Here is a 57,033-nt window from a genome sequence, read left to right on the forward strand (position 1 = left end):
CCGGCCGATACCAGGCTCGGCGCCCTGCGCACCTCCGAGCAGCAGCTGGTCGAGATCGCCCGCGCGCTCTCGCTCGATGCGCGCGTGCTGATCATGGACGAGCCGACCGCCGCGCTCTCGCAGCGCGAGGTGGAGCGGCTATTCGCCGTCGTCGCCGATCTCAGGTCGCACGGCGTGGCGATGATGTTCGTCGGCCATCGCATGGACGAGATCTTCCGCATTGCCGATCGCATCGCGGTGCTGCGTGACGGCCGCCTGGTCGGCGTCAAGCCGAAGTCCGAGCTTGGCCGCACTGCTGCGATCTCCATGATGGTCGGTCGCGAAGTCAGCGACCTCTATCCGGACCGTCGTGAAAAGCCCGGCGCGCTGGTGCTGGAGGCAAGCGGGCTGTCGCGCGCCGGCGCCTTCGCCGACATCGACCTGGAGCTCCATGCCGGCGAAGTGGTCGGGCTTGGCGGTCTCGTCGGCAGCGGCCGCACCGAGATCGCGCGCGTGCTGTTCGGCATCGACCAGCCTGACGCTGGCCAGATCTTCATCGACGGGAAGCCGGCGCGCTTCACGTCCGCGCGCGACGCCATGGACGCGCGCATCGCCTATGTTTCCGAAGATCGCATGGGGCAGAGCCTGGTGATGGATTTCGGCGTTCTCGAAAACTCCGTCCTGCCGGTGCTGGACAAGGCGACCCGCTTCGGCCTCTACGGCACCGACCGCGCTATCGGCCTCGTCGCTGATTGGCTGAAGCGCATGAAGCTGCGCTTCGCCGGCTACGGCCAGCCGGTCAAGGAACTGTCGGGCGGCAACCAGCAGAAGGTGGTGCTGGCCAAATGGCTGCGCACCGAGCCGCGTGTGCTCATCTTGGACGAACCGACGCAAGGCATTGACGTCGGCACCAAGGCCGAGGTGCATGCCATGATCGCCGACCTTGCCGCGCAAGGCATGGCGATCCTGTTGATCTCGTCCGAAATGCCCGAGCTTATCGGCATGTGCGGCCGCATCGTCGTGCTGCGCGAGGGCCATCGCACGGCCGAATTCGCGAGCGGCGAAGCCACGCAGGAAAAGGTGCTCGAGGCCGCGACCCGCACGGTCGAGCAGGCCGGCGCGACGACGGAGACGCAGCAAGCCGCCCTTGAGGAAGCAAGCAAAGGCCCGGCAAATGTCCTCAAACGCCGCGAGTTCGGCCTGCTCGCCGCGATGCTCGCGGTCGCCATTCCCGTCACCATCATCAACCCGCGCATGGTCAGCGCCGCCAATTTGACGGCCGTCTCGATGGACGCGGCATTGCTGGTGGTCGCGGCCCTTGCCCAGATGCTGGTGCTGATCACCCGCAACATCGACCTCTCAATCGCCTCGGTGATCGGTCTGTCGGCCTATATGGCGGCGAGCATGGTGCAGGCCTATCCCGGCCTCGATATCGCCATTGGCCTAGCGACCGCCTGCGCCGTCGGCACCGTCTGCGGGCTCATCAACGGCCTCGTCGTCACCCAATGGAAAGTCCCGGCGATCGTCGTCACGCTCGCCTCGATGTCGATCTTCCGCGGCTTCAACTCGATCTGGGCCGCCGGCAACCAGATCAGCGCCGACGAGGTGACGCAGAGATGGCTCGACATCACCGGGCTGAAGCTCGCTGGCGTACCGCTGATCGTCGCCATCGCGGTCGCGATCTTCGCCGTCGGCTACGTGCTGCTCTATCGCACGGCAATGGGGCGCGAACTGTTCGCCACCGGCTCCAATCCCGATGGCGCGCGTCTCATCGGCATTCCGGTCGACCGGCGCATCCTCATGGCCTTCGGGCTGGCGGGGCTGCTCGGCGGCCTGTGCGGGGCGCTCTGGGCCTCACGCTACGCCACCATCGACGCCCGCGTCGCGCTCGGCTTCGAGCTGACGGTGATCGCCTCGGCCGTGGTCGGCGGCGTCGCCATCCGCGGCGGCTCCGGCACGCTGCTCGGCATCGTGCTCGGCTCGCTGACGCTGCTGGTGATCAAAAACGGGCTGACCCTGGTGCGCGTCGATCCGCTGTGGCTGCAGGGCGTCTATGGCCTGGTTATCCTCGTCGCAATCGGCATCGACACCTTCATCGTGCGGCGCGCCGAGCAGGCAAGGCAGGCGAGGATGAGATGACCAAGCTCCTCCGCTCGATAGACTTCTGGGACCTGTTGCTGGCAGCCGCCTGCCTGGCCGTCTTCCTCTACGCTGCGATCTTCGTTCCGAACTTCGTCTCCGGGTTCAATCTCTCGCAGCTTGCCGCCAGCGCTTCGGAAAAGGCGCTGCTGATCCTGCCGATGACGCTGCTCATCATCTGCCGCGAGATCGACCTTTCGATCGCCTCGGTGCTCGCGCTGACGTCGGTGATTTTCGGTCTTGCCGTCCAGGCCGGCATGCCGACCTTCGACGCGATCCCGCTGACGCTGCTCCTCGGCGCCTTGCTCGGCGCCTTCAACGGCTTTCTGGTGTCCGCGCTCGGCCTGCAGTCGTTGGTGGTGACGCTGGGCACGATGGCGCTCTATCGGGGCATCGGCTACATCCTGCTCGGCACCGGCTCGGTCAACATCCTGCCGCCCGAAATCGTCGATTTCGGCATTAACAACCTGCCGGGCACCCAGATCCCCTGGACCATTGTGCCCTTCGTGGTGTTGGCGCCGGTCTTCGCGGTCGTGCTGCAGAAGACCGCGACGGGCAAGCGGCTCTACGCGCTCGGCGGCAGCCCGGAAGTCGCGCGCTACTCCGGCATAAACACGCACCGCATGGTGCTTGCGCTCTTCGTCGTCTCGGGTGTCGTCGCGGCGATCGCCGGCATCGTCTACACCGCGCGCCTTGCCAATGCGCGCGCCAACAACGCCCTCGGCATGGAGCTCGACGTCATCACCATCGTGCTGCTCGGCGGCGTCAGCGTCTTCGGCGGCAAGGGCAAGCTCACTGGCGTCATGCTGGCGCTGGTGCTGATCGCCATCATCCGCAACGTGCTGGCGCTCAACCAGATCGGCGGCGACGCGCAAGGGATGATCATCGGCCTGCTCCTGATCGGCTCGCTGCTTGTCGGCAATTACTGGCGCTCGCTGAAGGAGCGGCTCTCAAGATCGCGCGCCTTGCGCGAAACCAAGGGGTGATCTCGGGCCCCTTCCTGCAAGCCCGAATTCTTAAACGGAGGAGTGTACAATGAAAGCGTTTCGACTAGCCCTGCTTGCATCCGCGGTTCTGCTTGCCCCTGCTTCGCTGGCCTTCGCCGACGAATGCGCCAAGGAACCGGTGACCGTCGGCTTCCTGCCCAAGCTCGACACCGATCCCTATTTCAAGGTCGCCCAACAGGGCGCCGAGGAGGCCGCCAAGGAGATCGGCGGGAAGGCGATCCAGGTCGCGCCATCGCAAGCCACGGCGGAAGCGCAGATCGATTTCATCAACAGCCTCGTCACCCAGAAGGTCGGCGTCATCGCGATCTCGGCCAATGATGCCAACGCCGTCGCCCCGGCACTGAAGCGTGCGGCGCAGCAAGGCGTAAAGGTCGTGTCCTACGATTCCGACGTCGCGGGTGACGCCCGCGCGATCTTCGTCAATCAGGCCAAGGGCGACAGCCTGGCCGAGATGATGCTGGAAAGCGCCTACAATCTGATGGGCGGCGAGGGCGACTTCGCCATCCTGTCATCGACGCCGACGGCCACCAACCAGAACGCCTGGATCGACTTCATGAAGAAGAAGATGGCGGCCGAGCCGAAGTTTTCGAAGATGAAGCTGGTGCAGGTCGCCTATGGCGAGGAGAGCGAGCAGGTCAACCAGCAGCAGGCGCTGGCGCTCGTCCAGGCCTTCCCAAGTCTGAAGGCGATCATCGTTCCGGCCGGCATCGGCCTGCCGGCCGCGGCGCGCGCGCTCGAGGAAGCCGGCCTGATGGGCAAGGTCAAACTGACGGGCCTCGCCCCCGCGACGCTAATCTCGAAATACATCAAGGATGGCTCGGCCCAGGACATCTGGTGGAACGTCTCCGATCTCGGCTATCTGACCTACCAGGCCGCCCAGGCGCTGGCGCAGTGCAAGATCACCGGCAAGGAAGGCGAGAAGTTCAAGGCCGGCCGTCTGGGCGAATACACGATCGGCGCGGGCGGCGAGCTGGTACTCGGCCCGGCCAAGATCGTGACGCCGGAGAACCTTGCCGAGTTCAAGTTCTGAACCTCCAAAACTCGGCGGGTGCGCCACGCGCCCGCCGTCTCTTCTCAGTCGATCGGACGGTTAGGCATGAAGATCCTGCTTGCGGGCGAGACCTTTTCGGCCACGACATCGGTGGCTTCCGGCACCGAGGTGCTGACGAGCGCCGCCTATGTCAACGGCGCTACCGCCTTCAATGCCGCCTTGGCCGCCTAAGGCATTTCGGTCACCCAGATTGGCGGCGAGCGCTGTCCGACCGAGTGCCCTTACGACCTCGAAGCGCTTGCTCCATATAAGGCGGTGGTGATCTCCGATGTCGGCGCGCTGAGAGCCTGCTGGTCACACCCGAGGCGCGGGTCGGCCGTGTCGGCGTCAATCGCCTCGACATCCCTGAAAGCCGATGTCGAGGCCGGCGGCGGGCTGATGCTTGCCGGCGGCTATATGGGATTCCAGGGAATGTTCGGCACCGCGCGTTTCCACGACACGCCCGTGGAGGATGTGCTGCCGGCAAGGCCTTTGAGGGTCTTGAGCCATCGAAGCCTAGGATCAAACACATCCGCGATGGCGTCCAAAAAAAGTCCTCGGGAGTGCAATTAATTCTCGTCAGGCACGACGAGTGCTTGAGGGTGGCGTTTTGGGGGGACTGGTGGCTAAGTAGAGGCGATTGAGCCAGCCTGAGCCACCGCTATGATGTGCGCCAGTGCTTTTTCGACCGCGGTGTTGTGGTAGCGCTCGGGAATCAGCCCCGACAGGGTCGCTCCCGGCGCCGGGCCGCCGCCGGTCGCATGCTCCAGCCAGCGCGCGACAAAATCGACTTGCAGCCGCTCCGCCATCAGCTCCGCCTTTTTGATCTGGGCGCGCAGCTGTTCTTTCGCATTGTCCGGAATATCCTCGCGTGCCGGCTTCAATGTGCGGCGAAGCGTGCGCAGGGGAAGCACCACGTCTTGACGCCAGCTTGACATTGCTGCCCGCAGCGCAGCGAACTCGTTGCTCGAGAGGGACTTGCCCAAAGCCACATCGGAGTAGACGAGCATCAGCATCTCCACCACGTCCAGCCCTGCCTCGTCCTGCAGAACGAGGCAGGCTTCGGAAACGCCCGCGCGTGCGTAGAGATCGAGCAGGAACGCCCATGCGGCGTCTCCAGGGGAAGAGTGTTCGTTCAGGTCAATCCTCCTCGTATTGGCTAGCCAGTTCGCCGATTGAGACGGGTTTCAGGGGCGGGCGAATCCGGTAATATCCCGTTGTGTCGGGGGTCTGGCGGGTTTCGCGCGCGACGATGGCGCTGACCGTCGGACCGCACATGCGGCCTTGGCAAGGACCCATGCCGCAACGCAGAAACGCCTTGGCCTGGTTCGGGCCAAGACAGCCCTGCCGCACGACGTCGCGAATGGTGCCGGCACGGATACCCTCGCAGCGGCATACGATCACCTCGTCGCTCGGAACGAGCACTTCCTCGCGCGGACGATAGAGCCGGTCAAGGAAAGGCCGGATCGTCAGGTGGGCGCGTAGGGCGCGCTGTGTGACGGCCTTTCGGCTCGCAAATTCGGTATCGGTAATCTTGTCGAGGCGCTTGAGGATCGCGAGCGCGCCCAACGCGCCGGTATGGGCGCTTGCCGCCGCGCCCACGATGCCGCCGCTGTCGCCGGCGATGAAGATCCCCGGAATGGAGCTTTCCCGCATCGGGTCGAGGACGGGGAGGAAGCACTGCTGCTCTTCGTCCCATCGATGCGCGCAGCCGATTGATCTGGCTATCTGCTGGCTTGGTATCACGCCCTCGTGCAGGGCAATCAGGTCGAGGTCGATGCGCAGGGTGCGTCTTCCGGCCCGGAAGCTGACGGCGACAGCGCGCTCCGCCCCCTCGATGCGCAGGTTGGAAACGCCGCGGTAGATGTTCACGCCGTGCCGGCGCAATGCGATGATCAGACCGACGCCCTTGCGAAGGTAACCTGGACCGTGGCCGCAAACGGCTTTCGGCAGATGCTGCAGGGCTGGGATGAGATTGGCGCGCTCGGCGGTGTCGAGAAGCACGAGGTCGGAAACACCGGCTTCAAGGCACTGGCCGGCGAACAAATAGAGGAGCGGACCGCAGCCGGCCAGGACGAGACGTCCGCAAGGGCGAAGTCCGGAATCCTTGAGCATGATCTGCAAGGCGCCGACCGTCATAACCCCGGGCAGTGTCCAGCCAGGCACCGGAACCGGCCGCTCCATCGCGCCCGAGGCAATGACGAGGGTCCTTGCCTGTTGCCGCTCGATCTTATCGTGGGCCTTCGTCCAAACCGTGCCGTCGGCGTCGATGCGCCAGGCGCTTGTGTTGAAGCGCAACTCCGCCGCGGTAGCCCGCATTCTGGCCGCCAGCGCGGCGCCGGCTGCATAGTCGGAACCGAGCACCGCCGAAAGGCTCGCGTTGTCGGCATTGCGTTCGACCGCGCGGTAGATTTGCCCGCCCGGCAGGGGTTGCTCATCGACGACGAGGGTGCGGGCACCACCTTCGGACAATGTCGCGGCCGCCGACATTCCGGCAGGTCCGGCTCCGATCACGATTGCATCCCACAGGCCCTTCATCCGACCATCCTCGCACCGTGCTGGCGCTTGACGATCATCCCCGGGCGGGCCTTTGTCAGGCAGGATTGCTGGTTCTGTTTGCCGTCAATTTCGACCAGGCACTCGAAGCACACGCCCATCATGCAATAGGGCGCGCGCGGGCTGTCGTCGACAGGGCTTTCTCTCAAGGGTGAGGCTCCGGCCGCCAGCAACGCCGCAGCGACACTGTCGCCCGACCGGAAAGGAACCGGAGAGCTCTCGAAATCTAGGACGTTGCCGCTTGCGGGCAATATAGCACTGCGTTCAACCCGGGTGAACATCGAACCTGCCGCTTGTAAAGCTCGAAAGATGTTCGGGGAGCCGGCCTTTCGCCAGCGACGGCCCGATTTCCAGCGCATGCACGCTGGCGAGGGTAACACCACTGTGGCAAGTGACGGCAAAGGCGCCGGGAAAACGAGCGGATTCCTCATAGATGGGACGACCGTCAGGCGTCATGACGCGTAACGAACCCCAACTGCGCACCACCGTGGCTTCAGCCAATGCGGGGAAGACGCGGGCTGCTGTCCTGCAAAGCGCGGCTGCGGTAGGCACGTCTGTCCCGTCGTCGAAACCGCGATCTTCATGGCTGCTCCCAAGCAGGACCGTGCCCTCGACCGATTGCCGGACGCAGTTCGTGGCATAGGGCAGGAATGGCTTGATCCGTTCGGTGACGACAATCTGTCCCCGTTCGGGCTTCACCGGCATTGAAAGCCCCACATGCCCGGCGAGGTCGGCCGCGCCGAGACCAGCGGCCAGGGCAATCCGCTTGCCGGTGACGCTGGCAGTGCGGCTGACTGCCTTGAACCCATCTCTTTCCGTGGCGATGTGCTCGACCCGGAACCCGGGACGGTAGTGGCCTCCGGCGTCCTGCAACCCTTGTTGCAGCGCGCGTAGCAGATACAGGGGATTGACATGACCATCGAGCGAGGAAAACGAGGCGCCAACCACGTCGTCGCCGATGCCGGGCAACAGAGACCGCAAGTCGGCGCGATCGAGGATGGAGATGTCGATTTCGCCGCCGTCGGCCCGCGTGCGGGCAATGACATCGCGGCGCTTGTCCAGTTCCGCTTCGCTGAAGCAGAATTGCAGCCCGCCAGGTTGCCGCCACCCGATGTCGAAGGAAACGGCGTTGCTCAACCTCGCGGCAAATCCCGGCCACATTCGGCCAGCGTGCAGCGACCATTGCATATAGGGCGGGGCGCCGACGCCTTTTCCCTGTAGCCAGACAAGGCCGAAATTGCCACGCGCGGCGCGATGGGCCTGGTCGCCTTCATCGAGCAGGACGACGTTGGCTCCTGCAATCTGCGCGCCCCATGCAAGGGCTGCCCCGACGAGGCCGCCACCCACGACGATCAGGTCGTACGCCTCCATCGCGGTGCCTTCAGGAGGTTTCCGGGTGGAAACCGCGAGGCTTCAAGCCTGCGTGAAGCCACTCGACGAGCGACACGACATCGTAGACAGGCACGCCGAAAGTCCTCTCGATTGCCCGCGAATAGGGAGGAAGATTGGCGCATTCGCTGACCAGGGCGCCTATCGACGGCGTTTCGGCGAGCATACGCTCCACAGTCTCCAGAGCGTCGCGTTCCTGTGCCGCGTAGGAGACCCGGGAGGCGTTGTTGCGCATATTGGCGCGGATCGGCCCGTCAAAGGCGAGTTCGCCGAGCGGAAGGCCGATAGGAGCACCGATGTTTATGAAATGCTCGTCCGTGATGGACTTGCGGTCCGAAACGATGACGCCGACAGTCTTGTCCGCCGGCAATGTCTGCAGCACGAGTGGAATCTGCATCAAACTGGATGAGGCAACCGGCACGCCGCTATAGGCGCGCAATTGCGGATGTACCATCGCAAGGAACCCGCAACTGGTGGCGATGCCGTCCACACCCAATTCGGTCAGCCGGTCGATCGCGTCGTAAATAGCCGGCAAGGCCTTTTCTGGGGCGCCCTGGATCACATCCTGCGGGCGCACGCCGGTGACAACATGATACTGCACTGGAAAACGCCAAGTCAGCGCATTGCCAACATCGCCCGGAAGGCGCTCGAAACCGGTGTCGAGCACGATAATGCCGATATGCGCGCCGTGGACTGGGCGGCGGCGGCGCGGGCGATCAGTGGTTTGCTCGACATTTACGACAGGTTGCATCGGTAAGGCCACCCGGTCAGGGGTCGTCGTCGGGCTTTGGACAGGCTTCGCGGTCAGCGCTCATTCCCTCCCATCGCGCCACCTTGCCGCTGTCGATGCCGAACAGGTCCAGCGCGCGGCCAACGCTGTGGTCCACCATCTCCTCAAGCGAACGCGGCCTGGCATAGAAGGCGGGAACGGGCGGCATGATGATCGTACCCATTTCGGCGAGCGCGGTCATTGTCCGAAGATGCCCGAGATGCAGAGGAGTCTCGCGCAGCATCAGAACGAGCTTACGGCGTTCCTTCAACACCACGTCCGCGGCTCGGCTCATCAGGCTGGAGGTGACGCCGGAGGCGATCTCGGACATCGTCCTGACGGAGCAGGGCGCAATCAGCATGCCGAGCGTCCGGAAGGACCCGCTGGAAATCGAGGCGCCGATGTTTTGAACATTGTGGTAGACGCTGGCCCGTTCGGCGATCTCGGCTGGACGCATGCCGAGTTCCTGGGAAAGCGTCAGATGCGCCGACCGCGTCACTATCAGATGGGTTTCGACGCCGGCGACCCTGAACTGGTCCAGCGCTCTGACACCATAGACAGCGCCTGAGGCGCCGCTGATGCCGACGATGATACGGGGAGGCTGTGGCTCGCCCGTGCCGCCGTGCCAGGATGAAGCAGATCCGCTCACGCGTTTTCGAACCAGTTCGCGAGATCGACCTTGTCGGCAAGCCGGATTTTCTTGCGTTCGAATTCGGCCTTGCGGTGGAACGGCTTGGTGGCGTCGACGAGCAGGCGCCCCCAATGATCCTTGGCTTCGTCGCGATAGAAGGAAGGCGTATCGGGAATGATGATCATGTCCTTGTCTGGGCGGCACCGGGTCAGGGTCGCCCACATCACGTCGTCCATGCTGTAGATGTCCACATCCTCGTCGACGACAGTGACCACCTTGGCCCAGATTGGCTCGGCGCCGATGGTGGCTAGCATCACCTGGCGGGCGTGGCCCTCGAACTGCTGGTCGACCTTGATCACGGCATGATTGACAAAAGGCTGGCAGGTGACATCGAGAATGCCGGGCAGCGCCGCGCTCAACCGCTGGAAGATGTTGGCGGACACCGACAGTTCCAGCGTCAGCACCTCTTCGGCCGAGCCGCACAGGATGCTGTGGAACATGGCGTCGCGCCGCACCGTCACCCCCAAAACCTCGAACACGGCATTCGGCCCCTCGGGGACATAATAACCCATGAATTCGCCGAACGGGCCTTCGGGCCGGCGTTCGTTCGGCAGGAAGCGGCCCTCGATGACGATTTCGGTGTCTGCCGGAACCTCAAGGTCGATATATTTGCACTTGCGCATGGCGATGGGGCTGCCCTTCAGCCGTGCCGCGACCTCGAGCTCGTCCACGTCATAAGGCAGCGGGGCCGCGGCGGTGAGGAAGGATGTCGCCGGCGCGCCGATCAACATTGCCGCCTCCAACGGCTTGCCCATTTTCTCGGCCTTCTCATGATAGATGGTGAGGTGATGGCGCGGCGCCAGGCGGCAGCGCAGTTCGCTGTCGCTCACATACATCGAGCGGTGATAGGACAGGTTGCCGATCCCCGTCTCGGGATCCTTGGCAATGAACATGGCCGAGGTGAAATAGGGCGCGGCGTCGCGATCAGAGTATGTGATGAGCGGCAGATCAGACAGCTTGCACTCGGTCAGTTCCGGGTCATCGACCTTGACGAAAGGTTCGCCGACGCTTGCCGAGCCGAGATTGGCAAGATTGCTCCATTGGCGACAGAAATCGGTGGAATCGATACCGATCACCTCCGCCAGGCGCTCGCGCGAGCCATAAACGTTGGTAACGACGGGAAAGCGCGTGCCCTTGACGTTGGTGAAAAGGATCGGCTTGCCCCAGCGCTTCTGGGCCACATGGGTGACGGCAGCCAGTTCATGGAACGGGTCGATCTCCTTGTCCACAACAAGCAGGTCGCCGCGTTCACGCAAGCGAGCAACATAGTCTCTCATCGGATTCTCCTGGATGCCGCGGGACTGCGCTGCTGCGTGGTGCCGCGGTTCGGTGTGGCTTCATGCGAACTGCGCAGCCGGTAACGGTCACCCGGATAGAGGAAGCGGCTGCGGGTCACGGGGACGCCTTCGCGCCACGTGCGGCGATCGAGCAGAAGGCAGGGCTGATTGCCGTCGATCTCAAGGGCGCGCCTGCTTTCTTCATCGACCCGGATCGCCCGGATCGTGTTGTCGACATAGGTGACTTCGGTTTCCCGCAGGAGGTAGGCGTGAGGCGTAATGCGGGTGAAGTCCTGCTTAAGATACTCGGGGGCTTCCTCCGGGTTGACGAAGCGATCCTCTATTTGGATGGGCGTTCCGTCCTCCTTGTGAAGCAGGCGTGAATGGCAGACCGGACCATCGTAGGGCAGGGGCAGCATGCCGGCGAACGGACTGTCGGGAGGTACATAACCGAGAAAGAGCACTTCGCTGGTATGCACGCCGCCACTGAGGGCGATTTCCTCCGAGACGTCGGGCAGATCAAATATGGCGCACTGCATCCGCGGGCCGACGACGAAAGTGCCGCGACCCTGGATGCGAACGAGCATGCCTTCCGACTGAAGCTCCCGCAGGGCCCGGCGCACGGTGAGGGAGGAGGCGCCGAATTCCTCGGCAAGAGATTCTTCGGAAGGCACCCGGAAATCGGCGGGCCATTCCTCTCCGCGTATGCGCTTTTCGATCGCCGTCTTGATCTGCTCGTAAAGGGGCTGCGAGTTTTGAAGTTCGTTCGCCATCCTCTCTCGCTCCCATTGTAATATCATATGTTAGGCGGATTGATACGCCGAGTTTGGCCAGATTGTCCAGCGTCATTTCAATCGAGATTCGTCGTGGCGGGCTGGAATCAGCGGCAAATCTGCGGGAAGTTTGCAAAGTCTGAGGCCGTTGGGGAACGATGTCGCTTCTCCCCAAGCTGCAAATCCTGCCCGCTTGACAATGGCTGCGAGTTACTTATCCTATCACATAATTAGAAATATAATATATGAATTTGAATAGCCTCTTGGCGCGGGAGGATGGGGAATGAGCAGCGGTATCGTTCGACATGGCGAGAACAATCGCATGAGCCTCGCCGTGGAGGCGGGCGGCTTGGTCTTTCTGGCCGGCCTTACAGCGGTCGAGACGCGCGGCGGTACTGTTGCCGCGCAGACAAAAGAGATACTTCAGAGGATCGATCATCACCTCGCCCAAGCAGGCACCAGCAAAGCGAATCTCGTCAGTGCGCAGATCTGGCTGGCCGACGCCGCTACGTTCAACGAGCTCAATACGGTATGGGAAGCTTGGGTCGCCGATGTGGGCAAGCCCGTTCGCGCCTGCGTGGAGTCACGCTTGGCGGACCCTGCTCTTACCGTGGAAATCATGGTCACGGCCTTGCGGTGAGCTGCGGCCATTATCGATAGATGAGATGTCTTTCGCGCGGCATGCTCCTGCAAAGGTCCTCGATGACGGGGCGCTCGAGCGATTCGACTTTCTCTGCAGAAGGCAGTGACGCGGCAGCCTGATGGAAGCGACATCCACACGCGACTGGGACGTGATCGTTGTCGGTGGAGGCATCGTCGGATGCTCCGCCGCGTATTATGCCGCCAAGAGTGGAATGCGCGTCCTGCTTGTGGAGCGGGATGCGCCTGGGTCGGCGCAATCCGGCCGCAACCTCGGCTTTGTCCGCCAGCAGAACCGCGATTTTCGAGAGCTTGCATTGATGATCGGCGCCCTGTCGATATGGAAAGGGCTCGAAGCGGAACTGGGGTGCCGGGTAGGGTGGCAGCAAGGCGGGAACCTGTCGTTGGCGTTCAGCGAGGCGGATCTTGTTTCCCGGCATGACTGGCAAAAGCGTGCGGCCGAAGAATTTGGCCTCGACACACGGATGCTGTCGGCAATGGAGACCCAAGCGCTGGTACCTCAGCTTGCAACCGATTGCGGCGTGGTCGGAGCGATGTACACACCCAGTGACGGGAAGGCCGAGCCTGCTCGAGCGACCCGCGCGTTTTTTGAAGCGGCGCTCAGAGCCGGAGCGGCATTCGCTTTCGGTGAGCCGGTCACGCGCATAGAAATCAGCGCTGGAAAAGTCTCCGGTGTCCAGATGCGCGATCGGCATTATCGCGCGGGTACGGTGGTCATCGCCGCAGGGGCCGGGAGTGCCGCCCTGTTGAGGAAGGCGGAATTGGATCTGCCTCAGGAGTTCATCCGGGCGACGGTCGCAAGAACAGCGGCAAGGCCAGAACCGCGCATAGCGGCCTGCGTCTCGGGTCAACATACCGGCATCCGGCAGGATCTAAATGGAGCCTATGTGATATCCGTCGCCGGAGGTGAATACGACCTGCGGCTCGATTCCTGGCGGCACATGCGGTGGTACGAGGCCACACGAAAATCCAATCCCGATGCGGCACGGATAGACTATCTCGCGCCGATCAAGCGGCTCTTTCCATCGCGAGGGCATTTGCCGGTCGCCGACTTTCCGCCCAGCCGCGACAACCCGCGTCCGGAATTCTTTCGCGTGGAGCAGGCAAACCGAGAGTTTTCCCGGCTCTTCAAGACGTTGGCCGATCTGCGGATCGAGACCTGCTGGGCGGGGATTATCGACACAATGCCGGATGTGATTCCTGTCCTGGGTCCCGTCGATGGGGTATCAGGCATGCTCGTTGGAACAGGGTTCAGCGGTCATGGCTTCGGACCGGGTCCGATGGCCGGAAAGGTTCTCTCGGATCTTGCCGCGGGCCGGCGCTCGCCCGTCGACATTTCGGCCTTGTCGCCAATGCGCTTCGTAAAAGGTTGTTCCTCGTCAAAGGCGACGAACGCTGGTGAATAGAGGGGTGGTGGGAACTCTCTTGCCACAATCTGTTACGCACTCGCGCCAACCCGGGTTCGATCTTGATCGCAGGCGCTTCAGCCGCTTCAAATGGCGGCGACTGCCAATCCAACAACCATGCCGGGCAGATCAGAAAACGCGGTCAACAGGGTGGCCATTCAATCGGGAAGCGGAGCGGGCCGCTTCCGAGATTATCCGTTAGACCAGGACTGCGGTGTCGGATCTGGACGCGGTGATCTCGATCTCGACCCGCGCGCCGGTAGCAGGAATCTGACAGATGAGAAAGGTGCTTGTGGGTCTGATGTCACCAAAGACCTCACCAAGAACCGGTACGACGGCCGAAGCCGCCTCGGCATCCGTAACGAAGACGCGGCTAACGACAGCATCGGCCAGGCTCGATCCCGCCTGGCGAAGAGTATCGTTGATCGACGACAAGGCATTGCGTGCCTGCTGGGCCGGGTCCTCGGGAAACTCGTTTGTCACCGGATCGCGTCCAGTCGTGCCCGAAACATAGATGGTCCTGCCATCGATGACGGCTTTCGCGTAACCGGCGATGGCTTCGGATGCGGCTCCGGAAAAGATTCGATTGCGCATGAAAATTCCTGCCTCTGGTTAAGCGATGTTGCCCATGGGAGGGGATGTGACTTTTGGGCGGCCGACCGGGCGCCCAAAGTCGGATCGGCCCTGCCGGCTGCGCCTAATCGCCCTCGCGCGATCGGTTCACCAAGCGCCGAAATTGGGCATCGAGGCCCAAGGCTCCGCCGGGGGCAGCGGCGCACCTTTCTGCATCAGCTCGATCGAAATGAGGTCGGGCGATCGGACAAACGCCATGCGACCGTCTCGCGGTGGCCGGCTCAGCGTAACGCCGCCCTTCACCAGCCGATTGCAGACCGCGTAGATATCGTCCACTTCCAGCCCCAAGTGCCCGAAGTTCCGGGCCGATCCATAGTCCTCGGAGTCCCAATTATAGGTGAGTTCGATCTGAGGCGCATTGCCTCCGAGGGCCTCGATATCGGCGGGGGCGCAGAGGAACACCAAAGTGTAGCGGCCTTTTTCGTTCTCCATGCGCTTTACTTCGACAAGCCCGAGCTTGTGCACGTAAAAGTCCAGAGCAGCATCCAGATCGCGCACCCGCACCATGCTGTGGTTGAACTTCATCATATCCTCCCTGATTGATCGGACGGCCACATTGCTACACGCGGGGGCCGCTAAGTTCCATATTAAAAGATTTATGTAATGCTATTTTTTTGAAGACACTGCGTAACCCGCTCGCTTCGATGGACACCCATGCTGCTCGTTTTCTACCATTTCCCAGCGTTCGCAAAGGCTTATCTGCGCCGAGCGCGTTCAGCGGAACGTCTCGGTCTGCCGCAGGCATAGGAGAACAGGAATCTGGCAGTGGCGGAAAGGCGCCATACGTCGATAAATTCAGGGATTCCTTGATTAAAGAGATATCTTAGTATAGCAGAAAAAATATTGTTTATGCGGAGGAACTGGGGTGTCGACTCTTGAGGTCGTTGGCCGGGTCATCATCGGCGGCTTTTTCCTGATTGCCGGCGTGCGGCACTTTGTGCATTTCAAGCAGCGGGTCACGGTTGTGAAAACCAGCTATGGCTGGCTTTTGCCGGCACCGATCATGGCTGCCGGGTTTGCGGCTCAGGCCGTGGCGGGCCTCGCGCTAATCGCCGGTTACTGGACGGTGCCGGCAGTCGTTGTGCTGATCGCCTTCCTCGTGGTGGCGACCCCGCTCTACCACAACATGTTCATGTATAGCGGGCCGGAACGCGACCGGCATTTTTACATGATCCTGGTCAATTTCTCGCTCGCGGCGGCGCTGCTGCTCATAGCGGCGGACGCGATCTAAGGGCGTGAAGCGGTTCGCGCGTGCCCCACCTTTTCGATTTGACGTTTTCATCCGGGTGCAGGTGTCGTCGGCTGACGCTACAATCTGCCGCCACGGCAAAATATAGGGAGGCAGGCCGATGGCGGAGGCTGATGAAGCGTACGACGTGCTCGTCGCGGGATCCGGCTCGGCCGGCTTGGCCGCGGCGCTTCGCACGTCCGCCGCGGGTCTATCCACCATCATTGTCGAACGTGCCGGTCTCATGGGCGGGACGACGGCGATTTCTGGAGCCGCTATCTGGGTTCCGGCGAACCACCACGCCGCCGCTGCCGGTTTGGCGGACGACCGGGAGCGTGCCCTCACTTACATCCGGGCCGTGGCTCCCGAGGGCTGGAGAGAGACCGAAGACGCGCTCTGGGGCAGCTTCGTGGATCAGGCGCCGAACATGCTGGCTTTCCTCGAAAAAGAGACCCCCCTGCGCTTCTCGTTGATCAAGGAGGCCGATCCCTATCTCGAAAAGCCGGGGGCTGTGCACATGGGGCGGATGCTTTCGCCCCGGATACTGAGAAGGAAGCTGGCCGGGCCGTATGCCCGGATCCTGCAGTCCCCAAGTCTCCCACATGTATTCACTTTCCAGGAGATGCTTGAACTCGACCCGTTCCACCATCCGGTCGAAGCCGCCTTCAAGAGGTGGCCGCAACTGTTCTGGCGCTGGCTGATCGGCGCCCGGGGGATGGGAACCGCTCTCGTTACGGGGCTGCTCAAAGGGTGCCTGGATCATGGCTGCCGGATCGTGCTGGAAACCCGCGCGGTCGCTCCTATTGTCGAGACGGGACGCGTTCGCGGGCTGGTGGTCGAGGCGGAGGGGCGGAAACGGAATATTGTTGCCCGCAAGGGGGTGGTCCTCGCCACCGGTGGATTTGAATGGGACGCTGAATGGCGGAAAAAGCATTTTCCCGGACATTGCGATTTCCTCGGGAGCCCGTCGAGGAATGATGGCGACTCCCACCGCATCGCTGTCGAGGCCGGTGCCGAACTCGCTCACATGGATCAGGCGAATATCACCGGAGGTCTACCGCTGGATGCGTCCCGTCGCCCATTCGGCATCAGCTCCTTCTTTCATCAGGAACCCAACGCGATTGTCGTGAACCGCCATGGCCGGCGTTTCGTCAACGAGTATCGCTTCAACCTCGGGGAAGTCATAGATGAGCGCGACCCTTCCACGGGTCAGCCGGTCCATCTGCCGGCATGGCTGATCAGCGATCAAGCCTTCCTTGTGAATTCGCCCATCGTGCGGCACTTTGCAGCGCGCAATCCGGGTTGGATAAGGCAGCGGCAAACAATCGCGGCGCTAGCGGAAGCGACCGCTCTGCCAGCCGAAGAACTCGCGCGGACAATCGAAGGTTTCAACGCGTCCTGTGCTTGCGGCCTGGACGAAGATTTTCACCGAGAGCGTGTGGCATCGCGAGCAGCGAAGACAGGCTCCGGGAGAGGTCGCCTGTCACCCATTCGAAAGGCACCCTTCATCGCAATTCCATTCAACCGAACCATCGTCTCGACCAAGGGCGGCCCCCGAACCGACGCTGGCGGCCGTGTGATCAGACCGGACGGAAGTTTGGTGGAAGGTCTCTACTGCGCTGGCGCAGCGATGGCCAATCCGTTCGGGACATGGGCGGTTGGAAGCGGAACGACGCTGGGACCCAACATGACATGGGGCTATATCTGCGCGAACTCCATCATCTCCGCGAACGACTGAGCCGTTCGAAAGGCGCCTGAACGGCGAGCATTCCATAGGACCCGGTGCTGCTAGATGCCGAAGGATACGTCGGCTAGCGCGACGATCCGCAGTGGCTCGCCAAGCCACTTGACGGCGATACCCGTCCTAAAGGAATGAAGCTTCGGCCATGCTGCTTCGACGAGGCCATCGTTGCGGATGACAGGCGCCACCTGGGCCGGCATGCGTCCCCCTCCCGTCCTCATCCTGGCTCGTGACCTCGACCGGAGCGGGAAGGGGCGCCAAAAGCGCCCGCGTATGCGCGGTTCAGATGATGCGCGAGAGAAATGCGCGTGTCCGCTCATGACAGGGGGCGCCAAAAATAAGCTTCGGTGGCCCTTCTTCAACGACCATCCCGCCGTCCATGAACACGACCTTGTCGGCCACCTCTTCGGCAAAACGCATCTCATGAGTGACAACGATCATCGTCATGCCGTCGGCGGCGAGCGAACGCATCACGTCCAGCACCTCGCCGACGAGTTCGGGATCGAGCGCGCTCGTCGGCTCGTCGAACAGCATGAGCTTGGGCTTCATCGCCAGGGCGCGGGCGATCGCCACCCTCTGCTGCTGCCCACCGGAAAGCTGATCGGGATATGCGTCGAGCCTGTCGCCCAGCCCGACCCGATCGAGGAGTGCAATCGCTTCGGAGGTGACCTCCTTGCGTGGGCGCTTTTGAACCAGGATTGGAGCCTCGATCACGTTCTGCAGCGCCGTCATATGGGCGAACAGATTGAAGCGCTGGAAAACCATGCCGATGTTGGACCTTCTGACGGAGATCTCCCTTTCCTTGAGCTCGTAAAGTCGATCTCCCCTACGGCAGTATCCCACAAGGTCGCCATCGACATACAGCGCGCCGGAATCGATCTTCTCTAGATGATTGATACACCGGAGCAAGGTCGACTTGCCTGAACCGGAAGGGCCGATCAGGCACACGACCTCTCCGAGTTCGACATCGAAATCAATTCCCTTGAGGACTTGGAGCGCGCCAAAGCTCTTGCCGACCTGAACGGCGGAAACCATGGGCATTGTCATTTCGGATTCCTTGTCGCTGAGCCACCGAACATCCTCCTCGACCAGGAAGTGGTCACCGTACGGTTCCCCCGGGCAAATCGTTTCTCTATCCGTCCCTGTATCGCGGTCATCACAGAAGTTATGGCCAGATACCAGGCGCAGGCGACGAGCAGCAGCGGGATGGTCTGGAAGGTACGGGAGGAGATCGTCTGAACCGAATAGAGAAGATCGGATAGCGCAATGACGCTCACCAGCGATGTCATCTTCAGCATGCCGATCGTCTCGTTACCGGTCGGCGGCACGATGACGCGTACTGCCTGTGGAAGGACGATCCGCCTCAGAATCTGTCCTGGCCTCATCCCCAGCGCTCGGGCAGCCTCCTGCTGACCTTGATCCACAGACATGATGCCGGCGCGCACGATCTCCGCCATATACGCGCCTTCGTTGAGGCCAAGGCCGAGCAGAGCGGCAGAATAGGGGGTAATCAGATCGTTGGCCGAACCTCTGAAGAAGGTTGGACCGAAGGGTATCCCGATGACGATTTCCGGTATTAGGAATGCCAGGTTGTACCAGAAAATGAGCTGCACAAGGATCGGCGTTCCCCGGAAAAACCAGAGGTAAAGTCCGGCGGGGATGTTGAGAAAAGGATTCTCCGAAATCCGCATGACCGCGAGAATGACGCTCAACACAATTCCAATGCCCATTGCGGCAACGGTCAGCCAAAGGGTCAATCCAAGTCCTTGCAGAACAACCGGCTCGAACAGGTTCGCGAAGACCACGTCCCACTCAAAGTTGGGGTTGGTGGCGATTCCATGAGCCAGCCATATCGCCGCCGCCGCCATGACGGCCGCGGCGATCCATCTGCCCGGCTTGCGGACGGGAACGACCGTCAGCTTGTGGTCGGAGGCAACATTGCGTTGCTCCCGCTTCGGGTTCGCGTGGTCGAGCGGCGTCTCAGGCACGACACCGTCGAGCTTTCGTGCTTGCATGACTTCCAACATTTCCTCCCATGCGCCGTCACCTTGCAAGAAGATTCGGCGCCGTCTTCATCGAAGTCCAGACGGTTGGCCTGGCCGGTTCTTTCCGGCTTCGATTCCCGATTGGGCGGGATCGGAGCCGGAAAGCTGCGGTGCCAAGGCAATGACGGAAGCTAATGCCTTGGCGACTTTCGGATATTAGTTGGCGGTCGAGCCCTGGGAGACCAGATTGATCCCGGGCGTCTTCAGCTTCAGAGCCGCGATGTCCCACTTGTCAAAGATGCGGTCATAGACGCCCTCGTCCATCAGCGCCTTCGTTCCGGCCAACAGCGCATCGGCCAGTTTCGTGTTGTCCTTCTTCACGATGAAGCCGTCGATCTGCTTTGGCATCACATCTAGCACGATAAGCTTCACCGGCTTGGACGACTGTTTCTTGATATAGGCGGCGGCGGAAGCATCATTGACCAGAAAATCGACGCGACCCGAAAGCAGAGCCAGGATCGTGGCGTCTGCCGACGCGAATTCGTTCGTGGTGATCGGCGGCTTGCCATTCTTTACGCACAGAGGCGAAAGCAACTCGGTGACGCTCTGGACAAACGTCGTGCCCTTCTGCTCGCCGCTCTTCAGGCCGCACAGGCTCAGCGGGTCCTTGGTTATCGGACTGTCCTCGCGCGTAAAAATGCCATTGATGGAAATCGACAGATCGACGAACGTCACCTGTTTTTCACGCTCGGCCGTGTCGGAGATGCACTCCATCGCGGTATCGTAGCGACCGCTCTGGACGCCGGGGATCAGGCCATCGAAGTTGATCGATTCCGCTTTGACCTTCACCCCGAGCTTCTTTGCAAGAGCATTCCAAAGGTCCGGCTCCCAGCCAACCATTGTGACATTGTCCTCCGCGAAGCTCTCGCACGGGGGATAATGCGCATCGGTCGCCAGCTTGATGATCCCGGAATCCTGGATGCTCTTGGGCAGCATCGCGTGCAGGGCCGGATCGGTCTTGACCGAAGCGGTAATCGCATCATCGGCAAGCGCGTTTGTCGGCCTGCCGAGTACGAGAGTGGCCATGGCCAGGAGGCCGATCGAAGCTGCAAATATCACTTTCTTCATTTTACTTCCCCTTTGCTGGTGTGGTTGGGAGGGTTTGACACCCTTGTGTTGGTCACCCCTTCTGCCGAGGGTGCTTTGCCAGCCGGCAGCCGGTTCAGCGAACCGGCCAATTTGCTCGCGTCGGAGCAGATGGCTCAGGCGCTTGCCGATCGTCGTTTTCTTAAGTCTGTCAGCGAATAGCGCGTGTGGATCGCTTCGGGATCGAGTGCGAGTTCGATCAGCGAGGGCTTGCCGGAGCCAATCGCGCGTTCGAACGCCGAAGCGAATTCTTCGGTCTCGCGCACACGCTCGGCATGGGCGCCGTAGGCTTTGGCAAGCATGCAAAAGTCGGGATTGACCAGGCTGGTCCCGTTGATGCGGCCATCGAGCTTGTTTTCCTCGTGGATACGGATCGTGCCGTACATGTTGTTGTTGAAAAGCAGGATGATGACGTTGGCGCCGTGTTGGACGGCGGTCGCAAGCTCTTCTCCGCACATCTGGTAACAGCCGTCGCCGACGAAATTGACCACGATCCGCTCCGGGTAAAGCAGCTTCGCCGAGATGGCGGCCGGAAGGCTATAGCCCATCGAGCCGCTGATCGGACCAAGCTGCGTGTGCAGCTTGTAATGAGCGAAATATCTCTGGCTCCAGGTCGCGTAGGCGCCCACGCCGTTCGTCACGATGGCATCATCGGGCAGTCGGCCCCGAAGCCATTTCATCACATTCGGCAAGTCGATCGGGCCCGGACACGGCCCCGGCGTCGTTTCCGTCTCGAAGGTCTTGCGTAGCCGGCGGACCCATTCCGTTCTCGCGGCACGGTCGACCGGAAGCAGCCCGGCGAGCGCGGCGGCGAACGCGTCGTTGTCGGCAAGGATCGCGAGATCCACCTGAAAGACTCGGTTCAATTCATCGAGGCTGCTCGTGACATGGACGAACTTCTGTCTGGGCACGGGAATATCGAAGAGTGTGAAGCCCTCCATGTATCCCGCCCCGATCGTGTTCACGTCGCTGAGCGCGTCGTTGATCATGATGACGAGGTCGGTGTCCCTGATGTGCGAAAGAAGAGCCGGGTTGGCGCCGATGCCGATCTCTCCGGCGTAGCATTCCAGCCGGTGGTCGATGATGTCCCGCCGGCGGAACGTCGTGACGACCGGTACATGGCAATTGCCGGCAAAGCGCTGGATGTCGTCGCGCGCCTGCTCGGTCCAGCCGGAGCCGCCGACGATCATGATCGCGCGCTCCGCCTCAGACAGCATGTCGCGGACATTCTCGATGTCGGCTGGGGCGGGTATCCCGACGGAGGCTCGCGTACAAGGCTTTCCCGGCGCGACGGCGCATTCCTCCTCGAGGACGTCTTCCGGCACCACCAGGACGACCGGGCCCATCCGGCCGGTCATGGCCGTGTGATAGGCGCGCTGGATGAATTCCGGAATGCGTTTCGGGTCATCTATCTGCGCGACCCATTTCGTCATGGGCGCGAACATCGTGCGGAAATCGTAGGACATGAACGCTTCGCGCTCCATCAATCCCCGCTTCACCTGGCCTACGATCAGGATCATCGGCGAAGAATCCTGATAGGCCGTGTGCACGCCGTTCACGGCATTGGTGGCGCCCGGACTACGCGTGACGAAGGCGATGCCGGGCCGTCCGGTCAGCTTGCCGTGTGCCTCGGCCATCTGGGCCGCGCCGTTTTCATGGCGGCAGGTGATCGTGCGGATTTCCGGATGGCGGCGCGCCAGCGCATCCAGCACGGAAAGAAAGCTCTCGCCGGGGACGTGGTAGACGAGTCCGACCCCGTTGAGCCTGAGTTCGTCAGCGAGGATTTCGCTGCCTTTCCGCTTCATCATCTTTGCACTCACTTCCTAGCCCGAGTCCGGTCTGTCCGGTGTCCTTCAGCCGATGACAAAGGGGTTCTCGACTTCCTTCGCCGTCGACAGCCACACCGCCTTGGTCTGGAGGTATTCGCGAATGCCTTCCACGCCGTTTTCGCGCCCCAGGCCGCTCTTCTTGTAGCCGCCGAACGGCGTCGTGTAGGAGATGTCGCGATAGGTGTTGATCCAGACGCTGCCCGCATCGAGTTGTTCGGACATGCGCAGCGCACGCTTCATGTCCGAGGTCCAGACGCCGGCCGCCAGGCCGAACTCGCTATCGTTGGCGATCGCTACCGCCTCTTCCTGGTCGTCGAACACGATCGTCGAAAGAACCGGACCGAAGACTTCCTCGCGGGCGATCCGCATGTCGTTCTTGACGCCGGTGAATATGGTCGGTTCGATGAAGAAGCCTGCTTCGCACTCGGCAAGCTCGGGCCGCTTGCCCCCCAGGACGAGGCTTGCGCCCTCCTGCCTGGCAATATCGATGTAACCCAGCACCCTGTCGTATTGCATCGCGTTGGCAATGGGGCCGATCTGGGTATCTGCCCTCCGCGGATCGCCGACCCGTGCGGCGCTGCTAAAGGCGGAAAGCTTCTCGACAAACTGGTCGTGAATGCGTCTTTGCACGAGCAAACGCGAACCGGCGATGCAGGTCTGTCCTGTCGCTCCAAAGATGCCGCCGACGACGCCGCGCACGGCATTATCGAGGTCTGCATCGTCGAACACGATGTTTGGCGATTTGCCGCCCAGCTCGAGGCTCACGCGCTTCACGTCTCGCGCCGCAAGCGAATACAGATGCGCTCCGGTTGCCGTCGAGCCCGTGAAGCCCACGTGCCGCGTCAACGGGTGCGTAACCAGCGGCTCACCAATTTCCTTGCCGAATCCGGTCACCACATTGATCACGCCAGGCGGGAAGCCGGCCAGTTCGACCAACTCCATCAGCTTCAGCGCAGTGGCGGAGGTGTGTTCCGCCGGCTTCATGACAATGGTGTTCCCCGCCGCGAGGGCGGGCGCCGCCTTGAGTGAGAAAAGCAGCAACGGAGCGTTCCATGGAACGATGCCGACGCACACTCCCAAAGGCTCCGGACGGGAATAGCTCAGCGCCGGCTTGTCACAGGGATGGACGACGCCTTCGATTTTGTCGGCGAGACCCGCATAGTAATAGTACCATTTGGGGATGTAGCGGATCTGATGCCGCATTTCCGCGAGCAGGCGGCCATTGTCGCGCACCTCGATCTCGGCGAGAGCGTCGGCGTGCTCCTCGATGAGGCTGCCAAGCCGATGAATGAGCCTTCCACGCTCGGAAGGATGCATGGATCTCCAGGGGCCTTCCTTGAAAGCGTGGTCCGCGGCGCGAATGGCCCGATCGGCGTCGGCGGAATTTCCCCTTGGCACCAGCGCCCATGCCTTGGCCGTAAAGGGATCTACCGTCTCGAAGTATTCCCCTGATACCGGCTCTACCCACTCGCCGCCGATATACATCTTCATTTTGCCGAGCTCGCCCGCCATCCCGTTCTCCTGCTTTTCCTGATCCGGCGCCTCACGCATCGGGGTGAGGGTCGTTTAGTCATCTTTTCTATGCGAAAGTGATATTATTTTATTGAGAAAATACTGATGCTTTCCGCTTGTCAAGGGCAAGAAACAAGGGAAAAGGCGCTGCAGAACGGGCGATTGGGGGGCGCAAAGTGATATTGGTGATTTCAACCCGAAGTTCTGAGCAACAACGCTCCCGCCGCAGCGCCTCGAATCAAGCCTGCGGTCGAGCCAAACTCGTTCGAGTTGACGTGGAGCGCGACGAGATTGGATACTCGATTCGCTTCGGGCAGCGCGCCGAGCTTCCCGGAAGCTTTTTCGAACGTTCTGGATCGCACCCCGGCCGGATTTGCGGGTGCTTATGGATCAGATGGGAGCCTAGATCCGGTTTCGGATAGTTTGAGCGCACCGACTTCAGGCAGGTGTGCTTTCTTGACAGGGCGTCGGCGCAACCCCAACCGGTCCGGATGTTGGATGGCGGCTTAACGCCTGAGCCTTGCTAAGGATATTGGCGTGCTCTCCTGGGGTCAGACAAATCGCCGGCCACCGCTGGAGATTAAGGTGCGCTTACGCCTTGGTTGGGTGAACAATCACGAACCAACCCTTGTTTCGAAAATCATTGTGGGGGACGGTCGCCGGACCCTCCTTGGCGCGAGAGGCTATATGGGAAGGGCAGGAGGCTAAAGGGTCGACGGCTTCTCCGCAGCCGAACCAAACGCGCCGTCGGGCTGCAGCGCAGTGCGGGCAATCTTCCAGGCGGATTCGACATGCCTACGCGCGGCGGCCTCGGCCTCGTCCGGCTTGCGCGCCCTTATCGCATCCATGATCTCGTTCATTTCGGCGATCGCCGGCTCGCGCCGGTTGGCCGAGGCGATCGTCATCGATCGCAGCTGATTGATGCGTACGTTGAGCCCGCTCACGATCTCCCACGCGACGCGTTTGTCGGCCGACTCGAATAGCGCCTCATAGAACGTGGTCGTCGCTCGCATTACCTCGGCTGGCACGCCCGAAGCCCATGCATCGAGCAGCTTTGCCAAGGCCGCGTCGAGCAAGGCGATCTGATCGTCGGTAGCCGAGGCGGCGCAGGCCTTCGCCGCTATGCCTTCCAGCAACGCGCGCAACTCGTAGATCTCGTCGGTCCGGCCGAGATCGGGCTTGGCCACCGCCGGCCCGTGCCCGGGTATCATCTGCACCAGGCCTTCGGCCTCCAACTGCCGCAACACCTCGCGCACCACCGAGCGGCTGACCCCAAGCTGGTCACAAAGGGGCCGCTCGACCAGCCTTTCGCCGGGTTGGAAATGGAAATCCATGATCGCATCGCGCATGCGCTCCAGCGCCAGCGTCCTCAACGTCTTGGCGGAGCGGTCGATGCGAAGCGTGTCAGCCATTTTCTCAAATCCCTATCGTCGACACAAAAACAGATTCCGTGACCAATTGACAAGACATGTGGCACGCCGTAGCATGGTATACCATAAGACAATATCAAATTGATAGAGCCGCGAGTGGCTCCGCCTCGAGGACTGTTCATGCAACCGGCCATTCGCAAGATCGTGACCTATACCGAGAACACGCTGATCGAGGGCGGCAAGGCGGCCTCGCGACCGCTGCGCCTGATCGGCGTCGCCGCGGTGCTCACCAACCCGTGGGCCGGTCGCGGCTTCATCGAGGATCTCTCGCCCGAGATCCGCGCCTTCGCGCCGGTGCTGGGCGAAACGCTGACCAACGAGATCGTCGGCATCGCCGGTTCCGGCGAGGCGATCGAAGGCTACGGCAAGGCTGCTATCTGCGGCACTTCGGGCGAGGTCGAGCATGCCTCGGCGCTGATCCACACGCTTCATTTCGGCAACCACTATCGCCGCGCCGTCGGCGCCAAGACCTATCTCGCCTTCACCAATCTGCGCGGTGGTCCAAACACGCCGATCATGATCCCGCTGATGGACAAGAACGATGAAGGTCGCCGCTCGCATTATCTGACGGTGCATTTCCAGATCGGCGATGCGCCAGCCCCCGACGAACTGGTCGTGGCGCTTGGCGCTTCCATCGGTGGCCGCCCGCATCACCGCATCGGCGACCGCTACCAGGATCTTAAGGAGCTCGGAGATCTGCATGGCTGACGCCGCCACGATCCGCAGCAAGGCACCCGACGGCAGCGGCTTCATCCGCGCCGGATCGGGCAGGCCGGTCCTGCTCATCCACGGCGTCGGCATGAATGCCGAGATCTGGCAGCCGCAGATCGCGGCGATGCAGGACCGTTTCGATGTGATCGCCATCGACATGCTCGGCCATGGTTCTTCGCCGCTGCCGCCGGAGAATCCGCAGCTGTCCGACTTCGCCGATCAGGCGACCCGCCTGCTTGATCATCTCGGCCTGGAGGACGTGGCAGTTGTCGGCCACTCGATGGGCGCGCTGGTGGCACAGGAACTCGCCTTCAGCGCGCCCGCTCGCATCAGCGCCCTCATATGCCTCAACGCTGTCTTCCGGCGTCCACCCGAACTTGCGCAGGCAGTGCGCGAGCGGGCGGCCGCGCTTGGCAGGCCCGGCGATCCGTCGGCCGTCGCCGCCACAATTGCCCGCTGGTTCGGCAATCCTGTTCCGCCGGCTCTTTCAGACGCGGCTGCGACGGCCCGTTCAGCACTCGAAGGCGTTGATGCCGACGGCTATGCCCGCACCTACCGCCTCTTTGCCAGCGCCGACACCGCGCATGCCGATCGACTGGCCGACCTTGGCGCACCCGCGCTGTTCATGACCGGTTCTGAGGATCGCAACTCGACACCCGCCATGTCGGCCGCGATGGCGCGGCTCGCGCCGGCGGGGCGGTGCTTAGTGCTCAATGGCGAAAAGCACATGATGACAATCGCTTCGCCGCAAAAAGTGACTCAACGCATAATGGACTTTCTCGACGAGGCGTCGGGTGCTTCCGCAGGGGCGGAGGCTGGTCCCGCATTCGACGCCATGGAGTTCCGGCGCGCACTGGGCTCCTTCCTGACCGGCGTCACCATCGTCACCACGGTCGACGAGGCTGGCGACCCGCGCGGCTTCACCGCCAACTCCTTCACTTCGGTCTCGCTCGATCCGCCGCTGGTGCTGGTCTGCATCGCCAAGAAGGCGCTGGGGCATCAGGCTTTCTCGACTTCGAGAGGCTTTGCCATCAACGTCCTGTCGGAAGCCCAGAAAGCCGCGTCCGGCATGTTCGCCTCGAAGGTCGCTGACAAGTTCGCTTCGGTCGCGTGGCAGAGCGGCAAGACCGGCAATCCGCTGATCGAGGGATCGGTCGCGGTGTTCGATTGCGGCATGGAACAACTGGTCGACGCCGGCGACCATTCAATCCTCATCGGCCGTGTCCATGACTTCAGCCACAACGGCGCCCAGCCGCTCGGCTATTGCCGCGGCGCCTATGTCACGCCGGGGCTCAGCCAAGAGGCGCTGGCGGCGACCGCACCGCCCGGAACCGAGGTCGGCGCGATCCTCGAGAACGAAGGCCGCGTGCTTTTCTTCGAGACTGCCGAGGGATCCTACCAATTGCCGGCCGGTCGCCGCCTTGGTGCCGCCGACGATGCCCGCAGCCTGAAGGGGAAACTTGCCGCCAAGGCTATCGATGCCGAGCTCGGCTTCCTCTACGCAGTGTGGGACGACGCGACGGACAGCGCCCGCACCCATGTCTATTATCGCGGGACGGTGGACGCCCCCGTCTCCGGCGATGGCCAGATACGGTTTGTCGAGATCGAACGCATCGCCGAATTGAAAATCGCCGACCCTGCAGTGCGTTCGATGCTCGCTCGCTACGCGCGCGAGCGCGCCGAAGATACGTTCGGCGTCTATGTTGGCAACCAGGTCGAAGGCGAGGTCCGGCCGCTCGCCAAGCCGGCGCCGTCGGCGCCAATCCATTCCGGCCCAGTCCATTCCGGCCAGCGGTGAGAAACCGATGAAGTTTTCGCTTTTCGTCCATATGGAGCGCTCGGATCTTGCCAAGCCGCATTCCGAACTGCTTAGAGAACTTGAAGAACTGGTCCTGCTGGCGGAGCAGGCCGGTTTTGAGACCGCCTGGATTGGCGAGCATCACGGGATGGAATTCACCATCTCGCCGAACCCGTTCATCAACATCGCCTATCTCGCCGCAAAGACGAAAGCCATCCGGCTCGGCACTGGCACGATCGTCGCGCCCTTCTGGCATCCGATCAAACTCGCCGGCGAGGCGGCGATGGCCGATGTCATCACCGGCGGCAGGCTGGATCTGGGCATCGCGCGCGGCGCATACAGCTACGAGTATCAGCGCGTCTTCCCGGGACTGGATGCCTGGGGCGCCGGACAGCGCATGCGCGAGATGATCCCGGCGATCCGCGGCCTTTGGGACGGCGACTACGAGCATTCCGGCGAGTTCTGGCAGTTCCCGCCGACCACGTCCTCACCCAAGCCGTTGCAAAAGCCTTACCCGCCGATCTGGGTCGCAGCGCGCGACCCCAACTCGCACGACTTCGCGGTCGCCAACAAATGCCAGGTCCAGGTGACGCCACTTGCCGCCGGCGATGGCGAGGTGGCGAGCCTGATGGAGCGCTTCAACACCGCCTGCCAGGCGCATCCCGACATAGCGCGGCCGGAAATCATGCTGCTGATGCACACTTTCGTCGCCGAGGATGCCGCCGACGCCGACCGCCTGACGCAGGACCTGTCACAGTTCTACTGCCAATTCGGCGCCTGGTTTCAGAACAAGAAACCCGTCCGCCAAGGCGTTCTGGAGCCGCTGAGCGAGGAAGAAATCGCGGCAATGCCGCAATACGCGCCCGACAAAATCCGGCAAAACCTGGTCATCGGCGAGGCCGACGAGGTGATCGCCAGGTTAAAGGCCTACGAGGCGCAGGGCTACGACCAGTACTCGATCTGGATCGACAGCGGCCTTTCGCACGACCGCAAGAAGAAATCGCTCAAGCTGTTCATCGATAAGGTGATGCCAGCCTTCCAGGAGGCGGGATCGCGATGAGCAGCACTGTCTTCAGGAACTACATAGACGGCCAGTTCATTGAGCCCGCCTCCAGCTTCGACAGCGTCGATCCCTCCACGGGCCTGCCCTGGGCGACCATGCCCGCCGCTTCCACCGCCGATGTCGACCGCGCCGTCGAGGCCGCGCACCGGGCCCTGTGGTCCGGTCCATGGCCGGCGATGACAGCGACCGCGCGCGGCAAGCTGCTGGTGAAGCTTGGCGATCTCGTCGCGGCCAATGCCGGCCGCCTGGCAGAGATCGAGACGCGCGACACCGGCAAGATCATCCGTGAGACCCGCGCCCAGATCGCCTATGTCGGCGACTACTATCGCTACTACGGTGGGCTGGCCGACAAGAACGAAGGCGCCTTCATCCCGATCGACAAGGCCGACATGGAAGTGACGGTGCGGCCCGAGCCGATCGGCGTCGTTGCCGCTGTCGTGCCGTGGAACTCGCAGCTCTTCCTGTCGGCGGTCAAGCTCGGCCCGGCGCTCGCCGCAGGCTGCACTGTCGTGCTCAAAGCCTCCGAGGATGGCCCGGCGCCGCTGCTCACTTTCGCCGAGCTCGTGCATGAGGCCGGCTTTCCGGCCGGCAGCGTCAACATCCTGACTGGCTTCGGCCATGATTGCGGGCATCGCCTGACCAGCCACCCGCTGGTCGCCCGCGTCGCCTTCACCGGCGGCCCTTCGACCGCACGTCGGATCGTCGCCAACACGGCCGAGAACCTCGCCTACACGACGCTCGAGCTAGGCGGCAAAAGCCCGGTCGTCGTCTTCTCCGACGCCGATCTCGACAGCGCCGCCAACGCCATCGTCGCCGGCATCTTCGCGGCGACGGGCCAGAGCTGCGTCGCCGGCTCGCGGCTTTTGGTCGAGCGTTCTGCCAAGGATGATTTCCTTTCGCGCCTGAAGCGCAAGGCCGAAAGCATCGTCATCGGCGACCCGCAGGATCCTGCAACCGAGATGGGTCCGTTGGCAACCTCGCGTCAGCGCGAAAAGATCGAGGCGATCGTGGCGGAGAGCCTGGCCGCGGGCGGCCGCCTGATCACCGGCGGCGCGCGGCCAAAAGACAAAACCGGCGGATACTTCTACACGCCGACCATCATCGAGGCACAGGACCAGGCGCTCGCCTGCGTACGGGAAGAATTATTCGGCCCGGTACTTAGCGTGCTGGCCTTCGACAGCGAGCCTGAAGCGCTGGCTTTGGCCAACGACACGCAATTCGGGCTCGCCTCCGGCGTCTTCACTTCGAATCTCGCCAAGGCGCATCGCATGGCGCGCGGCATCCGTGCCGGCGTCGTCTGGGTCAACACCTACCGCGCCGTCTCGCCGCTGGTACCCTTCGGCGGTTACGGCCTTTCCGGCCTCGGCCGCGAAGGCGGCCTTGAGGCTATGCGCGATTACACGCGCTCGAAATCGGTGTGGATCCGCACCTCCGACGACCCGATCCCCGATCCTTTCGTCATGCGCTGACGCGCTGTGGCGAGGATGTAAACAAGAACAAGAAACCGAACAACCAATCAGAGGAGAACGACATGAAACTGATTTTTGCCGGCATCCTTGCCGGCTTGATGGCAAGCACGGCTGCCAAGGCCGACGAGATGGTCTTTACCAGTTGGGGCGGGACCACCCAGGAAGCCCAGACCAAATCCTGGGCCGAGCCCTTCACCGCCTCGTCAGGCATCAAGGTGCTGCAGGATGGGCCGACCGACTACGGCAAGCTGAAGGCGATGGTCGATGCCAAGAACGTCACCTGGGACGTCGTCGACGTCGAGATGGATTTCGCCATCAAGGCGGCCAAGGACGGCCTGCTCGAGCCGATCGACTTCGCCGTCGTGCCGAAGGCCGATCTCGACCCGCGCTTCAGCAACGAGAACGCCGTCGGCAGCTTTTACTATTCCTTCGTGCTTGCCTGGAACAAGGGCGCGGTCTCTGGCGAGCCGGCAGGCTGGGCCGACATGTTCGACACCAAGAAGTTTCCCGGCAAACGCACCTTCTACAAATGGTCGGCGCCGGGCGTCATCGAGATCGCGCTGCTCGCCGACGGCGTGCCTGCCGACAAGCTCTATCCGCTCGACCTCGACCGCGCCTTCAAGAAGCTCGACACCATCAAGTCGGACATCGTCTGGTGGGCTGGCGGCGCGGAATCGCAGCAGCTGATCGCCTCAGGTGAGGCCGCCTTCGGCCAGCTCTGGAATGGCCGCGTCTTCGCGCTGCAGAAGGATGGCGCCGATGTCGGCGTCTCGTGGAATCAGAACCTCACCGCCGCCGACGTTCTCGTCGTGCCGAAGGGCGCCAAGAACAAGGATGCCGCCATGAAATTCCTCGCAACGGCCACCAGCCCGACCGGTCAGGCGAAGTTTGCCGAGGCGAGCGGTTACGCGCCGATCAATACCAAGGCCAAGGCCGAAATGCCGGCCGACGTCGTCAAGGGGCTGCCCGACGCCCATGTCGAGAGCCAGATCAACCTCGACATGAACTACTGGGCCGAGCATCGCGACGAGATCGCCAAGCGCTGGTACGCATGGCAGGCCAAGTGACGCCCGTCTTCTCCTGACCAGGATCGGGGCGGCACTGGCCGTCCCGACCGGCAATCCGGGAAAACCGCCATGTCGGTGGAAGCAAAGCAAGGGATCGCACCCCTCCGAATACCGGCAGGCCTCGGCGGCCTGCTGCCGGCATTGATCCTGATCGGATTGTTTTTCGTGGTGCCGGTGCTGGCGCTTTTGCTGCGCAGCGTCACCGATCCCGCTCCGGGCCTGCAGAATTATGCGGCACTGCTCGGCGACGTCACCTACGCACGGGTGTTCTTCAACACCTTCCTCGTCGCATTGGTCGTCACTATTGTCACCGTGCTCGTCGCCTTCCCGGTCGCCTGGATGCTGGCGATCATGCCGGCCACACTCGCCTCGGTCCTGTTCGGCATCATCATCCTGTCGATGTGGACGAACCTGTTGACCCGCACCTATGCCTGGATGGTGCTCTTGCAACGCACCGGCGTCATCAACCGGACGCTGATGGGCGCCGGCATCATCGATCAGCCACTGCCGCTCATCAACAATCTGACCGGCGTCACCATCGGCATGGTCTACATCATGCTGCCCTTCATGATCTTGCCGTTGGTCGGCACCTTGCGCGCGATCGATCCAATGACCTTGCGCGCGGCCGCGCTTTGCGGCGCGAGCCCGCTAGCCGCCTTCCGCCGCATCCTTCTGCCCCTTTCGCTTCCCGGCATAGCCGCCGGCGGGCTGATGGTCTTTGTCATGTCCCTCGGTTATTTCGTGACGCCTGCGCTGCTCGGCGGTACGTCGAACATGATGCTCGCCGAAATGATCGCGCAGATGATCCAGTCGCTGCTCAATTGGGGACTGGGGAGCGCTGCCGCCTTCATCCTGCTCGTCGTCACCATGGCGCTCTACGCGCTGCAACTGCGCCTCGTCGGCGTGCGACGCTCGACGGGAGGCGCCTGAGATGCTGCTCGACTATGACCGTCTCGGCTGGTTGAAGGTCGCGCTGCTCGCCTTCACGGCGCTGGCCGCCGCCTTCCTGCTGCTGCCCGTGATTTTTATCGTGCTGCTATCCTTCGGCTCGTCGCGCTGGCTGGCCTTCCCACCACCCGGTTGGACGCTGAGATGGTATCAGGAGCTGTTCGCCGATCCGTCCTGGATCGAGGCGGCGCTGACCAGCGCGCGCATCGCCACGACGACGGCAATCCTGGCCGTCGTCATCGGCCTGCTTGCCTCCTTCGCGTTGGTGCGCGGTCAGTTCCGCGGCCGCGAGGTGCTGCGCGGGCTGCTGCTCACGCCAATGGTGCTGCCGGTGGTTGTTTTCGCCATCGCCATCTACGCCTTCTTCCTGCGCCTGGGGTTGGGCGGCACCACTATCGGCTTCGTCATTGCTCATACTGTGCTGGCGCTGCCCTTTGCCATGATTCCGATCGCGACTGCACTGGAAGGCTTCGACAAGTCGATCGAGGACGCGGCGATAGTTTGCGGCGCCAGCCCGCTCGAGGCCAAGCTTCGCATCACCCTGCCGTCGATCCGCATCGGGGTCTTCTCCGCCGCCATCTTTTCCTTCTTGGCCTCCTGGGATGAGGTGGTGGTGGCGATCTTCATGGCAAGCCCCACCTTGCAGACATTGCCGGTCAAGATCTGGGGCAGCCTCCGCTCCGACCTTACCCCCGTCATCGCCGCCGCCTCCAGTCTGCTGGTCGCGCTCACGCTGGCCCTGATGATCGTGACGGCACTCTTGCGCCGAAAGCTGCAGACATGACCCAACTCTTTCTCTCGATCCGCAAATTGCGCAAGGCTTTCGGTGCCTTTACCGCTGTTCATGATGTGACACTGGATATTCCGAAGGGCGAGTTCCTGACCTTCCTTGGGCCATCGGGCTCGGGCAAATCGACGACGCTCTATGCCATCGCCGGCTTCCAGGATCCAACCTCCGGCGACGTGCTCCTACAGGGCAAGTCATTGCTTTCGGTGCCTTCGCACAAGCGCAACATCGGCATGGTCTTTCAGCGCTACACGCTGTTCCCGCATCTCAGCGTCGCCGAAAACGTCGCCTTCCCGCTTCGCGTCCGGCGCCGGCCGGAGGCCGACGTCAAGCGCAAGGTCGCCGACATGCTTTCGCTGGTGCGGCTGGAAAGCTTCGCAGAGCGTCTGCCCGCCGCGCTTTCGGGGGGCCAGCAGCAGCGCGTCGCGCTCGCTCGCGCGCTGGCCTACGATCCACCCATCCTTCTGATGGACGAGCCGCTGTCGGCGCTTGACAAGAAACTGCGCGAGGAAATCCAAGCCGAGATCCGCCGTATCCATCGCGAGACCGGCGTCACTGTCCTTTATGTCACCCACGACCAGGAAGAAGCGCTGCATTTGTCGGACAGGATCGCGCTGTTCCGCGACGGCCGCATCGAACAGATCGGCACCGGCGAGGACCTTTACCTCAGGCCGGCAACCGAATTTGTCGCCGGCTTCATCGGCAACTCGAATTTCCTCGCAGCCGAGCATCTGGAAAGCGAGAATGGCACGGCGAGCGTGCGGCTGGCCGACGGCTCGATTGTCAAGGGCGTGAAGGCGACGCACAAGCTTGAACGCGGCCAGAAGGCTAGGCTGATGGTGCGGCCGGAAGCATTCCGCATGAGGCCTGTCGAGGGGAACGCATCGCTCACGGTCGAGATCGTCGACATGGCCTTTTTTGGTGACCGCCGGCGCGTCGTGGTCCGCACCGGGTGGGGCGACGAGATCGATGCCAGGCCGATTTCGGACTCGACCGACCGGAGCAACGTCGGTGCCGTTGCGGGCCGCCAAATCTTCTTCGATCCCGCGGCGGCATTTCTGTTTCCGGCCGAGCAGGGGGCATGACCCGGCGAGACGGAACCGCCCTCGAGACGGATCGCTTGACGCGCCTCGAGGCCAACCGTGGCCAAGGTGGAGTGTGCAAGAAGCGCCTTGGAGCACATCAAGCGCTTCTGCTACGATGGCGGCCTCCACAACAGCTCGACAGCGAGCTAGCGCTGTCGCCATTGTCGAGCACAGCCATTTGGGTCCCAGCCTTTCGGACGCCTGGTCCAGTGGGAGGACCTTCGACGCTCTTGCAGTCGGTGCGCGCACGCCTTCGCGCTCGATTTGTGTATTGATCCCCGGCCTTAACTCACCCTAGCGAGAGGGCGGGACGCCAACCTGCTGACGAGCATTCCGTTGCCATGCGTACCCTCTGGCAGCGGCCCTCCTGCTGGGCCGTTTGGCCGCCGTCCATGACCAGGGCGTGCCCCACGACGAAGGCGGCGGCATCCGAGCAGAGCCGTACGGCGGCCCCGGCGATCTCCTTCGGGGATGCTGGGCGGCCCACGCATCGGGATCTCGTGCTTCATACAGCGGAAAGCGCCGCGAAGATCGGTGTCAATGATCCCATCGAACTCCTCCTCCGTGATATCCGCGACGGCGAGCATCCCGTGTTCGACGCCGGCATTATTGAAGGTGAAGTCGAGACGACCGAACGCCTCTACTGTCTTGTCCAGCGCAGCTTTGACATCGCGGGCTTGCGACACGTCACATTGACTTCTTGACGCACGATCCCGCGGCATTTCTCACTCGATTTTCATTGTGGCATCAATCACATCGAGCCCAGTATTGCAGAACCGGATTGGTCGTTTCATATGGCGCCCTTCGCCGGGGGCTGTCGGTCCCGCATCCCGCCTTGCGGCGGCGCGATGCTGATGCTCCTTCGGCCGCCCTGTTGAACCGGTCTCAGGCCCACGAACCTGCTCCCAGCACCGAACTGACTTGTTTGCGCTTACGGACATTTCGGTGCCTCCACTTTGTGCGCCCTTTTCACATTGGTCGGGAGAGCAGTGGGCTCTCCCGACGGAGAGGCCGAGAAGGTCGGCATTCTATCTCAGCACCGGGAGCGGCTGGTCGCCGGCAACCGATGCGGCGCTCCGCGCGCTTGCCGCCAGACCGGGTGTTGAGCTCGTCGCGGCTACCGACAACAACAAACAGGGCGAGATCTACGCCGACCGCCTGCTCGGATTGAGGGAGCAGGCTCGGTGCTGCGGTGATCGCCTTCGACCCGTAGCAGATGACTGGAACGCCGATCTGAGAATGAAAGTGGAAGCACGAGAAATGGAAGGAGGCGGCTGCCGCATGCCCGCCGGTCGCCTCAAGGGTGAAACTTCGCCCGCTCGCGCCGGCCCTTGACCCGCCCGGGCGGAGAGGCGGCCGCGGGGAGGGGTCCGGAAGGGCCGAAGAAGATGGTTGATCCATAGGGGATGAACCGCGCTCCGGCCCGCATAAGGCCGGGAGCCTCCCATGACGCTATCTTCCCCGGCCAATCCGTCGACCGCAAGGCGGCCGAACTGCAGATGGCAGCTCTCGGATGAACGTCGAGGGCGGGGCTCCGGTCCCACCCTCCTTACATGTCGAGTACGTCCGGCTCATTCGCCCGTCGCATCGACTGCGCAGAGCCGAGGCAGCCGGACGGTTACGGCGGCAGCGATGCAGATAGCGAGAAGGAGCTTTGTGCGAGACAGATCACTCGTCACGGGCTCCTATCCGAAACAGTGAATCAGATCTAGACCGGATCTACGCACCCATGATCGGCTGGGCAGATGAATACATAAAATCAAATTGTTGCTGGGGGCCGTGTGGAAAAATCGCACACGAACGTTCTGCTTCCCTTCCTTTTCGGGCGACGACACGATCATCCGCTTGGCCAGCGCCAAGCTCCCGGTCGCCCGGCCGTCATTCCTTCACTGCGCCCGTCATCGAGGAAACGTAGTGCTCGACGAAGAAGGAATACAGCACCACCACCGGCAGCGACCCGATCAGTGCGCCGGCCATGAGCGCGCCCCATTCGTAGACGTCGGAGCGAACGAGTTCGGTGAGCACGCCGACCGGTACCGTCTTCTTCTCGGAAGACTGGATGAAGGTCAGCGCATAGATGAACTCGTTCCAGGACAAGGTGAAGGCGAAGATGCCAGCCGAGATCAGGCCGGGCACCGACAGCGGCAGCACGATCTTGGTGAGGATCTGCCAGCGGCTCGCGCCATCGATGAGCGCGCATTCCTCCAACTCGAAGGGGATCGAGCGGAAGTAGCCCATCAGAAGCCAGGTGCAGAACGGGACGAGGAAGGTCGGATAGGTGAGGATCAGCGCGAACGGCGTGTCGTAAAGGCCGAGATTGAACACCATCACCGACAACGGAATGAACAGGATAGAGGGCGGCACGAGATAAGCGAGGAACACGGCGAGGCCAACCTGCCGTGCCCCTGAAAACCTCAGCCGCTCGATCGCATAGGCAGCAAGCACGGCAGCCGCCAGCGACAGGAAAGTAGCGGCGGTCGAAATGATGATCGTATTGAGCAACCAACCTGGATAGGAGGTCTCGAACAGCAAATAGCGAATGTGCTCCAGCGTCGGATGCACGACCCAGAGCGGATTGTAGTTCACATAGTCGGTCATCTCGAGATTGGGCTTAACCGCCGTGATCGTCATCCAGTAGAAGGGAAACAGGAGGACGATCAGAAACACGAGCAGCGGCAGATAGACCGTCACCACCCGCCGCGGAAGGCTTTGCAGATAGCCCATGCCGCCTTCGTCGGTCTCCAGGCGCTCGACTTCCTTGATCGCGGCCATGTCAGTCTCCGCCGCCTTGCTGCCATCTGCGCCGTTGCAGCCCGAAATAGCTGAACAGGATCGCAGCCAGCAGGAAAGGAATCATGGCGACCGCGATTGCCGCGCCTTCGCCCAGTTGGCCGCCCGCAATACCGCGCTGGAAGGACAATGTCGCCATCAGATGCGTGGCGTTCACCGGGCCGCCGCGGGTCAGCACGTAGATCAGCTGGAAATCGGTGAAGGTGAACAGTACCGAAAACGTCATCGTGATGGCTACGATCGGCGTCAGCAACGGCAGGGTCACGTAGCGGAACAACTGCCAGCGGCTGGCGCCGTCGAGCGTGGCGGCCTCGTAGAGCGATTGCGGAATGGTCTGCAGTCCGGCAAGCAGCGTGATGGCGACGAAGGGAATTCCGCGCCAAACATTGGCCGCGATGACCGAGGCGCGCGCATTGGTCGGGTCACCAAGAAAATTGATGCGGTGGTCGATCAGGCCCATCTGCTGCAACGCCCAGGACAGGATCGAAAACTGCGAGTCGTAGATCCACCAGAAGGCGATGGCCGAGAGCACCGTCGGCACGACCCATGGTAGTAGCACGATTGCGCGGAAGAACGATTTGAAGGGCAGCTTCTCGTTGAGAATCAGAGCCAGCCAGAGGCCGAGCACGAATTTTAGGATCGAAGCGCTGACCGTGTAGAGCAGCGTATTGAACACCGAGAGCCAGAAGACGCTGTCGCTCCACAGATATTCGTAGTTCTCGAGGCCGATGAAGATGCCCGGTCGGCCAATGCGTGTGTCGGTGAAGCCGAGCCAGACGCCGAGCCCGAGCGGATAGGTAAGAAAGACCAGGAGCAGCGCCGCCGCCGGCAGCATGAAGCCGAAGCCGAGAGCGTTCCTGCTCTCGGCGAGCCGGGACAGGATCGACGGGCGCGACTTAACGGCAACGGACGGCACGGCCATGGCGCGAGCTCCTTGCTATGCGGGTGGAACTGTGGCTGACCGCGCTCGGCTTGCGTAAGCCCGCAAAGCGCGGTCAGCCTGCTTCAACTGCGCCAGGATCAGACGCGGTAATAGCGGTTGGCGCGTTTTTCCGCCTCTTCCATCGCTTCCTGCGGCGTCGCCTGGCCCGTCACCGCCTTGGCGAACATGTCCACCAGCACGTAATCGGCCATTGTCGCGGCGGATGCATAGCCGAGCGGCCCGGCATAGCCGTTGGGGCGTAGCGTCGCCGACGCTTTCGCGTAGGCCGCATTGTTGGGGTCGGCCTTCCAGACCGGGTTGTTGTCGAAGGCTTTCAGGGTCTGGCAGCAATAGGCCGCCGACGAAGTGATCCAGTCGGACATTTGCGGGTCCTCGAACATGAACTGCAAATAGGCTTTGGCGGCATTGGGATAGGGCGTGTAGTTGAAGATGACAGCCGTGGTCACCTGGAACAGCTCGACCGATTTCCCGACCGGCCCGATCGGCATGTTGGTTGTGCGGATATCCTTGGCGATCTCGGCCAGCTTCGGGTCGTTGTCCTTGTTGACCTTTGCTGTGTTGTAGACCGAGATGCCGTTGGCGATCACGCTCACTTCCCCGGCCAGGAACGCGCGGTTGTTGTTGACGTCGAGCCAGCTTTCGGTGCCGGGGATGAAGGTCTTATAGAGCTCCTGCGCATACTGGATTGCCTTCAGCGTCTCCGGACTGTTGATCGTGACCTTGCCGGTTTCGTCGACCATCTGGCCGCCGTGGCTCCAGAGCAGCCAATGCGCGTAATTGTTGCCGTCGCCAACCCCGTGGCCATGGGTGAAGCCGGCGGGATGGCCTTTCGCCTTCAACGCCTTGCAAAGTTCCAGGAAACCGGCCGTGTCCTTGGGAAATTCGGAGAAGCCTGCCTCCTTGACCCAGCTTTCGCGGTACACGATGGCATTGCCGATGGTGGCCAGCGGCAAGCCGATGAACTTGCTCTCGCGCGTGGCATATTGTTTCGGGCCGTCGTACCAGCCGCCATACTTCTTGCCGAGATAATCACCCAATTCCGTCACATCGAGCAGCTTGTCGGGGTATTGGTGCGGATCGTCGAACCAGACGAACATCAGGTCGGGGCCGGACCCGACATTGGCGGCGACCGCCGCCTTGGGACGGATGTCTTCCCAGCTTTCCTTGTCGATGCGAACCTCCACGCCCGTCGCGTCGGTGAACCGCTTGGTGTTCTTCAGCCACTGGTCCTCGTCGCCTTGCACGAAGGGCGACCAGCGCAGCAGCCTGAGCTTGGCACCTTCCTCGGGCTTGTACGTCAGGCCTTCCTGGGCGAAAGCGCTCGAGCCGGCGAAGCGGCTGCCCAGGGCTCCGGCCGCCGCGGCTGCGGTCGTGCGGATTACATCGCGTCTGGTGAACTTCATACTCGTTTCCTCCTGTTGCTCTGTCGTTGCCTGCTCTTTATCGCGCCGCTTGGATTCGTTTGCCGGTTTCGCCGTGGAAGAGGTGAATCGGGCCGGGGTCGACCGACAGCCGAATGGTTTCTCCCGGCGCGAAGGAATGGCGCTCGCGGAAATTGGCGACGATGTCCTCCCCGCCGGCGGTCCGGCCGATGATCTGCACTTCCGAGCCGGTCGGCTCGATCACCGCCACCTCGACCGGAATGCCGTCTTCGGCCAGCCGCAGATGCTCGGGTCGTACTCCGAGCACCATGGCTTCGCCGTTGCCGATGGAGGGCGGCTTTGGCAAAGGCACGGAAATGCCTCCCGCGCCCCGGAACGACGGTAGGCCATCATTGGCGAACGCGCCCTTGAGCAGGTTCATGGCGGGCGAGCCGATAAAGCTTGCCACGAACAGGTTGTTCGGCCGGTCGTAGAGCTCGAGCGGCGGTCCGATCTGCTCGACGAGGCCGTCATGCATGACCACGATCTTGTCTGCCATGGTCATGGCCTCGATCTGGTCGTGGGTGACATAGACAGTTGTCGTCTTCAGCCGCTGGTGCAGTTCCTTGATTTCCGCCCGCATCTGGACCCTCAGCTTGGCGTCGAGATTGCTGAGCGGCTCGTCGAAGAGGAACACCTGCGGATTGCGTACGATTGCTCGGCCCATCGCGACGCGTTGGCGCTGGCCGCCCGAAAGCTGGCGGGGATAGCGCGACAGAAGCGGCACCAGCCCGAGGATTTCGGCGGCCCGCTTCACCCCGGCATCGCTTTCAGCCTTCGGAACGCCCTTGAGCATGAGCGAGAACGCCATGTTCTCTGCAACTGTCATATGCGGGTAGAGCGCGTAATTCTGGAAGACCATGGCGACGTCGCGCTCCTTCGGCGCAACGTCGTTGACGATACGGCTGCCGATCGAGATATGGCCCTGGGAGATTTTTTCCAGGCCCGCAATCATCCTGAGAAGGGTTGATTTTCCGCAGCCCGAGGGCCCGACCAGAGTGACAAACTCACCGTCGTTGATATCGACGCTGACGCCATGCAGGATCTGGGTGGCCCCGAACGATTTGTAGACATCGCCAATCGCGACAGACGCCATCGAACTCCTCCCGATGGTCCCTGCGAATCCCGCGGGGAGCCGTTCCAATCAAGGTGTGGCTGAAACGGATGCCGGCAAGCACCCACCACTGGCGTCGGCGACATTTGCCCAGCTCCCCCCGGGTCACGCGACTGTGAAACGGTAGCGCTACCACATCCGCCTGTAAAGCAGCACCGAGCATGGGTGGGAGATCAGCGACAAATAGCTTGCCTTCACCTTGATGATTCTTGGGGTAATCCGCTTGGCCATGAAGCGCTCGAGTTCCTGATCTAGTGATCCTCGGTCGAATGCCATACCAGCTTGGCTTCGAGCGTCAGGCCACCTGCGTTGTCTTTCCCATAAAGAGCTTGTCCGAGATCGGTCACTGGACGGCAAAGAGGATACGCCCCTTCGTGCGGAATGCCGCCGGCGAAGTCCTGCTTTCCAGATGGCTGAAGGTAAGCCCAAGGACTCAGGCCGCCTTTGTGAAGCGGACAGGGCAGGAATGAAGCCCGTGAATGGGTTGGGACGGGAAAGCGGCCCGATCTCGCAGACACCTCTTGAAACCGTAAGTCGCTGTTCTAAATCAATAATCGCCGGCTGCCCTGGTGGGGGCCGGCACTGTCCAGGAGGCGCCGAGCGCTCTTGGCGCCTCCTTGTACCCATGTTGCTCAAACGGAGAATGTGGCTATGAGGACGAACCTCGACTTAACCCCAATGTTCCGGTCGAGCATCGGCTTCGACCGAATTTTCGACGTACTCGAGAATGCGAGCCGTGTTACGGCCAATGACAACTGGCCGCCCTACGACATCGTCAAGACCGGCGAGGACGACTACCGCATCACAATGGCGGTGGCCGGCTTCACTCATAATGAGCTCGACATCACGCAGGAGCACAACATGCTCACCGTGACGGGCCAGAAGGCGAGCGGCGAAAGCGGTGAGTTCCTGCATCATGGCATTGCTGCGCGTCAGTTCCGCCGCAGGTTCGAGCTGGCCGACTTCGTCAAGGTCGCCAATGCCACACTCGAAAACGGCCTACTGACCATCGAGGTGAAGCGCGAGCTGCCGGAGGCGATGAGGCCGCGCCGCATCGCGATCACGACGGCCAGACCCGACGCGGCCAAGCCTCAGCAGATCGAAGCCGAGAAGCAAGCAGCCTGATCGCCGACAGGGCGAACGGGGAGAGCGCCGGGCCGCAGGCCCGGCGGGCGGGCAAGTATCGCTCGACCAACGGGCAAAGGCAGCAAGGAAACTAGGAGATGAACAGATGAACATGCGTGAACTCATTCCCTGGGGCCGCAGCAATCAGGCTCCGACCGTGTATCGCGACGGCGAACAGAATCCCTTCCTGTCGCTGCATCGCGAAGTGAACAAGCTCTTCGACGACGTCTTTCGCAGCTTCGACTCGCGGTTCGGCTCGTTCGGTTCACTGAGTTCGTTCAATGGGCTCAACGGCAGCTGGCCGAGTGTCGAGATCTCGGACACCGAAAAGGAGGTCAAGGTGACCGCCGAGGTGCCCGGCCTCGAGGAAAAGGACGTGGAAGTGCTGCTCGACAGCGACGTGCTGACGCTTCGCGGTGAGAAGCGCTCTGAAACCGAGGACAAGGATCGGCATTTCTCGGAGCGGTTCTACGGCCGTTTCGAGCGCCGCATCCCGCTCCGCTGCGAAGTCGAGCAGGATAAGGTCGCCGCTTCGTTCAAGAACGGCGTGCTCACCGTGACACTGCCGAAGAGCGCGAAGGCTCAGTCGAAAGTGAAGCGCATTGCGATCAACGGCTGACGCATGGACCTGCGACGGGGCTTGGCCCCGTCGCCGTCCCTGGCCATTCGGGAGGGATGATCGTGAAACAAGGTTTGGAGCTGCAGGAAAGCAGGGGCGATACGCCAACCGACGGGGCCGTCCTCACGGTTCCAGTCAACGACAGCCGCCGCCGCGTGTCGGGCGAAAGGCGATCCGTCTTTCCGCCGGACGCGGTCGCCCACATTTTCCAGCCGAGCCGGTCGGTCACGACCTCGGGCCCTGCCCGCAGCAAGGGCTGGCGGCTCGTTTTCGAACGACGGACGAAGCCGTTCATCGAGCCGCTGATGGGCTACACCGGTAGCGCCGACACGCTGCCTCAGATCGAGCTCGCCTTCGCCACGCTGGAGTCCGCGGTTGCCTATGCAGAGCGCCAGGGTCTCACTTATGTCGTGCAGGGCGCGCCACAGACAGCGGAGCAGTCGCTGCAAACAGCTGGAGTGCCGACGGCCGAAATCGATTATCCGGAAGCTGACCTCGTGCTGACGCGGCTCGGCTGGTGGGCGTTGCACTGCCAGGCGAAAGGTATTGCAGCGAACCCGCGCTTCGATGCCGCGCTGCTGGAACCGGAGGTGGTCTATGCAGCGCCCGCTGACGTCGTCGCCGACGCGCTGCTGACGGTCGACGACAAACGCGCGGTGCTGAAGAATTGGGCGTGGAACGAATATCTGGTCGACCTCGCCACGGCCGAAGGCATGCCGGAGAACCGGCGGCCCTCGCGCCTCGATGAGGTCGGGGTTGCGCTGCTTGCGCTCGAGCCGGAACCGATGGCTGCCGGTTCGGGCCGCATGCCTGCCAGGGTGGCGGCGTGAACGGGTCGCGTCAGCGGAGTGCGCTGCTGTCCCACCCCACCCGACCGCCATTTGAGGAAAGACAAAGGGAGAAGCAACACCTGAATCGGCTAGTCCGGCGCGCACCTCCGGACGGTGCCGCTCCTATTTGCAACCTGTCAACCGATCAACATGCGAGACGGACCGGCGCCGCCTTCGCCCGTATAGTCCCCGACGGATCAAACGCCGAGAGCGAAGATGAACACGAGAATCCGCTTCCATATCTGGTACTGGACATCGTGGATGCTTGGGCGGAGGGTAGGAAATACGTGCCAACGCTCATACCGCCGTCGATGCCACTTCTGGAGCCCGACCCTGCTCTTTGATGGGCCGAATCCGGCGTTGCCTCACATCCGGGATCGGAGCGCGCGGAATTGGTTTTGAATGACGAGCCGCAAGCCACGCCTGACCTCGTCCAAGTGCACATAACGCATCTCCTACGCCGGCGATGCGACGACATTGGCCGCGCCGTGACTCGCGCTAAACGTCGGTCGAATAATCCAAACCGTCGGACGAATTGTCGTCCTCGAATGACGAGTCGCTGTCGTCGAATGAAGCATCAGAGGCATCGGCATATTGGTCGTCGCGCTCGTCCTGCTCGCGCTGGTCCTCTTGTTGATCGTCGCGCTGATCCTGTTGCGCCAATGTTTCGTCCCGGCCGGTGCGCTCGCCCGCGGCAAAGGCCTGGTCAACGATATCGTTGGTCGGCGAGCCAAACCCGCTTCCGAGCCCTCCCAGGCCCGGACTACCCCACCCATGGCCCGAGAAGGCGCTGCTCAAGGCATTTGCCACCACCATGCCCCCAGCGACGCCGGCGGCGGTGGTGAGGGCATTGTGTAGGAAGCCGCCGCCCTGGGCCGGGGCGCCCCAAGGACCGGACTGTGCCTGGCCGCCCCACGGGCCGCTTTGCCGTCCGGAGCCGGCCGGAGAGGCGGGCGCGTCGGGTGCATATCCCGGCTGGCCCTGGGGATATTGGGAACCGGAACCGGGGCTTGTGGGTCGCGGTTCCGGCGGATCGCCGCCGAACAATCCCGAGAGAAAACCGCCCGATTGCGGCTTTGATCGGGCCTCTTGGAGTTGCGCCTCCAATTCGCTAATTCGGCTGTTCAGCCTCAATAAGGCCTGCTCGCTGACATAGAGCGATTGGGCCATGGCGTAGGGGGCGTAGGGTTGCCTGGCGACGAGGTCGGCAATCAGTCTTTCGGCTTCGGGATCACGGGGATGGTTTTCGGCGGTCCTCAGCCGTTCGAAGATGGCGGTGATAACCTGACGCTCTTCCGGGGTCATGAGCTTTGCTCCTGTAGAAAGCGTTTGCCACGCCTTGGCGGGCCAAGCTTTGACCTAGGGAGCGAAGATGGCGGGTACAAGGCATGCTGGCTTGGGTCTTGCATCTCGTGAAAATCCGGCTGCGGATGCCAGCTCAGCGACGGGCCAACTGAACCTTATGCCCGACTATTGATCTGCCGGCCAACACACTTGCTGCGGCCTAAGCGGCACCTATAACTAGCGCGCTGCAGGTGCACCGATGGTTAGACATGGTAGCGGCATGGGGTTGAAGAAAGGAAACGCCGGTCGTGCTCGTACCTCCTACGAAGACCGGCTTTGAGCCCGATCCAGCCCTTTGGCAGGAAAAGTCTTTCGCAAACTTACATCAGGAGCTTTGGCGCGCCCGATAGGTACCGTCCGGCGAGCCCGCAACGACGCTTCGACCTCGGCCAGGTGCCAAACGACGCAACGGGGGCTGAGCGCGGACCGGCGCGGGAACTGTCCCGTTGTCCCATCTCATAAATCGTACTGTCGGCGAGTGGCACCATTTCATGCAGTTGCGTGCGGCGAATTGTTCGTGTGATCGCGTTTTTCGTATTCGTCATCATCGGGCAGCTCTCTCCTAATGGCGCTGCGGACATTGAACGGAGAGTTCGCGAGGATGGAACGACAGAAAGCTGCCGGAAGTACTCTTGGCGGCAATCTCGCACATATTGGTCGGTAGGAGCGCTTGCACTCAAGGTTTACTGTGTTACCGACGCAAAGGTTCATCAATGTAAGGAAACTAATTCATGCGGCGCCCTTCGCCGGGGGCTGTCGGTCCCGCATCCCGCCTGATAGGCGGCGCTATGCTGATGCTCCTACGGTCGCCCTGTCAAACCGGTCTCAGGGCCACGAACTTTCTCCAGCACCGAATTGAGTTGGTCCCGCTGGCGGACATCTCGGTGCTTCCGCTTTGTACGCCGTTGTTTGCTTGATCGGGAGAAAGGCGCCGCCTTTCTCCCGACGAGAGGCAGAGAAGGGGCGGGTTCTCCATGACGGGTGAGAGTCGAAGGAGAGGCCTCCGGCGCCCGTCGCGGAGAAGCTGTGATGTCGAATCGAAACAAGTGGGCCGGCGCCAGAGTCGACCGGAGTAATCTCTATGACGAAATCACCAACAAGATTGTCGCCGAGTTGGAGGCGGGCCGGGTCCCTTGGGTGCAGCCTTGGGGAACCGATGCCGCCAAGGCCCCGCTGTCACTGCCAAGGAACGCTTCCACCGACCGCGCGTACAGCGGGATCAATGTGCTTATTCTTTGGGGCGCTGTGGTCGAACACGGATTTTCATCACAGGGCTGGCTGACCTTTCGCCAGGCCATGTCGCTCGGCGGAAATGTTCGCAAAGGCGAGCGCGGTACCGCTGTCGTCTACGCTGATCGCTTTATCCCCGACGCGGACAAGAAGCGCGCAAGAGACACAGGCGAGGAGGAGGCTAAAGCGGTTCCCTTTCTCAAGCGCTTCACGGTCTTCAATATCGATCAATGCGACGGGCTGCCTGAGGAGATTGCGACTTCGTCTCCACGGCCCGACAATCGCCTCATTGAGCCGCGGGTAGAGGCGTTAATCGAGGCCACCGCGATCGAGTTCCACGTGGGTGGAAACAGTGCCTATTACATGCCAACCCAAGATTATGTTCAGGTCCCTCCGCCGCAAGCCTTCTTCGAGCGGATCAACTGGCATCGCACGGCCCTGCACGAACTTGGTCACGCGACCGGACATGCAACGCGGCTTGCCCGTGATCTTTCCGGATCTTTCGGCACCAAGAAATATGCGTTTGAGGAACTGGTCGCCGAGATCACCGCGGCCTTCGCCTGCGCCGCGCTCGGCATTGTCCCAACGGTACGACATGCGGATTACATCGGCTCCTGGCTCAAGGTTTTGCGAGACGACAATCGCGCTGTCGTGCGCGCCGCCAGCCAGGCGAGCAGAGCGGCTGACTGGCTTCTAGGCCATCTGCCTGAGGAGGGCGCGCGACCGATCGAAGGCAGCCCGAGTGCCCACCGAAGGGCGGCATGATGCGGCTGCCGAAGAACCCCCGCGAGCGCACGGCGCGAGGTACCCCAGCTGGGGAAAGAGGGAGAGATCAGAAGGGTTTTCGCGACGGGTTCAGGACTGAGAGAGAGGCTCTCGGCGCTCGTCGCGGAGAATCCAGATGACCACTGCCGTTCAGAAGATCACCTTGTCGTCCGCGCGCGACATTCCTTTCAACAAGCTGGTGCTTGCCCAGACGAACGTTCGGCGCATCAAGTCCGGCGTGTCCATCGAGGACCTGGCTGCCTCGATCGCGCGCCGCGGCCTTATCCAGAGCATCCATGTTCGTCCTGTTCTCGACGCCGATGGCAACGAGACCGGCATGTTCGAAATACCCGCTGGAGGTCGCCGCTACCGTGCGCTTGAAATGCTTGTAAAGCAGAAGCGGCTGGCCAAGACCGCGCCGGTTCCCTGCGTCGTCGGCAGCGCGTCCAGCTCTGTCCTCGCCGAGGAAATTTCGCTTGCCGAGAATATCGACCGCGCGCCACTTCATCCCCTGGAACAGCTCCAAGCGTTCAAGGACCTGCGCGAACAGGGCATGTCGGAAGAGGAGATCGCGTCCGCCTTCTTCATTTCGGTCAACGTCGTCAAGCAGCGCCTCAAGCTCACCGCTGTGTCGCCGGCGCTCCTCGACATCTATGCCGACGACGGCATGACGATCGCCCAGCTCGAGGCATTTTCGGTCAGCAACGACCACGCTCGACAGGAACAGGTCTGGGAAGCGATCAAGAACAGCTGGTCGAGGGAACCATATCAAATCCGCCGTATGCTGACCGAGAACACAGTACGCGCTTCCGACAAGCGGGCCGTCTTCGTGGGCATCGACGCTTACGAGGCGGCGGGCGGCGTTGTACTGCGCGATCTCTTCCAGTCGGATGATGGAGGTTGGCTGCAGGACGTGCCACTGCTTGATCGCCTCGTTAGCGAGAAACTTAAGATGATAGCCGACGAGATCGCCAATGAGGGGTGGAGATGGATCGAAGTCGCGGTGAGTTTCCCCTACGGGGCGGCGAACGGCCTGCGTGTACTGGAAGGCATGCCGGTCGACCTCTCGAAGGAAGAGCAGGCAACGCTCGATGCACTCCGCGACGAGTTCGACAAACTTCGGGCTGAGTATGAAGAAGCCGACGACTTGCCGGGCGTGGTAGATCAGCGATTTGGCGAACTTGAAACCGCCATCGAGACGCTGCAGGCGCGTCCCGTCCGCTTCGACCCAGCGGACAAGGCGCGCGCCGGTGTCTTCATCAGCGTGGATGCTGACGGGTCGCTGCTCGTCGAGCGCGGATATGTGAAGCCCGAGGACGAAGCTCCCGTTGCACCCGAGACCGATATCGACCCTGGCGTCGCTGGATCAGACGGTCCAGCGATGACGAGTTCGCTACAGCGGCCAACCATCACCCTCGGTGGCCAGTCGACCGAGCCGCAGGACGATGACGAGGATGCCATCAAGCCATTGCCCGATCGATTGATCACGGAATTGACCGCAGAGCGCACGCTGGCGCTTCGGGATAAACTGGCGACGGATCCGCCGACGGCGTTCCTTGCCGTGCTTCACAAGTTCGTCCGGGACGCGTTCTTCCGCCACAGCGGGCAAGGCGTCGCGATGGAAGTTTCGGTGCGCGGAACCGTCTTCCCGGCGCAGTCTGCCGACCTTCGCGATACGGCCTATGCCCGATCGATCGACGCGCGGCACAAGGCCTGGGAGGCACGTCTGGCGGGCGACGTTGCCGACCTTTGGGACGTGCTTACAGCTCTCACCGACACTGAACGCGCTGAACTGTTCGCCCATTGCGCATCCCTCGGCGTGAATGCCCTTTATGAACGGGCCGACCGCTACGGCAATGGCGCCATCTCCGCGCACGGCATCAAACAGCGCCTTGCTGAAGCCGACCACCTTGCGCGCGTGCTCGGCTTGGACATGGTTGAGGCCGGTTGGCGGCCTACTGTCAGCAACTACCTCGGTCGCGTCACCAAGGCGCGTATCCTTGAGGCAGTCCGGGAAGGTGAGGGCGACCGCGCTGCCCAGCTGATCGATCACCTCAAAAAGGGTGACATGGCCAAGGAAGCGGAACGACTGCTTGCCGGCAGCGGATGGCTTCCCGAGCCGCTGCGGCTTGCAGATCTCGAGGGTGAGGCAGCAGCCTCCAACTTGGACGACGAGGGCGAGCCGCTGCCCGAATTCCTCGCGAGCGAGGAGCAAGACGAGTTGACCGACGACGGAGAGGAACAGCAGCTCCACGCTGCCGAGTAGGCATCCTCCGCTTCAGATACTGATTGCCCGGCGCTCGCAGAGCGCCGGGCGTTTTTTGTGGACGGACCCAGAGTGAAAGTACGGCCGCTGCGGGTTTGAGCCCGTGCGGTCAGAGAGAGCTGGCGGGCTTTCCCACTGTCGCTCTCCGAGGTCTTCCCGATGAACGCTTTGCTTCCGACGGCCGCAGCCAAACCCGCTGTGTCCGCCTTCATGCCGTCCGACCCAGCTGCCGCGATCCATGCGGCGGCGTTGCGGCTCGTCCCCCATCTCGAACGCGGCAAGCGCATCGACGCAGCCGTGTTGCGGAGCGTCATGGAGGCGTCATTCGGCGCGTCCGACGCCAGCGGCGCCTGGGACTGGAAGACGGCCTACGACGCCTGTGAGGCGGCGACCGTCCTGTTCCTGCGTAAATACGGAAAGCCACTTTTCCGCCGAGCAGCTTCACCCGCCCAACGGCTCGCCGCGCTGACCAAAATCGCCGGACTGCTTCCGACCCACACACGCCGATCCGAGGAGGCCCAGGCTTTCCAGCAGTTTTCGACGCCGGTCCCGCTAGGCCTGGCGGCAATGACCGCCGCATCCCTCTCGGCTGCCGACCGGGTCCTGGAGCCCTCCGCGGGAACGGGCCTGCTTGCAATCCTGGCGGAGGTTGCCGGCTCCGATCTCATCCTCAACGAACTGGCCGAGGCCCGCGCCAACCTGCTCGCCTCCCTCTTTCCGGCCATCCCCGTGGCCCGTTTCGACGCGACCCAGATCGACGATCATCTCGATCGCGCCGCCATTCCGAGCGTGGTCATCATGAACCCGCCATTCTCGGTCTTGGCGAACGTCTCGGGGCGCATAGCGGACGGGGCCTGTCGCCACATCGCCTCCGCGCTGGCGCGGCTCGCCCCCGGCGGCCGGCTCGTGGCGATCACAGGCGCGAACTTCTCGCCCGAGCTGCCAGCATGGCGAGACAGCTTCGTCCGGTTGCAGGAGCGCGGCCGTGTTGTGTTCACCTCCGCGATCGCCGGTTCGGTCTATGCCAAGCACGGCACCACCATCGAGACTCGCCTGACCGTTATCGACAAGATGCCGGCCGAGGATGCGGCCCGCTTGCCTGAATCCGTCGGCACTGCGCCGGACGTGGCAACGCTGCTCGCCTGGATCGAGCGCAATGTCCCGCCGCGGATGGCAGTCACGCTGCCGAGGGGCGCGCCTGACACGGCGCCGCGCATTGTACGCGGCTACCTCGCCCGGGCCTCGTCCGCCGTACGCGCCCGCCGCGCCGCCGAGATCGAGGGCGAGCCGCTTGACTATGAGGTCGTGGACTGGACGCCGCCCGAGGCTGAGCGACTGTCGGACACGATCTATGAGCCCTATGCGCTTCAGTCGGTCCGCATTCCGGATGCGAAGCCGCATCCCACCAGACTCGTGCAGTCGGCCGCCATGGCGTCAGTTGCGCCGCCCAAGCCGAGCTATCGTCCGACGCTTCCGGCCGCAAATCGTCGCCAACGGTGTGCTCTCAGACGCGCAGCTCGAAACGGTGATCTATGCCGGCGAGGCCCATACCGAATATCTCGACGGCGCCTGGACCGTGGACGCGACGGCAGATCTTGTCACCGCCGCGCGCGACGATGCGGCCAACGCAGTCCGCTTCCGCCGGGGCTTCATGCTCGGCGACGGCACTGGTGCCGGCAAGGGCCGCCAATCGGCTGGCATCATTCTCGACAACTGGCTCCAGGGCCGCCGCAAGGCCTTATGGGTTTCGAAGTCAGACAAACTGCTCGAAGACGCACAGCGCGACTGGTCGGCCCTCGGCATGGAGCGCCTGCTGGTCACGCCACTCGCGCGCTTCCCGCAGGGCACGCCCATCCGGCTGCACGAAGGCATCCTTTTCACAACCTACGCCACGCTTCGTTCCGACGACCGCCGGGACAAGCTTTCGCGCGTCAAGCAGATCGTCGAATGGCTGGGCTCCGATTTCGACGGAGTAATTATTTTCGACGAAAGCCACGCGATGCAGAATGCCGGCGGCGGCAGGGGAGAACGGGGCGATGTCGCTCCGTCGCAGCAGGGCCGTGCGGGCTTGCGGCTCCAGCACGCGCTGCCGAACGCTCGGGTGGTCTATGTCTCGGCGACCGGCGCGACCACCGTCCACAATCTCGCCTATGCCCAGCGGCTCGGCCTGTGGGGCGGTGAAGATTTTCCGTTCACCAATCGCGCTGAGTTCGTCGAGGCCGTGGAGAATGGAGGCGTCGCGGCGATGGAGGTGCTCGCCCGCGACCTGCGCGCCCTCGGCCTCTACACGGCTCGCTCGCTCTCCTATGAGGGCGTCGAGTACGAGTTGGTCGAGCACCAGCTCACGGCCGAGCAGACCCGCATCTACGACGCCTATGCCGGCGCCTTCGCGATCATCCACAATCATCTCGACGCGGCGATGCAGGCCGCCAACATCACCGGCTATAGCGGCACGCTGAACCGGCAGGCTAAGTCGGCCGCGCGATCGGCGTTCGAAAGCGCCAAGCAGCGCTTCTTCGGCCATCTGCTCACAAGCATGAAAACGCCGACGCTGATCCACTCCATCGAGCAGGACCTGGCCGAAGGGCACGCGGCCGTCATCCAGATCGTCTCGACCGGCGAAGCCCTGATGGAGCGGCGCCTGGCCGAGATCCCGACCGAGGAATGGAACGACGTGCGCGTTGACATCACGCCGCGCGAATACGTCCTCGACTATCTTGCCCATTCCTTCCCGGTGCAGCTCTACGAGCCGTTCTCCGACAGCGAGGGCAATCTGTCGTCGCGGCCGGTCTATAGGGATGGCCAGCCCGTCGAGAGCCGTGAAGCCGTCGCTCGCCGCGACGAGCTCATCGAACGGCTTGCATCGCTCGACCCCGTTCCCGGCGCCCTCGACCAGATCGTCCAACGCTTCGGTACCGACGTCGTCGCAGAAGTCACCGGCCGGTCGCGCCGCGTGGTGCGCAAGGGTGAGCGCCTCGCCGTCGAGAACCGGGCGGCGTCGGCCAATCTCGCCGAGGCGGCTGCCTTCATGGACGACCAGAAGCGCATCCTCGTCTTCTCCGATGCCGGCGGCACGGGACGCAGCTATCACGCCGATCTCGCCGCCCGGAACCAGCGCCTGCGCATCCACTATCTGCTGGAGCCCGGTTGGAAGGCCGACGCAGCGATCCAGGGGCTCGGCCGTACCAATCGGACGAACCAGGCGCAGCCGCCGCTCTTCCGGCCGATCGCCAGCAACGTGAAGGCCGAGAAGCGCTTCCTCTCGACGATCGCGCGCCGGCTCGACACGCTCGGCGCCATCACGCGCGGGCAGCGCCAGACCGGTGGCCAGGGCCTGTTCCGGCCCGAGGACAATCTGGAAAGCACCTACGCCCGCGACGCGCTCCGCCAGCTCTACCTACTGCTGGTCCGTGGGAAGGTCGAGGGCTGCTCGCTCGACCGCTTCGAAGCAGCCACCGGGCTCAAGCTCATGGACGACAACGGCGTCAAAGACGAGCTGCCGCCGATCACCACCTTTCTCAACCGGCTGCTGGCGCTCACGATCGACCTGCAGGGCGTGCTCTTCACGGCGTTCGAGCAGCTCTTGACCGCCAAGGTCGAGGGCGCGATCCGCAGCGGGGTCTACGACATCGGACTCGAGACGCTGCAGGCCGAGAGCTTCGTCCTTACCAGCAGCCAGCTGATCTACACGCATCCGGGCACCGGCGCCAAAACGCGGCTGCTGACGATCAGACGGCGCGAACGCAATCGGCCTATGAGCCTGGCCGAGGCGCTCGACCATCTCTGTGATCCACGCGCACGGCTCCTGGTCAACAGTCGCTCCGGACGCGCCGCCGTGCAGGTTTCTGCACCATCGATGATGCTCGACGATGGCGAAATCGAGAGCCGTGTCCGCCTGATCCGGCCGATGGAGCAGCAACACGCGCCGCTGCGCATGGTGGACGAGAGCCATTGGGAGGAAGCTGATCGCGCTGCCTTCGCCGCAGCGTGGTTGGCGGAGCTGAACGACGTGCCGGAGTTCTCGGACAGCACGATCCATATCGTCGCCGGCATGCTGTTGTCGATCTGGAAGCGCCTGCCGAACGAGTCTACTCGCGTCTATCGGCTTCAGATCGATACCGGCGAGCGCATCATCGGCCGCCGCGTCTCACCGGCCTGGGCGGCGAACGCCGTGACGGCCGGCGCCGCGTCACTGGCCCCCGAGCAGGCCTTCGCCGCGCTGATGGACGGCACTACAATCATCGATCTCGCCGACGGCCTCCAGCTTCGTCGCGCGCGCGTCATGCGCGCCCAGCGACTGGAGCTGACCGGCTTCACCGAGGCCATGCGTGATCGGCTGCGGGCATACGGACTGTTCAGTGAGATCATTTCGTGGAAGCTCCGCTTCTTCGTGCCGGTCGACGCCGCCGGACCGGGTGTCCTCGCCAAGCTGATCGAGGCCTTCCCGGTGGTGCGCATCTCCGAGCGGGAGGCGGCGTGATGTCACGTCAGGACGCGTTTGATCTTGCTCGTCGCCTGGGCCGGCAGGCAGAGGCTGTGTGCCGATACTACCTTTCCAGCGGCCGCCGGGAGGGCGGCTACTGGGTGATGGGCGACGTGCGCAACACGCCGGGGCGCTCGATGTATGTCCGGCTGAAGGACTCGCCTAAAGGTCTTGCCGGCAAATGGAACGATGCGGCGACGGGCGAGCATGGCGATCTCCTCGACGCCATACGCGCAAGCTGCGGCCTCGACGACTTCAAGGACGTCCTTGACGAGGCCCGGACCTTCCTCAGCATGGAGCCACCCGAGCCGGAAGCTCCTGGGTCACGGCGGCGGCGCCCCGCGCCGCAAGGCTCATCCGAGGCGGCTCGACGACTGGTTCGCATATCGCAGCCGATCTTCGGCACGCTCGTGCAGCTATATCTGCGCGAACGCGGCATTGCGGATTTACGCGAAACGGGAAGCCTGCATTACCACCCGCGCTGCTATTATCGTTCCGACGAGCATTCTCCGACGGAAACCTGGCCGGCGATGATCGCCGCCGTTACCGACCTCAAGGGAAAGATCACCGGGGCGCATCGCACCTGGCTCGATCCGTGCCGCAAGGACAAGGCGCCGATCGATACGCCTAGGCGGGCCATGGGCGATCTTCTTGGGAATGCGGTCCGCTTCGGCGCTGATGGCGAGATCATAGCGGCAGGCGAAGGCATCGAAACCGTCCTGTCGCTCCGGCAGGTCCTTCCCGACATGCCGATGCTGGCGGCACTCTCGGCGGCCCACCTCGCCGCCATCCTTTTCCCCGACAAGCTGCGGCGGCTTTACATCGTACGCGACAACGATGCGGCCGGCGACTGCGCGCGCAACCGCCTGATCGAACGGGCGAACGCGGCCGGCATCGAGGCGATCGTCATCTCGCCGGAACTCGGCGACCTCAACGAGGATCTCCGCTTCCTGGGCCTGGATGCTCTGCGGATGAGAGTCCGCTCGCAGATCGCGCCACAGGATGTGGCCCGTTTCCTGTCGCTGGCGGCATAGCCGGTAGAAGGATGGGACCGGGCCGGCGGGCGTGCTCGGCGGACGCGTCGATCCGTTGGCGTCAGGCAGCGCTCGGCCTTCCAGAGGGCGATCGGCCCACAAGCCGGCCGGCCGGGCAATGGCGGCGGCCGACTATTTTCCGGCGCGGCAAGGCCGCTTTCCATCGCGAGGCAAAATAGCCGGCCTTGCCCATCGAGCCCTTCGCTCGCGCTCCGGATGACCGGCCATCCGGCCCGTAGGCTCCGTCGCCAAGAAGGCCGCGACGGTCGCGGTCCAACCAACGGAGCATCCCATGCGCGATCACGACGACGAACCGCAGCGCGAGTCCTCACCTACCGACCATGTCCTCAATGAACTTCAGCTTCACGGCTACCGACCCTTCGCGGACGAGCCGGACCAGCGGCTTCTACCCGACGGCAACGAGGTCGCCGGCGCCGTGGCCGACATCTTCGACGCCCTGATTGGTACCTTGGAGGACACGCGCCTTGAGCCCGACCTCGACGATCTCCTCTGGTCGAGCGTCAATGTCTTCCATCGCGCCACCGAGCGGATCGGTCGCGAACTGGACGAGAACGAGCAGGCACAGAAGCGTGCCCAGCGGGAACAGGATGGTAGCGAGGTCAAGTCGGTCGAACTCGAGCGCCTGATTGCCGAGGGCGTGACGCTGATCGAGCGCCAGAACGCCTTCGAGCTGATGCGCGATCAGGCTGCCGATCACTACGAACGTCACGTCGGCAGGCCCTGGCTGCCGCGCAGCGGATCGAAGGTCAACCATCGCAACCTGACTTCTGCGATGATCGACAGCCGCGATTTCCTGATGGCGAAGAAGCGCGCCGATCAGGAGGTGCTCCTGCCACCGGGTCCAAAGGTCGTCGTGACCGGCGGGCTCGACTATGATGACCACCGTCTGATCTGGACCAAGCTCGATCAGGTCCACGAGAAGCATCCCGACATGGTGCTGATCCACGGCAAGTCGCCGAAAGGCGCCGAGAAGATTGCCTCGCTCTGGGCGAAGAACCGCAATGTGCCGCAAATCGGCTTCGCGCCCGATTGGGCTAAATATGGCCGTGCGGCACCCTTCAAGCGCAATGACGAGATCCTGAACATCGTGCCGAAGGGCGTCATGCACTTCCCAGGCACGGGCATTAACGACAACCTCGCCGACAAGGCGAGGAAGCTCGGGATCCCGGTCTGGAAATTCGGCGGCGCGTAAGCGCCGCCCTTCATGGACTGGTAGCGAGCGCACCCTCCGACCACGTCGCGGACAGGAGTATCAGGCGAGCCGAGTGCGACGATCGAGCATCACGCCGCGCCCCCTCAATCCGCGGCGGCCTTGGCTGCGAACACCTACTTTGCCGCGAACAGCCCGTTCACGGCCGCCGGGAAACCGGCAGACCGCCAAATGGCTGAGGGATATCGTCCGGCTCAGTCCGACATTCAGCCCGGCCTCGATATGCACTTGAGCGGTGCCGTGGCGTTGTCCGAGGCGGCAAGTGACGCGATGGCCCCGATCTCACGCGGCCGTAAGTCGAGCCCTGGGCGCGAATAGATGTCGCCGAACGGGAAGTCGAGCACGTAGCTGGCGAAGTCTGGCGCGATATCTGCGAGTGCGGCCACGACGTCGTGGCCAGCCTCGCCATCCTTTTTTCCGTTTCAGCAGAGCCGCCGATCTTGGCGTCGAGGATGAGAAGGGGGCGGTCAGCTCGTTGACATGGGCGCACGCGCTCACGATGCTGCTCCAGCAAGACGCGACGCTCCGCTGCGCTCCCCGCTCCCATGTTCCCGGAACTCCATCTAGCTCCGCATCTCTCGGATGGGCATGCCGGTCGTCTTCAGACGGCCGTGGAACTCGATCCATAACAGGATCGAGGCGTCGCAGTCGCGGCGGCTGAAACGATCCCGGGAGGCGCAGGGCAACAGCCCGATCCGCTTACAATAACTCGCTTGTATGGGCTGTCAGTCCAGAACGTCTCGCGAGGTCTCCGATCTTCCTACGCACCTGTCTCTCCTGACGACGCACGGGAAGCTACGAGTTCGAGCGCACTCTAAGCCCAGAGACATTCTGCCTGCCTGCTGCGGTTCGGACGACCCGCCCGCTTTTCTATGCGTGGCCTTGGTCCGACTGATCGCTTGACCATCAACCCGTGAAGGGTCGGCTATGCAAGCATGCCGCCGCTGCAGCTTCGCCTGCGCGGTGATCGCAGCGCTCAGTCCGACCCGTCGGGCACCTGTCAGCGGGGGATCATCCTCCGCTCAAACAGGAGCCGGATCGATGTCCCTCAATGACGCTCACGCTTTCGCCTTCAGCCTCGCCTCCACGCTGATGACCGCCATCGTCGTCTTTCAAGCCGCTGACGGCACCTTCTCGGTCGCGCCTGCCAGCGAGTATGACGGCGATCTCGCCGCCGTCGTACATGAGATTGATCCCTTTGCGCCCTGACTCGGCGAAGGGCGCGGAGCTCGCCGGCGATTTCAGCTCACTGAGTTCCCGGTTTCGCGTCATGCCCAATCGAGGCAAAGGTCCCAGGTTTTCCGTAACAACGGTCACCGTCGCCGTTCTGGCCACACTCGTGCCATCGCAGCCATCAGCCTGCTTTGCCGCTGACTTCACGGGGCCGGGCGGCATATATTTGACGACCCTTTGTGAACTCACGCCGTTCCTTTATGTTGATGGCCATCGTCGGCAACTATCCAAAGGACGTGGGAGGCTGACAGACAGCGACCGTGCTCCCGTCTGCACAAGACCCGGAGCGCTGATCATGCTTCATCAGATCACCCTGAACGGCGCCCGCGACAATCCGATTTCGATAGAATGCTGCTGGCCGAAACCAGTGACATTGTCGGTTAGCGCGGCAACGGCTGATGACACCGAGACGCCAACCGATCCGCATCGGTGCCTGATACGCCCGATATCGTTCGGGTACCTTCGGACCTCAGTCCGACCGAAGTGACACGAAGCTG

Annotated in this window: 48 protein-coding genes and 4 pseudogenes (1 of these 52 running past the window's edge); 26 read left to right on the forward strand and 26 right to left on the reverse strand. The window is 62.9% G+C overall.

Annotated features, from left to right (window positions below):
• The 4 genes from FJW06_RS19695 to FJW06_RS30850 all read left to right on the forward strand — a co-directional run.
• Positions 1-2,118, forward strand: partial view of an ATP-binding cassette domain-containing protein gene (locus FJW06_RS19695; RefSeq protein ID WP_140753875.1) — the 3' portion only. 447 nt of this gene lie to the left of the window's left edge; the window shows 2,118 of its 2,565 coding nt (coding positions 448-2,565); its start codon lies off the left edge, out of view; the stop codon is at positions 2,116-2,118.
• Positions 2,115-3,104 (forward strand): ABC transporter permease, encoded by a 990-nt coding sequence (locus FJW06_RS19700; protein ID WP_140753876.1) that lies wholly within the window; start codon positions 2,115-2,117, stop codon positions 3,102-3,104. Before FJW06_RS19695 ends, FJW06_RS19700 begins: the two co-directional genes overlap by 4 nt.
• A gap of 49 nt (positions 3,105-3,153) precedes the next feature.
• On the forward strand, positions 3,154-4,155 hold the full coding sequence (locus FJW06_RS19705) for a rhamnose ABC transporter substrate-binding protein (protein ID WP_140753877.1): 1,002 nt from the start codon (positions 3,154-3,156) through the stop codon (positions 4,153-4,155).
• A gap of 66 nt (positions 4,156-4,221) precedes the next feature.
• Positions 4,222-4,347 carry a hypothetical protein gene (locus FJW06_RS30850; RefSeq protein ID WP_281404889.1) on the forward strand — a complete coding sequence of 42 codons (126 nt, stop codon included), beginning with the start codon at positions 4,222-4,224 and terminating at the stop codon, positions 4,345-4,347.
• A gap of 434 nt (positions 4,348-4,781) precedes the next feature.
• Here FJW06_RS30850 and FJW06_RS19715 read toward each other — a convergent pair whose 3' ends face one another.
• The 8 genes from FJW06_RS19715 to FJW06_RS19750 are packed head-to-tail and all read right to left on the reverse strand — an operon-like array spanning position 4,782 to position 11,610.
• Complete coding sequence (locus FJW06_RS19715) at positions 4,782-5,300, reverse strand: TIGR02444 family protein (protein ID WP_140753878.1); 519 nt, start codon at positions 5,298-5,300, stop codon at positions 4,782-4,784.
• Complete coding sequence (locus tag FJW06_RS19720; RefSeq protein ID WP_140753879.1) at positions 5,296-6,693, reverse strand: FAD/NAD(P)-binding oxidoreductase; 1,398 nt, start codon at positions 6,691-6,693, stop codon at positions 5,296-5,298. The genes FJW06_RS19715 and FJW06_RS19720 overlap by 5 nt, the downstream gene beginning before the upstream one ends.
• Complete coding sequence (locus FJW06_RS19725; protein WP_140753880.1) at positions 6,690-6,992, reverse strand: (2Fe-2S)-binding protein; 303 nt, start codon at positions 6,990-6,992, stop codon at positions 6,690-6,692. Before FJW06_RS19725 ends, FJW06_RS19720 begins: the two co-directional genes overlap by 4 nt.
• A complete protein-coding gene (locus FJW06_RS19730) occupies positions 6,976-8,082 on the reverse strand; it encodes an FAD-dependent oxidoreductase (protein ID WP_140753881.1) in 1,107 nt (368 codons plus the stop codon). The genes FJW06_RS19725 and FJW06_RS19730 overlap by 17 nt, the downstream gene beginning before the upstream one ends.
• Before the next feature lie 10 nt (positions 8,083-8,092).
• Complete coding sequence (locus FJW06_RS19735) at positions 8,093-8,851, reverse strand: aspartate/glutamate racemase family protein (protein ID WP_140753882.1); 759 nt, start codon at positions 8,849-8,851, stop codon at positions 8,093-8,095.
• 16 nt (positions 8,852-8,867) lie between these two features.
• Positions 8,868-9,518: a UbiX family flavin prenyltransferase gene (locus FJW06_RS19740; RefSeq protein ID WP_140753883.1), complete on the reverse strand. Its 651-nt coding sequence runs from the start codon at positions 9,516-9,518 to the stop codon at positions 8,868-8,870.
• Positions 9,515-10,837, reverse strand: a complete 1,323-nt coding sequence (locus tag FJW06_RS19745; RefSeq protein WP_140753884.1) for a UbiD family decarboxylase — start codon at positions 10,835-10,837, stop codon at positions 9,515-9,517. Before FJW06_RS19745 ends, FJW06_RS19740 begins: the two co-directional genes overlap by 4 nt.
• Positions 10,834-11,610 (reverse strand): UTRA domain-containing protein, encoded by a 777-nt coding sequence (locus tag FJW06_RS19750; protein WP_140753885.1) that lies wholly within the window; start codon positions 11,608-11,610, stop codon positions 10,834-10,836. The genes FJW06_RS19745 and FJW06_RS19750 overlap by 4 nt, the downstream gene beginning before the upstream one ends.
• 283 nt (positions 11,611-11,893) lie before the next feature.
• On the opposite strand from FJW06_RS19750, the gene FJW06_RS19755 reads away from it, so the two are divergent.
• Both FJW06_RS19755 and FJW06_RS19760 read left to right on the forward strand, forming a co-directional pair.
• Complete coding sequence (locus FJW06_RS19755; protein ID WP_246674711.1) at positions 11,894-12,250, forward strand: RidA family protein; 357 nt, start codon at positions 11,894-11,896, stop codon at positions 12,248-12,250.
• 121 nt (positions 12,251-12,371) lie between these two features.
• Positions 12,372-13,676: an FAD-binding oxidoreductase gene (locus FJW06_RS19760; RefSeq protein WP_140753886.1), complete on the forward strand. Its 1,305-nt coding sequence runs from the start codon at positions 12,372-12,374 to the stop codon at positions 13,674-13,676.
• A 198-nt stretch (positions 13,677-13,874) separates the two neighbouring features.
• On the opposite strand, the gene FJW06_RS19765 is transcribed toward FJW06_RS19760, so the two are convergent.
• Together FJW06_RS19765 and FJW06_RS19770 are read right to left on the reverse strand one after the other, a co-directional pair.
• A complete protein-coding gene (locus FJW06_RS19765; RefSeq protein WP_140753887.1) occupies positions 13,875-14,270 on the reverse strand; it encodes a Rid family hydrolase in 396 nt (131 codons plus the stop codon).
• A gap of 126 nt (positions 14,271-14,396) precedes the next feature.
• Positions 14,397-14,834, reverse strand: coding sequence for a VOC family protein (locus FJW06_RS19770; RefSeq protein WP_140753931.1), 438 nt, complete (start codon positions 14,832-14,834; stop codon positions 14,397-14,399).
• A gap of 340 nt (positions 14,835-15,174) precedes the next feature.
• Between FJW06_RS19770 and FJW06_RS19775 the strand changes: the two genes are divergently transcribed.
• Together FJW06_RS19775 and FJW06_RS19780 are read left to right on the forward strand one after the other, a co-directional pair.
• Positions 15,175-15,540, forward strand: coding sequence for a DoxX family membrane protein (locus FJW06_RS19775; protein WP_140753888.1), 366 nt, complete (start codon positions 15,175-15,177; stop codon positions 15,538-15,540).
• 118 nt (positions 15,541-15,658) lie between these two features.
• Positions 15,659-17,275, forward strand: coding sequence for an FAD-dependent oxidoreductase (locus FJW06_RS19780; protein ID WP_140753889.1), 1,617 nt, complete (start codon positions 15,659-15,661; stop codon positions 17,273-17,275).
• A gap of 50 nt (positions 17,276-17,325) precedes the next feature.
• Here the strand turns inward: FJW06_RS19780 and FJW06_RS30220 are convergent, their stop codons facing one another.
• The 7 genes from FJW06_RS30220 to FJW06_RS19810 form a co-directional block, all read right to left on the reverse strand.
• The gene (locus tag FJW06_RS30220; RefSeq protein ID WP_181178448.1) at positions 17,326-17,478 is read right to left on the reverse strand and encodes a hypothetical protein; all 153 of its coding nucleotides are present in this window, start codon (positions 17,476-17,478) and stop codon (positions 17,326-17,328) included.
• An 82-nt stretch (positions 17,479-17,560) separates the two neighbouring features.
• The gene (locus tag FJW06_RS19785; protein WP_140753890.1) at positions 17,561-18,325 is read right to left on the reverse strand and encodes an amino acid ABC transporter ATP-binding protein; all 765 of its coding nucleotides are present in this window, start codon (positions 18,323-18,325) and stop codon (positions 17,561-17,563) included.
• Complete coding sequence (locus tag FJW06_RS19790) at positions 18,322-19,305, reverse strand: amino acid ABC transporter permease (protein WP_246674713.1); 984 nt, start codon at positions 19,303-19,305, stop codon at positions 18,322-18,324. Before FJW06_RS19790 ends, FJW06_RS19785 begins: the two co-directional genes overlap by 4 nt.
• Positions 19,306-19,479: 174 nt before the next feature.
• Positions 19,480-20,391 carry an ABC transporter substrate-binding protein gene (locus FJW06_RS19795; RefSeq protein WP_140753891.1) on the reverse strand — a complete coding sequence of 304 codons (912 nt, stop codon included), beginning with the start codon at positions 20,389-20,391 and terminating at the stop codon, positions 19,480-19,482.
• Between the two features lie 134 nt (positions 20,392-20,525).
• Complete coding sequence (locus FJW06_RS19800; RefSeq protein ID WP_246674715.1) at positions 20,526-22,217, reverse strand: thiamine pyrophosphate-binding protein; 1,692 nt, start codon at positions 22,215-22,217, stop codon at positions 20,526-20,528.
• Positions 22,218-22,262: 45 nt separating this feature from the next.
• Positions 22,263-23,750: an aldehyde dehydrogenase gene (locus tag FJW06_RS19805; protein WP_140753892.1), complete on the reverse strand. Its 1,488-nt coding sequence runs from the start codon at positions 23,748-23,750 to the stop codon at positions 22,263-22,265.
• Positions 23,751-24,454: 704 nt separating this feature from the next.
• On the reverse strand, positions 24,455-25,162 hold the full coding sequence (locus tag FJW06_RS19810) for a GntR family transcriptional regulator (RefSeq protein WP_140753893.1): 708 nt from the start codon (positions 25,160-25,162) through the stop codon (positions 24,455-24,457).
• 138 nt (positions 25,163-25,300) lie between these two features.
• On the opposite strand from FJW06_RS19810, the gene FJW06_RS19815 reads away from it, so the two are divergent.
• The 8 genes from FJW06_RS19815 (at position 25,301) to FJW06_RS19850 (ending at position 34,108) form a co-directional block, all read left to right on the forward strand.
• Entirely contained in the window at positions 25,301-25,888 is a 588-nt protein-coding gene (locus FJW06_RS19815) for an amino acid synthesis family protein (protein WP_140753894.1), read from the forward strand.
• Positions 25,881-27,689: an alpha/beta fold hydrolase gene (locus FJW06_RS30855; RefSeq protein WP_140753895.1), complete on the forward strand. Its 1,809-nt coding sequence runs from the start codon at positions 25,881-25,883 to the stop codon at positions 27,687-27,689. Before FJW06_RS19815 ends, FJW06_RS30855 begins: the two co-directional genes overlap by 8 nt.
• 7 nt (positions 27,690-27,696) lie before the next feature.
• Complete coding sequence (locus FJW06_RS19825; RefSeq protein ID WP_140753896.1) at positions 27,697-28,749, forward strand: LLM class flavin-dependent oxidoreductase; 1,053 nt, start codon at positions 27,697-27,699, stop codon at positions 28,747-28,749.
• Complete coding sequence (locus FJW06_RS19830) at positions 28,746-30,221, forward strand: aldehyde dehydrogenase (protein WP_140753897.1); 1,476 nt, start codon at positions 28,746-28,748, stop codon at positions 30,219-30,221. The genes FJW06_RS19825 and FJW06_RS19830 overlap by 4 nt, the downstream gene beginning before the upstream one ends.
• Positions 30,222-30,283: 62 nt before the next feature.
• Positions 30,284-31,288 (forward strand): ABC transporter substrate-binding protein, encoded by a 1,005-nt coding sequence (locus FJW06_RS19835; protein WP_140753898.1) that lies wholly within the window; start codon positions 30,284-30,286, stop codon positions 31,286-31,288.
• A 69-nt stretch (positions 31,289-31,357) separates the two neighbouring features.
• Positions 31,358-32,218, forward strand: a complete 861-nt coding sequence (locus FJW06_RS19840) for an ABC transporter permease (RefSeq protein ID WP_140753899.1) — start codon at positions 31,358-31,360, stop codon at positions 32,216-32,218.
• Between the two features lies 1 nt (position 32,219).
• Positions 32,220-33,020: an ABC transporter permease gene (locus FJW06_RS19845; protein ID WP_140753900.1), complete on the forward strand. Its 801-nt coding sequence runs from the start codon at positions 32,220-32,222 to the stop codon at positions 33,018-33,020.
• Complete coding sequence (locus tag FJW06_RS19850) at positions 33,017-34,108, forward strand: ABC transporter ATP-binding protein (protein WP_140753901.1); 1,092 nt, start codon at positions 33,017-33,019, stop codon at positions 34,106-34,108. The genes FJW06_RS19845 and FJW06_RS19850 overlap by 4 nt, the downstream gene beginning before the upstream one ends.
• Before the next feature lie 284 nt (positions 34,109-34,392).
• Here the strand turns inward: FJW06_RS19850 and FJW06_RS19855 are convergent, their stop codons facing one another.
• Complete coding sequence (locus FJW06_RS19855) at positions 34,393-34,830, reverse strand: SDR family oxidoreductase (RefSeq protein WP_246674717.1); 438 nt, start codon at positions 34,828-34,830, stop codon at positions 34,393-34,395.
• 223 nt (positions 34,831-35,053) lie between these two features.
• On the opposite strand from FJW06_RS19855, the gene FJW06_RS19860 reads away from it, so the two are divergent.
• Positions 35,054-35,443, forward strand: a complete 390-nt coding sequence (locus FJW06_RS19860) for a toprim domain-containing protein (RefSeq protein ID WP_246674723.1) — start codon at positions 35,054-35,056, stop codon at positions 35,441-35,443.
• Between the two features lie 543 nt (positions 35,444-35,986).
• On the opposite strand, the gene FJW06_RS19865 is transcribed toward FJW06_RS19860, so the two are convergent.
• The 4 genes from FJW06_RS19865 to ugpC form a co-directional block, all read right to left on the reverse strand.
• Entirely contained in the window at positions 35,987-36,880 is an 894-nt protein-coding gene (locus FJW06_RS19865; protein WP_041002415.1) for a carbohydrate ABC transporter permease, read from the reverse strand.
• Position 36,881: 1 nt separating this feature from the next.
• Positions 36,882-37,820 (reverse strand): sugar ABC transporter permease, encoded by a 939-nt coding sequence (locus FJW06_RS19870; RefSeq protein ID WP_140753903.1) that lies wholly within the window; start codon positions 37,818-37,820, stop codon positions 36,882-36,884.
• Between the two features lie 98 nt (positions 37,821-37,918).
• A complete protein-coding gene (locus FJW06_RS19875) occupies positions 37,919-39,244 on the reverse strand; it encodes an ABC transporter substrate-binding protein (RefSeq protein WP_140753904.1) in 1,326 nt (441 codons plus the stop codon).
• Positions 39,245-39,281: 37 nt separating this feature from the next.
• On the reverse strand, positions 39,282-40,358 hold the full coding sequence (gene ugpC, locus FJW06_RS19880) for a sn-glycerol-3-phosphate ABC transporter ATP-binding protein UgpC (RefSeq protein WP_140753905.1): 1,077 nt from the start codon (positions 40,356-40,358) through the stop codon (positions 39,282-39,284).
• A gap of 669 nt (positions 40,359-41,027) precedes the next feature.
• On the opposite strand from ugpC, the gene FJW06_RS19885 reads away from it, so the two are divergent.
• The 3 genes from FJW06_RS19885 (at position 41,028) to FJW06_RS19895 (ending at position 42,950) form a co-directional block, all read left to right on the forward strand.
• Entirely contained in the window at positions 41,028-41,501 is a 474-nt protein-coding gene (locus tag FJW06_RS19885) for an Hsp20 family protein (RefSeq protein ID WP_140753906.1), read from the forward strand.
• A 106-nt stretch (positions 41,502-41,607) separates the two neighbouring features.
• Positions 41,608-42,120, forward strand: a complete 513-nt coding sequence (locus FJW06_RS19890) for an Hsp20/alpha crystallin family protein (protein WP_140753907.1) — start codon at positions 41,608-41,610, stop codon at positions 42,118-42,120.
• 62 nt (positions 42,121-42,182) lie between these two features.
• Positions 42,183-42,950, forward strand: coding sequence for an NADH dehydrogenase ubiquinone Fe-S protein 4 (locus tag FJW06_RS19895; protein ID WP_246674718.1), 768 nt, complete (start codon positions 42,183-42,185; stop codon positions 42,948-42,950).
• Between the two features lie 498 nt (positions 42,951-43,448).
• On the opposite strand, the gene FJW06_RS19905 is transcribed toward FJW06_RS19895, so the two are convergent.
• Positions 43,449-44,255, reverse strand: coding sequence for a DUF2076 domain-containing protein (locus tag FJW06_RS19905; protein WP_140753910.1), 807 nt, complete (start codon positions 44,253-44,255; stop codon positions 43,449-43,451).
• Positions 44,256-44,555: 300 nt separating this feature from the next.
• Positions 44,556-44,839 (reverse strand): annotated as a pseudogene (locus FJW06_RS19910) (AlpA family phage regulatory protein).
• Between the two features lie 484 nt (positions 44,840-45,323).
• On the opposite strand from FJW06_RS19910, the gene FJW06_RS19915 reads away from it, so the two are divergent.
• The 5 genes and pseudogenes from FJW06_RS19915 (at position 45,324) to FJW06_RS19935 (ending at position 55,285) form a co-directional block, all read left to right on the forward strand.
• The gene (locus tag FJW06_RS19915) at positions 45,324-46,289 is read left to right on the forward strand and encodes a zincin-like metallopeptidase domain-containing protein (RefSeq protein WP_140753911.1); all 966 of its coding nucleotides are present in this window, start codon (positions 45,324-45,326) and stop codon (positions 46,287-46,289) included.
• Positions 46,290-46,425: 136 nt separating this feature from the next.
• A complete protein-coding gene (locus FJW06_RS19920) occupies positions 46,426-48,555 on the forward strand; it encodes a ParB/RepB/Spo0J family partition protein (protein ID WP_140753912.1) in 2,130 nt (709 codons plus the stop codon).
• Between the two features lie 210 nt (positions 48,556-48,765).
• Positions 48,766-53,035: pseudogene (locus FJW06_RS19925) on the forward strand (strawberry notch family protein).
• Positions 53,035-54,072: a toprim domain-containing protein gene (locus FJW06_RS19930; protein ID WP_140753913.1), complete on the forward strand. Its 1,038-nt coding sequence runs from the start codon at positions 53,035-53,037 to the stop codon at positions 54,070-54,072. Before FJW06_RS19925 ends, FJW06_RS19930 begins: the two are co-directional and overlap by 1 nt.
• Positions 54,073-54,364: 292 nt before the next feature.
• Positions 54,365-55,285 (forward strand): DUF2493 domain-containing protein, encoded by a 921-nt coding sequence (locus FJW06_RS19935; RefSeq protein ID WP_140753914.1) that lies wholly within the window; start codon positions 54,365-54,367, stop codon positions 55,283-55,285.
• Between the two features lie 134 nt (positions 55,286-55,419).
• Here the strand turns inward: FJW06_RS19935 and FJW06_RS19940 are convergent.
• Positions 55,420-55,713 (reverse strand): annotated as a pseudogene (locus FJW06_RS19940) (carboxymuconolactone decarboxylase family protein); the annotation flags it as partial.
• A 74-nt stretch (positions 55,714-55,787) separates the two neighbouring features.
• A pseudogene (locus FJW06_RS30665) lies at positions 55,788-56,071 on the reverse strand (MerR family transcriptional regulator); the annotation flags it as partial.
• 273 nt (positions 56,072-56,344) lie between these two features.
• Between FJW06_RS30665 and FJW06_RS30225 the strand changes: the two are divergent.
• Positions 56,345-56,512 carry a hypothetical protein gene (locus FJW06_RS30225; RefSeq protein WP_181178450.1) on the forward strand — a complete coding sequence of 56 codons (168 nt, stop codon included), beginning with the start codon at positions 56,345-56,347 and terminating at the stop codon, positions 56,510-56,512.
• Positions 56,513-57,033: the final 521 nt, after the last annotated feature.

Origin of the sequence: Mesorhizobium sp. B4-1-3 (genome assembly GCF_006439355.1) — a bacterium.
In the GTDB taxonomy this organism is placed as follows: Bacteria; Pseudomonadota; Alphaproteobacteria; order Rhizobiales; family Rhizobiaceae; genus Mesorhizobium.

Coding starts and splice junctions, on each gene's coding strand:
- FJW06_RS19885 (WP_140753906.1), top strand. CDS start 41,028: ATGAGGACGAACCTCGACTTAACCCCAATGTTCCGGTCGAGCATCGGC.
- FJW06_RS19915 (WP_140753911.1), top strand. CDS start 45,324: ATGTCGAATCGAAACAAGTGGGCCGGCGCCAGAGTCGACCGGAGTAAT.
- FJW06_RS19790 (WP_246674713.1), bottom strand. CDS start 19,305: ATGTTGGAAGTCATGCAAGCACGAAAGCTCGACGGTGTCGTGCCTGAG.
- FJW06_RS19840 (WP_140753899.1), top strand. CDS start 31,358: ATGTCGGTGGAAGCAAAGCAAGGGATCGCACCCCTCCGAATACCGGCA.
- FJW06_RS19725 (WP_140753880.1), bottom strand. CDS start 6,992: ATGTTCACCCGGGTTGAACGCAGTGCTATATTGCCCGCAAGCGGCAAC.
- FJW06_RS19930 (WP_140753913.1), top strand. CDS start 53,035: ATGTCACGTCAGGACGCGTTTGATCTTGCTCGTCGCCTGGGCCGGCAG.
- FJW06_RS19720 (WP_140753879.1), bottom strand. CDS start 6,693: ATGAAGGGCCTGTGGGATGCAATCGTGATCGGAGCCGGACCTGCCGGA.
- FJW06_RS19700 (WP_140753876.1), top strand. CDS start 2,115: ATGACCAAGCTCCTCCGCTCGATAGACTTCTGGGACCTGTTGCTGGCA.
- ugpC (WP_140753905.1), bottom strand. CDS start 40,358: ATGGCGTCTGTCGCGATTGGCGATGTCTACAAATCGTTCGGGGCCACC.
- FJW06_RS19780 (WP_140753889.1), top strand. CDS start 15,659: ATGGCGGAGGCTGATGAAGCGTACGACGTGCTCGTCGCGGGATCCGGC.
- FJW06_RS30855 (WP_140753895.1), top strand. CDS start 25,881: ATGGCTGACGCCGCCACGATCCGCAGCAAGGCACCCGACGGCAGCGGC.
- FJW06_RS19870 (WP_140753903.1), bottom strand. CDS start 37,820: ATGGCCGTGCCGTCCGTTGCCGTTAAGTCGCGCCCGTCGATCCTGTCC.
- FJW06_RS19760 (WP_140753886.1), top strand. CDS start 12,372: ATGGAAGCGACATCCACACGCGACTGGGACGTGATCGTTGTCGGTGGA.
- FJW06_RS19825 (WP_140753896.1), top strand. CDS start 27,697: ATGAAGTTTTCGCTTTTCGTCCATATGGAGCGCTCGGATCTTGCCAAG.
- FJW06_RS19890 (WP_140753907.1), top strand. CDS start 41,608: ATGAACATGCGTGAACTCATTCCCTGGGGCCGCAGCAATCAGGCTCCG.
- FJW06_RS19785 (WP_140753890.1), bottom strand. CDS start 18,325: ATGACAATGCCCATGGTTTCCGCCGTTCAGGTCGGCAAGAGCTTTGGC.
- FJW06_RS19765 (WP_140753887.1), bottom strand. CDS start 14,270: ATGCGCAATCGAATCTTTTCCGGAGCCGCATCCGAAGCCATCGCCGGT.
- FJW06_RS19795 (WP_140753891.1), bottom strand. CDS start 20,391: ATGAAGAAAGTGATATTTGCAGCTTCGATCGGCCTCCTGGCCATGGCC.
- FJW06_RS19800 (WP_246674715.1), bottom strand. CDS start 22,217: ATGATGAAGCGGAAAGGCAGCGAAATCCTCGCTGACGAACTCAGGCTC.
- FJW06_RS19850 (WP_140753901.1), top strand. CDS start 33,017: ATGACCCAACTCTTTCTCTCGATCCGCAAATTGCGCAAGGCTTTCGGT.
- FJW06_RS19735 (WP_140753882.1), bottom strand. CDS start 8,851: ATGCAACCTGTCGTAAATGTCGAGCAAACCACTGATCGCCCGCGCCGC.
- FJW06_RS19770 (WP_140753931.1), bottom strand. CDS start 14,834: ATGAAGTTCAACCACAGCATGGTGCGGGTGCGCGATCTGGATGCTGCT.
- FJW06_RS19730 (WP_140753881.1), bottom strand. CDS start 8,082: ATGGAGGCGTACGACCTGATCGTCGTGGGTGGCGGCCTCGTCGGGGCA.
- FJW06_RS30220 (WP_181178448.1), bottom strand. CDS start 17,478: ATGCCGGCCCAGGTGGCGCCTGTCATCCGCAACGATGGCCTCGTCGAA.
- FJW06_RS19920 (WP_140753912.1), top strand. CDS start 46,426: ATGACCACTGCCGTTCAGAAGATCACCTTGTCGTCCGCGCGCGACATT.
- FJW06_RS19745 (WP_140753884.1), bottom strand. CDS start 10,837: ATGAGAGACTATGTTGCTCGCTTGCGTGAACGCGGCGACCTGCTTGTT.
- FJW06_RS19865 (WP_041002415.1), bottom strand. CDS start 36,880: ATGGCCGCGATCAAGGAAGTCGAGCGCCTGGAGACCGACGAAGGCGGC.
- FJW06_RS19935 (WP_140753914.1), top strand. CDS start 54,365: ATGCGCGATCACGACGACGAACCGCAGCGCGAGTCCTCACCTACCGAC.
- FJW06_RS19750 (WP_140753885.1), bottom strand. CDS start 11,610: ATGGCGAACGAACTTCAAAACTCGCAGCCCCTTTACGAGCAGATCAAG.
- FJW06_RS30850 (WP_281404889.1), top strand. CDS start 4,222: ATGAAGATCCTGCTTGCGGGCGAGACCTTTTCGGCCACGACATCGGTG.
- FJW06_RS19810 (WP_140753893.1), bottom strand. CDS start 25,162: ATGGCTGACACGCTTCGCATCGACCGCTCCGCCAAGACGTTGAGGACG.
- FJW06_RS19875 (WP_140753904.1), bottom strand. CDS start 39,244: ATGAAGTTCACCAGACGCGATGTAATCCGCACGACCGCAGCCGCGGCG.
- FJW06_RS19755 (WP_246674711.1), top strand. CDS start 11,894: ATGAGCAGCGGTATCGTTCGACATGGCGAGAACAATCGCATGAGCCTC.
- FJW06_RS19905 (WP_140753910.1), bottom strand. CDS start 44,255: ATGACCCCGGAAGAGCGTCAGGTTATCACCGCCATCTTCGAACGGCTG.
- FJW06_RS19845 (WP_140753900.1), top strand. CDS start 32,220: ATGCTGCTCGACTATGACCGTCTCGGCTGGTTGAAGGTCGCGCTGCTC.
- FJW06_RS19805 (WP_140753892.1), bottom strand. CDS start 23,750: ATGGCGGGCGAGCTCGGCAAAATGAAGATGTATATCGGCGGCGAGTGG.
- FJW06_RS19855 (WP_246674717.1), bottom strand. CDS start 34,830: ATGCCGCGGGATCGTGCGTCAAGAAGTCAATGTGACGTGTCGCAAGCC.
- FJW06_RS19815 (WP_140753894.1), top strand. CDS start 25,301: ATGCAACCGGCCATTCGCAAGATCGTGACCTATACCGAGAACACGCTG.
- FJW06_RS19705 (WP_140753877.1), top strand. CDS start 3,154: ATGAAAGCGTTTCGACTAGCCCTGCTTGCATCCGCGGTTCTGCTTGCC.
- FJW06_RS19835 (WP_140753898.1), top strand. CDS start 30,284: ATGAAACTGATTTTTGCCGGCATCCTTGCCGGCTTGATGGCAAGCACG.
- FJW06_RS30225 (WP_181178450.1), top strand. CDS start 56,345: ATGTCCCTCAATGACGCTCACGCTTTCGCCTTCAGCCTCGCCTCCACG.
- FJW06_RS19830 (WP_140753897.1), top strand. CDS start 28,746: ATGAGCAGCACTGTCTTCAGGAACTACATAGACGGCCAGTTCATTGAG.